Below are 57,671 nucleotides of genomic sequence, written 5' to 3'. Positions count from 1 at the left end.
TATCGCCCGGAATAAATAGTTTTAACCCAAGCGTATTGGTTTAGAATTCTCAATTGCCAATTCCCCATTTTTAATTACCGAGATTTAATATCTTTCTGTAGGCCGATGCACCGATCGCACTTTGAATTAAAAAAATTGGCAGCGCGATCAATCTGCCTAAATAGGCATGGCCTTCATCGTGCTAATTTGTTAAGATTTATAAAGGTTAGAGACATCGGCACAGGTGCAAGCTCATCAGAATTCTCACGGCAGAACCAACAAGAAGAGCAAATTCTACAACAAAATTCTTATAAATTTCTTGCCCTGACGGTCAAAGGCAAGTGGATTATGAACATCGAACTATTAAAAGAAAAATTAGAACAGCTAAAAAAACGTCCCAATTGTAGCAAAGGAACGATCGACCAAATTGAAAACTGGTTAACCGGTTCCCACATTTTGCAGAGATTGAGAATTAATCCTTACTATGTAGCAGGCGATACAGTCAAGAATGTTAAAAAAATTACTTCCGAATTTCTGCACGGAGTGAAAGCCGGCGCCTTCGACTTGCACTGGGATATTCACTGCCCCCACTGCAACATGATTACAGAAGAATTTAAGGAGTTGGCAGACACATCAGAAATGTCTTTTTGCCCGATGTGCGAGCGCGAGTTTAAAATTGATTTGCTCGATCGTGTCGAAGTTACTTTTTCCCTAAACAAAGAAATCGAAGACCCGCAACTGCGGCCCGTCTGTGCTCCCCCTCCCGTACTCCAGAGCAAACTGCAACTGGTAACGCCTTTATACTGCACCGAATCAGAGACTGTTAGCTTAGAAGAAGGTCGATACCGCTACTGCTGTCCCCTGACTTTAGCTAAAGGGATTTTAAAGGTTGAAGGCCCAGAAACAGAAGCCATACAAGAAATTAAACTCAAGCAGTTGGCCGGCCCAGATTTTGACAAAAAAGAGCTGGCCGTGCGTCCGGGGAAAGTTAAGTTAGAATTAACTAATACCGAACACAATTTGTCCGGGCTGATTTTGCATTCAGATGAATTGCCCGATGAATTGACAGTAGAACAACTGCCCCTGCGGCTGTCAGGAATGCAACTGCTTCATCACCCGGATTATAAGCGTTTGTTCGGCAATCAAGTAATATCGGAAAGAGAGCGAGTCAAGATTCGGGCAATTACTATTATGTTTACTGATATTACCGGTTCTACCAGAATGTACGAAACACTGGGAGATACTAAAGCTTACAATATTGTTCGCGATCATTTTGAAATTTTCTTTGAGTCGATCGAGAAATTTGGCGGTAAAGTTATTAAAACCATCGGCGATGCGGTCATGGCTTCCTTTATCAGCAACGAACAAGCAATTATGGCTGTCGCTGATGCTGTAGGTTGTTTGAGAGAGTATAACTCAACTCGCCAACAACAAGAGTGGATTCAAGTCAGAATTGGCATTCACCGAGGTACGGCTTTGCTGGTAAATCTTAATAATTCGATCGACTATTTTGGCTCTACAGTCAACAAAGCCGCCCGCATTCAAAATCTTTCTAAAAGTGACGAAGTTTCCTTTTCCGAAGATGTTTACAGCGACGAAGCATTTTTAACAGCATTAAAAGCTGCTGGAGTTTCCGAAATTCAAAAACGAGTAGAAGATTTAAAAGGAATACAAGGCGCACAAGTCGCTTATACTGCTAGAATTAATACAGAATCAGTAATCCCGCTGTCTCCTACACTTGTCGCTGAAAAAAGCTAGGTACAAACGCTGATATACTACTTGGTTATTGCCAGCCTATTGTTGCGATCGCCCCAACAGATAACGGGTAGGGACACTCCAACAGATAACGGGTAGGGACACTCCAAGAGCCTTTCGTCGTGTCAACAACCAGGTAGAACCAATAGTCCGACAGTCCGACAGTCCGGCAAGGGTTGAAACCCCTGCCTCAAAGCTAAAGTCCTCTTAAGAGGACTGAAGAACTCATTAGTCCTCTTAAGAGGACTTTAGCTATTAGACAGGGAATTCATTCCCTGGCGGACTGGAGGGTGGGCGTGAGGATTTGCTGGACTGACAGCTTAAGTTGACACGACGAAAGGCTGTTGGAGTTTCCCTACTTAAAAGCCACATCTCATCCTTAAGCTACCAGCCTTCTGGTGATAACCTAAGCTCTGATAAAAATAGTCTAAATTAACCAGCCACACGCTTACCAATATGTTGGCTCCTAAATAACTGAAGTCAAGGACTTCACATCATGACTTCTCCTCAATTACCTCCAGAAAATACACCCGAATCGATCGCACCAGTCGCCCTCGATTCCGAACAATTAGCCGAAACCGATGCCCCGTTTCCCATTGTTGGGATTGCCGCCTCAGCAGGAGGTTTGGCAGCATTCATGGGGTTACTGAGCAATTTACCAGCCGATACGGGTATGGCGTTTGTGCTGATTCAGCATTTACATCCCGATCACAAAAGTCTGCTGAGCGAGATTCTCGCGAGAACGACGCAAATGCCTGTTAATGAGGTAAAAGACGGCGTAGCTGTAGAACCCAATCAAGTCTACGTTATTCCGCCCAACACCAAGATGGTGCTATGTAAAGGCACGCTGCAACTATCACCGCGCGAGAAGATTTATGGCAAATATCTGCCGGGAGATGCGTTTTTTAGCTCATTGGCGATCGATCGCGGGCACAAAGCAATCGCCGTAGTTTTATCCGGGGGAGACGGAGACGGTTCACTCGGGCTCAAGGCAATCAAAGCAGCCGGAGGCATTACTTTTGCTCAATGTGAAGACACAGCAAAAGTCGAGAGTATGCCGAATACCGCTGTTGCGACAGGCAATGTTGATTTCATTATGTCCCCGGAAAAAATTGCCGAGGAACTGGCAAACTATAGTCGCAGTCCGTTTCTGACTAGCCCGCTTCCCCTGACAAAAGTTGAGGAATCGCCCGAACAGGGAGATGCCCTGGCAACTATTTTTGCAGTGCTGAAATCGAGCACAAGCATTGATTTTAGCCAGTACAAACCCACCTCGATCGCTCGACGCATCCAGCGACGGATGCTGTTGTACAAGCTCGAAAGCTGGAATGATTACGCCCAAAATCTTCGACACAATTCGGCTGAAGTCACAGCCCTGTATGAAGAAATCCTGATCCACGTTACCAGTTTCTTCCGCGATCCCGAAGCCTTTGAAAAGTTAAAAGACGTGGTTTTCCCCACGATTACCAAAAATAAATCGGTAGAAGCTCCGATTCGGATCTGGGTGGCGGGATGTTCGACAGGTGAAGAAGTTTATTCGATCGCGATTTGCTTGTTAGAGTTTTTGGGCGATCGAGCTATCCAGCCACCGATTCAGATTTTTGCCACGGACATTGGCGAACAGGCGATCGATAAAGCGAGGTCTGGCGTCTACTCAGAAAACCAGATGGTAGAGGTTTCACCAGAGCGCCGTACTCGCTTCTTTATTCCCGAAGCAAGAGGTAGCTATAAAATCAGCAAGGCAGTCCGTGAACTTTGTGTATTTGCCCGACAAGACTTAGGCAGCGACCCGCCTTTTTCCAATATCGATTTAGTTAGCTGTCGCAATGTGCTGATCTACTTTGGAGAGTCATTGCAAACAAAAGTGATGCCGATTTTCCATTACAGTCTCAACCCAACGGGCTTTCTCTTGTTAGGCACTGCTGAGAGTACCGGAGATTTTTCCTACTTGTTTACTTCATTGGATAAAAAGTATAAAATTTATGCCAAAAAGTTGACTGCGACTCGTCCCAATCTTTCGTTTACGCCGAGTTCCTATCCCATCGCTAAAGCACGTGAACGGCAGCAAGAGAAGGACAAGTTTAGGAATAGCTTTGATTTACAACAACAAACTGACCAACTGATTTTAAATCGATATGCCCCACCCAGTGTGGTAGTCAACGAGCAGATGAAAATCCTGCAAGTGCGGGGAGACACCGATCCTTACTTGAGAGTGGTAGCCGGAACGCCCAACTTAAACTTGCTGGCAATGGCAAGGGCAGGCTTGGTGGTTGAGCTTCGCACCGCGATTTATGAGGCAGAAACGCAGAACGTAACGATTAGGAAAGAAAGGGTATTGCTTGAATCAGCCGGACGATCGAGTATCGTCAATTTTGAGGTGATTCCCTTCCGGCCACAGGCCGTCGAAGGACGCTACTTTTTGGTGCTATTTGAAGAAGTTTCACCCAGTGTGCTTAACCTCAGCACCCTTACTTCGGAAAGCTTAGATCAAGCTGATCTATATTGTGAAATTGAGCTGCTGAAGCAGCAACTTGCAGCCGCTAACCAAGAAAAAGCTGTGGCTCAAGCCCAACTGCAAGCTGTGGTCCAGGATCAGGAAGGTCTCCACCAAGACCTCAAAGTTGCGAACGAAGAAATCCTATCGAGCAACGAGGAGTTGCAAAGCACCAATGAGGAGTTAGAAACTGCCAAAGAAGAGATTCAAGCCACTAACGAGGCACTCACTACCACTAACGACGAACTTCGCAGCCGGAATATTGAACAAAGCCTGGTCAATAACGATCTGATAAATTTGCTTTCCAATATCAATATCCCTATCTTAATGCTGACAAACGATTTACAGATTCGACGCTTTACGCCAGCGACACAGCAAATTTTTAGTGTGATTCCCACAGATGTTGGACGACATTTCAGCGACATCCGCTCAACTCTGAACCTTCCTGACTTGGAACAGATGATTTTGGAGGTGATTGATACTCTCCAGACGAAAGAACAAGAAGTTCAAACTTTATCGGGATATTGGTACAACCTCCGCATTCGTCCTTACCGGACAACGGAAAACCAGATTGACGGTGTGGTGATGGTTTTGCTCGATATTGATGCTCTTAAACGCAGTGCCAAAACCTTGCAGGATGCCCGAAATTATGCTGAAACCATTGTGGAAACTGTGCAAACGCCTTTAGTCGTCCTAGATGCTGATTTCCGAGTGAATAAAGCAAATCGCTCGTTCTATGAAATGTTTCAGGTTTCACCGTCAGAAGCAGCAACATCTTCGCTGTTTGAGCTAGGCAACGGGCAGTGGAATATCCCCCAAGTGCGATGGATTCTGGAAGATATTCTGGTTAGTGATGTTCAGCTTCAAAATTATGAGTGGACTCACCTGTTTGATAATATCGGGCCCAAAACCATGTTGCTGAATGCTTGTAAACTTGAACCAGAAGATCGAGCTTTAATGATTCTGTTGTCGATCGAGGATATCACGGAGCGCAAGCAGTTTGAGACTGTACGATCGCAGTTATTATTGCAAGAACAGTTTGCCCGCCACGAGGCAGAAACAGCCAACCGTAGTAAAGATGAATTTCTGGCGGATCTCTCCCACGAATTACGCAATCCCCTGACTCCGATCCTGGGCTGGGCAAAAATTCTGCGTTCCGGGAAACTGAAGGAAGCAGACGTTAGTAAGGCTTTAGAGGTGATCGAGCGCAGCGCGATGGCGCAATCTCAGTTAATCGAAGATATCCAGGATATTTCCCGGATTACGACTGGCAAGCTTCAACTGTGCATTTGTCCGATCGATCTGCGGTTAGTGGTGCAAGCTGCGCTGGAGGGGGTTGAATTATCAGCCGAAGCAAAAAACATTCAAATTGTTTCGGAGTTGATTTCTACGACTGTTTTAGGGGATATCAATCGCTTGCAGCAAGTTGTGTGGAATCTTCTGTCGAATGCGATTAAGTTTACTCCGGCGGGGGGACGAGTGGAAATCATGCTATCGACGATCGAGGATCATGCTCAACTTCAAGTCAGCGATACGGGAAAAGGCATTGAGGCACAATTTTTGCCGTATATTTTCGATCGTTTCCATCAAGCCGATTCCAGCAGCTTTAAAGGGAATCAAGGGCTGGGATTGGGTTTATCGATCGTGCGTCACCTGGTTGAATTGCACGGGGGAACGGTGCAAGCCGAAAGTCCGGGTGAGGAACAAGGAACTACAATGACTGTGAGATTGCCGTTGCGATCGCTGCCTCAAGAGTTGACATCGGCGATCGATTTAAAGTCAAGTGCTTTGGTAGGGCCTTTAAACGCCTCTAGCGATCGCGTCCCCTCTCTAAAAGGCTTGCACATCTTAGCCGTAGACGATGATATCGATACGCACGAGTTCTTACAATTTGTGCTTGAAGGCTATGGGGCGGAGGTTTTGGCAGTTGCATCTGCCAGAAGTGCGATCGCTGCTTTGACTGAAAATCCCGGCAGATATGACGTGCTAATCTCCGATCTCGGAATGCCAGAGGAAGATGGGTTTTTCTTAATTCGAGAAGTGCGAGCTCTTGCTGCCGAAGCCGGAGGAGAAATCCCAGCCGCGGCGCTGACTGCCTATGCGGGCGATAAAGAACGCGAAAGGGCGATCGAAGCTGGTTTTCAAAGGCATATGGTTAAGCCGATCGAGCCGGTTGTACTAGGATTAATGGTGGCTAATTTAGTAGGACGATTTTAAATATTTTGTATGATATCATGTCCGGTCGATCGATCGTAATATCCGGCCGGGGCGGGTTTATTGAATTTGGGATTTGTGTTGAAGATCAGGGTGAACCCGCCCCTACAGAAATCATGTCAATTGATCGTGATTCTTTGAGGGGCGGGCGATGCCCTGAGTGTAGTCGAAGGGTTCACCAACAATACCTGCCAATAATTGACAATCTCAAAAACCCGCCTCGGCCACTGATATGATCTCCGGTCATCAAGCGCGATTTTCGTAGGGGCGGGTTCACCAACAATACCTGCCAATAATTGACAATCTCAAAAACCCGCCCCGGCCGCCATATTATGGTTCAATACTCTTCTGTAGGTGGGCTCCAAGCGTAGCGCACCCTCCGTTTCACGGGCCCAACCTACGCACGATCGGTTTTTTTCACACTAACCCAAGCGTATTGTATTATGGTTAATCGATCGCACATGATATTGTAGGGACACAACATTGTTGTGTCCTGATATAAATATTACGGAGTTCAGATTCTTGGTAACTATTAAATGTCGGGGCATTACCTTCTCTAATATCCAAGCCGTAATCTTTGACAAAGACGGCACTCTAGAGGATTCTCAGGAGTTTTTGAGATTGTTGGGGATGAAGCGATCGCGCCTCGCAGACGCTCAAATTCCGGGCGTTGGAGAGCCTTTACAAATGGCTTTCGGCATCGAACCTGGCAGCATCGACCCCACAGGCTTGCTAGCAGTCGGTAGTCGCAGGGAAAATGAGATTGTTGCAGCGGGATACATCGCCGAAACCGGCAGGGGATGGCTGGAATCTTTAACTATTGCGCGCCGCGCTTTTGACGAAGCTGACGAAATGTTTAAAAATAGTGCTGTTTCTCCTTTATTTGTCGGCAGTTTGGAAGTGCTGAAATATCTTTCGGAAGCGGGTTTAAAGCTGGGAATTCTTTCGGCTGCTACGACAGAGGTTGTGCAGAAGTTTGTGAAACACCACGCATTAGCAGAGTGGATTCAGTTAGAAATGGGAGTTGATTCAACGGTTCATAAACCAGATCCGAAGTTATTTTTGCAAGCTTGTGAGAAACTCGGAGTAAATCCCGCAGCAACTTTGATGGTGGGAGATTCAGCGGGCGATATTCAGATGGGTAAAAATGCGGGCGCGGCTGGCTGTATCGGGATTTGTTGGGGAAAGGCCCAGGTTAGTCATTTGGAAAATGCTGATGTGGCGATCGCATCTTTGGAGGAAATTACAATTTTAGCAGATTGAGGTAGGGAAACGGCATTGCCGTTTCCTCCAAATTAGGACACGGCATTGCCCATTGGTGACAACTTAACGTACAACCGATAGTCCGGCAGGGAATGAATTCCCTGCCTCAAAGCGAAAGTCCTCTTAAGAGGACTCAGAAGAAAAATTTAAGATTCATTAGTCCTCTTAAGAGGACTTTCGCTATTAGACAGGGAATTCATTCCCTGGCGGACTGACGGGCGGACGGAAGGATTGGGCGGACTGACAGTTTAAGTTGACACCAATGGCCATTGCCGTTTCCCTACAGACAGCGCAAACCCAGAATTACGACATCTCTTTCAAGGCCGTCAAGTTCGGCAACTTGTGGCAGATATCCCCAGCGCTGAAAGCCAAATTTCTCAAACAATCTTACACTCGGCTGATTGTGAGCAAAAATTATTCCTATGAGAGTTTTTAGCTTCAATTCTGGACTCCGCACAATTGCCGATTGCAATAATTTTTGTCCGATTCCGCAGCGTTGGCGATCGGGTGCGACGTAGATGCTAACTTCTGCTGTATGCTGATAGGCGGCGCGTCCGTAGAAAATCTGCAAACTCAGCCAGCCAACAATATTTTGTTCTGATTCCATTACCCAAATCGGCCAGGAATGGGAGGAGTGTTCTCTGTACCACGGGAGGCGGCTTTCGACTGAGACTGGTTTTAAATCTGCTGTGGCAATTCTGCCCGGTATTGCTGCGTTATATATTTCGACAATTGCTGGCAAATCGCTTTCTTCTGCGTCGCGGATTTTCATCGTTTGGTTGACTGTTGACTGTTGACTGTTGACTGTTAACTGTTGACTGTTGACTGTTGTTATTAGTTATTGGTTATTTGTGAGTTAGTACCAATGCCCAATGCCCAATGCCCAATGCCCAATGCCCAATGCCCAATGCCCAATGCCTAATGACTCTTGTACAGTTCCATAATATCGCTGAGGGCCATTCTTGAATTTGCTCCCAAAGTCAGCGGCGATGTGTGTCCTCGCTGCAAGTGTTCTGCCGCCGCACAGCCAATCATTGCTGCGTTGTCTGTACAATATTTTAATGGCGGAAACAATACCCGCAAGTTGTGTTTTGCTGCTGCTGCTTGTAAGTGTTTTCGGAGTCCGCTGTTTGCTGCAACTCCCCCGCCGACTACAATAGTGGTAAGCCCGAAATTTACCGCGCAGTCGATCGCTCTTTTTGTTAAACCCTTAGCTACAGTTTCCTGAAAGCTGGCCGCAATATCATTAATTGTAGAGGCAGACAAGATGCCTTCCTCGCCCACATTGTTATTTTGTTTCTTGAGTTTCTGTACTAATTGCAAAACAGCAGTTTTCAACCCGCTAAAACTGCTGTCGTAGGGGTGATAGCCACCACCAGGCAAGGAAATTCTGCCTTCTGGTAGAGGGTATGCTTGGGGATTGCCAAGGGCGGCCAATTTGTCAATCAGCGGCCCGCCGGGATATCCTAGCTGCAACAGTCTCGCGACTTTATCAAAAGCTTCGCCGGCGGCGTCGTCGCGTGTTTGCCCTACTGTTTCATAAACGCCACAATCTTTGACGTAAATAAAGCTAGTGTGTCCCCCGGAAACTAACAAACACAAAAACGGTGGCTGCAAGTCGGGTTCGGTAAGGTAAGAAGCGTAGATGTGTCCTTCGAGGTGGTGGACGCCTAAAAAAGGTTTTTGATGGACTATTGCCAAGCTTTTCGCCGCTGTCAGCCCGACTAACAATGCACCTACTAAACCGGGGGCACAAGTCGCTGCAATGCCGTCAATTTCTGACCAACTCACGTTTGCTTCACCGAGACACTGGGCAATTACCTGATTGAGCATTTCTAGGTGACTCCGCGAAGCCACTTCCGGCACTACCCCGCCATACTGCTCGTGGATTTTAATTTGTGATGCTACAACATTGCTGCAAACTTGACGATTCTTAACAATTGCTGCTGCTGTTTCGTCACAACTTGTTTCGATTGCGAAAATGGTTGCCATTAACTGCTAATTTTATTTGATAGGTTAGTTATTGCTAGCTTAACTAATTCGGCGCAAGTCCCCCGCTCAACCTGTACTCAGGTTATTGTTAAGGGATTTTTGCCCGATCGACAGCTAAGGCCATCATCGGATGCAATGAAGGAATATCCTCGCGGTATTGCTAGCTCAGCATTGACCTATGAAAACGGGAATCCCTCATTCTATTGGGCTTTGCCGCATTAATGGTGGATACTTTACACTGTCAACAAACACGGTAATCTGGATTCCAGATCGGCAAGTTGAAATGCTTGTACAAAAACTTATTGTTTTGTAACAAAAGGAAACAATTCCATGCGACGATTGTTTGCTGCAATTTTAGTGTTGAGTGTCTGGATCAGTTTTGCTCCAGTTGCTTCGGCTTACAATTTAGTGCCGTGCAAAGACTCTCCCGAATTCAAGGAACTGGCTAAAAATGCACGTTCTACCAATGGCGACCCCGCATCTGCGAAAGCAAGATTCGATCGCTATTCTCAAGCTATGTGCGGCCCGGAAGGATACCCGCACTTAATCGTAGACGGCAACTTGAGCAAAGCAGGGGACTTTTTGATTCCTAGCATACTGTTCTTGTATATGGCTGGTTGGATTGGTTGGGTAGGCCGTTCTTATCTGCAAGTTACCAAAAAATCAGCAACCCCAGAGGAAAAAGAGATTATTATCGACGTTCCTTTGGCAATCAAATGTATGCTGAGCGGCGTTTTATGGCCTCTGGCAGCTCTCACATCAATCACCAGCGGTGAAATGTTTGCCAAGGACGACGAAATTACTGTTTCCCCCCGCTAAAATTGGGAAATGGAGAAGAGCTAATAGCTAACAGTTAAGTAATTAACTAGAAATTAGCAATTAGCGCGCTTATCGATCGGCAATTACCCACTGTCTCGAATTTTCAGGAGCAGAATTCATGCAATACTTTGTCAAGTTTCTTTCGACCGCACCAGTATTGGCTATCCTTTGGCTATCTATTCAAGGCGCGGCTTTAATTGAATTTAACCGCTTTTTCCCCGACCTGCTTTTCCATCCGATGCCTTAAGATTTGAGGGAAATTAGGTTGCAAAACCTAGGAGGAAAAAGTTGAGAGTTTTGAGTTTTGAGTGATGAGTTACAGGTTAATTTAAAGCTCAAATATCAAAACTCTCAAACCAGATTAGTTGGTGCAAAGCCAGCCCCTAAATGGGAAAAATCCACGGATATCAACTATTTAGTTATCAAATTAGTTACTAATGACTATTGACTAATGACTAATGACTAATGACTAATGACTAATGACTAATGACTACTGACTACTGACTAATGACTACTGACTACTGACTACTGACTAATATTTTGAATCGATGAAGTCTTATCTCGCCGCAGCAATTCAAATGACTAGCTTGCCTGACCTGCAAAAAAATTTGGTTCAGGCAGAGGAATTAATCGACCTGGCAGTGCGTCAAGGTGCGGAGTTAGTTTCCTTACCAGAAAATTTCTCGTTTATGGGCGAAGAGGAGGAAAAGATTGCTTCAGCAGAGGCGATCGGGCTCCTGAGCGAAAAATTCATCAAAACTATGGCCCAGCGGTTCCAGGTAACGATTCTGGGCGGCGGATTTCCAGTGCCGACGGAGGGGGGGAAGGTATACAATACTTGTTTGCTTGTAGACCCAAACGGCACGGAAGTGGCAAGGTACAGAAAAGTACATTTGTTCGATGTGAATGTGCCAGACGGCATTACTTACAGGGAATCGAACACTGTGAAAGCTGGTGAAGATTTGCCACCTGTTTATGTGTCGCCGGATTTGGGGACGCTGGGACTTTCGGTGTGCTATGACGTGCGGTTCCCGGAAGTGTACAGGCATTTGTCATACAAAGGGGCTGATATTTTGTTCGTGCCGGCGGCGTTTACCGCTTACACTGGCAAGGATCACTGGAAGGTTTTGTTGCAAGCTAGGGCGATCGAGAATACTTGTTATACGATCGCCCCGGCACAGACTGGACACCACTACGGCCGCCGTCAAACACACGGTCACGCGATGATTATAGACCCTTGGGGTGCCATTTTGGCGGATGCTGGAGAGGAACCGGGTGTGGCGATTGCAGAAATTAATCCCGATCGACTAGAACAAGTCCGCCGCCAAATGCCGTCGCTGCAACACCGGGTTTTTCTTTGAAGGAATTTTGAGACCAATTGGTCTCAAAAATTCGGAAATTAATCCCGATCGACTAGAACAAGTCCGTCGCCAGATGCCCTCACTGCAACACCGGCTTTTTCTCTGAAGGAATTTTGAGATTAATTGGTCTCAAAAATTCGGAAATTAATCCCGATCGACTAGAACAAGTCCGCCACCAGATGCCCTCACTGCAACACCGGCTTTTTCTCTGAAGGAATTTTGAGACCAATTGGTCTCAAAAATTCAGTCCCCGTCAGGGACAACACCTGAAGAATTTTGAGCCAAACATATTGTTTAATGAAGGTTCAATGACCGTGCACTTCTGCTAAAAGGCGAATTGGCGAAAGTAGAATTGCACGAAATGCGTCTTTTTTGAAGAAATGAAACACACTCTTTCGGTTTTAGTTGAAGATGAAGCGGGTGTCCTCACTCGAATTGCTGGTTTGTTTGCCCGTCGGGGTTTTAATATTGAAAGTCTGGCCGTTGGCCCGGCGGAACAAGGGGGAGTGTCTCGGATTACGATGGTTGTACCCGGAGATGACCAGATTATCGAGCAGTTGACAAAGCAACTGTACAAGTTGATTAACGTGCTTAAAGTTCAGGATATAACGGAAATTCCCTGTGTGGAACGGGAGTTGATGTTGCTGAAAGTTAATGCTGTTAGCGGAACGCGATCGGAGATAATTGAGTTAGCTCAAATTTTTAGAGCGCGAGTGGTGGATATTGGTGATGATACGCTGACATTGGAAGTTGTCGGAGATCCCGGTAAAATGGTGGCGATCGTCCAGGTTCTGAATAGATTTGGGATTAAGGAAATTGCTCGTACTGGGAAAATTGCCCTGACGCGGGAGTCGGGGGTAAATACTGAGTTTCTCAAGTCTTTGGAAGCGAAAGTTTAAGTCAGGAGTCAGGAGTCATTAGTCATTAGTCATTAGTCATTAGTCATCAGGGCTGTTTCATTCTCACCAAAAACATGAATTTTGTAGGGGTAGTGCCCCCGTGCCTACCCCCGACCTAGACGATTCGATCGGCTGATCAGACCAAGAGGGCCGGCACGGGGAGTAGGGGTAGCACGGCCCCTAGGTCGAATGAAACAGCCCTGTTAGTCATTAGTCAGAAAGAATGTTTTAACTTTTAACTTTCGACTTCTTATTGCCAATTATCAATTACCAATGACTGATGACTAATGACTAATGACTAATGACTCCTGACTCATTACCATTTGGGTTGACTTTCTATCAAAAGTGTGGCTGCAATGCTGTCTATCGGCTTTGAGAAAAAGTATCCTTGTCCGTATTCGCATTGCAGCGCTCGGAGTAAATTAAGCTGTTCGATGGTTTCGATGCCTTCAGCAATTACATCCATGCCTAAATGACTGGCTAAAATTAAAATAGTCTGTACAATCGCTTCGTTGCCTTCATCTTCAGTCATGCGACTGACAAAAGCTCGATCGATTTTTAAAGCATCAGTTGGAAAAGTGTGCAGGCGGCTCAAAGAAGAATAGCCAGTGCCGAAATCGTCAATATATAATTGAATTTCTAAATTTTTTAATTCCGCGAGGATAGCGACTGCTGATTCGGCATTCTCCATGATGACGCCTTCAGTAATTTCTACCTTTAAAGTGCGGGGGTCAAGCTGAGTTTCTTGTAAAATTTCACGAATGCGATCGATTAAATCCGGTTGTTTAAATTGTTGGTTAGAAAGGTTGACGCTGACAGTCAACGGCGGATTTGCTGGGAATTTTTGGTGCCACTCGTGGATCTGACGGCAAGCCGATCGCATCATCCACCAGCCCATAGGTATAATCAATCTAGTTTCTTCAGCTACTAAAATAAACTCGCCAGGAGATACGACACCCCGCTGCGGGTGATACCACCGGATCAGCGCTTCAAAACCGCTGATTCTACCAGTAACTAGAGAGACGATAGGCTGATAGTAAAGCTGAAATTCCTGGGAGTCTAAAGCGCGTCGCAGGTCGTTTTCCAGTTGCAAAAGGGCGACGGCGCGAGTGTGCATACTTAAGTCAAAAACTTCGTGGCGAGCTTTGCCCAATCCCTTAGCATGATACATGGCAGCATCTGCATCTCGGAGCAGTTCTTCAGGCCGATCGTACAATATGGACAACGGGGCATTGGGAACAGGAGAGTCAGAAGATAAGCAAGACAAAGAACTTTCCCGATCGATATTTCCGAGATTTTCGGGGCTCGACAGTTTGCTGGTTTCCCTTTGATACGGAGGAAAACCAGAACAAACAATCCCAATGCTAGCACTGGTAAAAACTTGATATTCGTTAAGGTAAAAAGGCTCTGCCAGTTCCGCTTGCACTCGTTCGGCAATCTGGATCGCATCCTCGGTGCTTTTGATATTTTCCAGCAAAATAGCGAATTCGTCGCCGCCGAGACGGGCAACGGTATCTCCAGCGCGCAAACAGATTCCCAGGCGCTGCGCGATCGCGATCAGCAACCGATCGCCCACTAAATGCCCCAAACTGTCGTTAACAACCTTAAAGCGATCGAGATCGATAAACAGCACCGCAAACAAAATCTCGGGGCGGCGTTTTGAAAGATCGATCGCGTGCCCCAAGCGATCCATAAATAAAGATCGGTTGGGCAAACCGGTTAGCATATCGTGCAAAGCATCGTGTACTAACTTATCTTCTGCTATTTTGCGGAGGGTAATATCTTCGACAGTGCCTTCGTAGTAAAGTAAATTTCCGTCAGGATCGCGAACTGCGCGGCCGTTCTCGGAAACCCAGATAGTAGTGCCGTCAGCGCGGTAAACTTGGGACTCGAACTCAGACACAAAACCCTGTTTTTCGATCGCGCGCAAAAACTCGACGCGGCGGATGGGATCGAGGTAAAGTTGGCGGTCTATGTCTTGGATATTCGCGATCAATTCGGCGGCCGACTCGTAGCCGTAAATTCTCGCCAAAGCAGGGTTAGCGCTGAGGTAGCGTCCGTCGGTCGTTGTCTGGAAAATGCCTTCGATCGCATTTTCAAAGATACTGCGGTATTTCTCTTCCGCCTGTTGCAGCGCGAATTCTGCCTGCTTGCGATCGGTGATATCGGTCAACGTGCCGAGATAGCCTAGAACTTCCCCGCCTTGGGTCATTTCTGGCACTGCTTGCCAAAATACCCAGGTTGTGAAGTCACCGTTGCAAAAGCGGTACTCTAACTTACAGGGCAACTTGTCTGTTACAGCGCGATACCACTGGCTCAAAACACGATCGCGGTCTTCGGGATGCAAACTTTGGGCCCAACCTTCGCCTAGTGCCTTGGGCGCAGTCAGTCCCGCCATCTCCAAAAATCGCTCATTGACGTACAAGCAATCTCCAGCAGCGTCGGCGCGGAAAATCCCGACCGGCAGTATTTTTGCCAAGGTGTAATAGCGGTATTCGCTTTCTAGCAGCGCGCTGGCAGCTACTTTAGTCTCGGTGATGTCAAACATTGCGCCTTGAAGGATAACAGACTTGCTTGCTTCATCGCGAACTGCGGTCGCTTGATCCCGGAACCAGACGACTCGGCCGTTGCGGGCGATCGCGCGGTATTCTGAAACCAGCGACCCCTCGCAGAAGATATCTTCTCCATCGCTGAATTTCTGTGTGGCGTTTTCCACTAACACGCGGTCACGGTCTTCTGGGTGAACGAGTTTCAGCCACAGGTCGGGATCGGCTCTCCATTCAGCTACAGAATAACCTAGAAAAGTCTCGATTTGCGGGCTGATGTAAAGTTTTGCCGCCTTGCGGTTGAGGGGAGAAATGTAGGTGACAGCCGGCATTTGTTCTACCAGGGCGCAGTATTTCGCTTCTACAGTGGACAGTGCTGCTTCTAGGCGCTGCCGCTCTAATTCGGCGGCTGCCCGTCCCGCAAAGATGCTGAGAATTAATCGGAATTTGGCAAGATGTGCTTCCACCAAAGGTCGATCGTGGAAAATACAAATAATGCCTAAAGGTTCGCCGTAAGAGTTTTTCAGCAAAACTCCCAGAAAACTGCGCGCACCTGTAACTACCGGTCTGCGGTCTTCTGGAAAGGTTTCCCAGAGGTTGTCTGGACAGGAATACATTCCCCCCTCCAGCACCCGCGCTTCGGGAGTATTGGCGGTGTCGCACTCAAAGTTTGGCTGCTGTCCGTCGCTCCAAAAACTGATAACTTGCAATCTATCAGCACCAGCATCGGTGCGTGCCTTCGACTTAATCGATTTGGCAGCGACGGCGGTGCGAACTCCGAGTGCTGAGGCTAAGTGGCAAACTAAGGCATCAAAGAATTCTGCTCCCCCCGGCGAATCAGTACCTGCTAGGATTTCGCCCAGTAAATCTTCCTCTAATTGCGCGGAAGCAGTAACTTTGGGAGGATTCTCGGCATTCGGGCGATCGGGATTTTGCCCCATCGAACCCGCAATGCTCAGACTTAGCGTTTTGCTATTTCCAGGCCCCAGAATAGGCGAATAATTCACACTTAGGCGCTGTTGCTTAGCCAAGAATACAGCGCGACCCATACCTAAAACTTTACCCAAGAAGCTGTCAGTTGCCGGCAACCGATTTGAGTTGGGAAAAATCACAAAGTTTTTCCGAATTTTCAATCCGGCAGATAAATCATCGTTTAATTGTGGCAACTGCCGTTGCTCTTCGGCCGGCGGCAGACGAGGGGGCATTGGCTGCCACTTAAGATAAATCGCGGACACCACGGCTAAAGTCGTCAATAATCCCAGAAGATATGCAAGAATCTCAAAGTAAAAAAATAAATCTCGATCGAACATCGATTAGCACCGCTCGACAATTATTGTAGTTATCTGAAGCCAATCTATTTAAAAATAACTAAGTATCGTCACGGATGGGTAACGAATACAAGGTCAGATCGCCCTGAAAGCGACAAGAGAGTTAACAGTTCACAAAAAACCTGGCAATACTTGACATTACCGAACTTTTTGTATTTTTTTTCGTACAGGCTGAAACCGTACAGGTGAAATTGTAAACACATATATACGATTGTGGCACTCCTCTAAGGGGGTGAGTTTACGTTTACTTTTCTAATCATAATTAACGCTGCATTCACATCAGCATTAATCCGACTTTCATTCCAAGACCGAAACCACCCGCGTTTATCGATCTTACCCTGATAAGAGTCTTGCTTACCGACAGGCTCTAAATCCCCTAATCTGCACTTATTTGTATAATATGCTTGTGTAACTATTATGTTGATACCGACTAGCTCAGTTTTGTAAATAATAAACTTTACGATTTCGGTATGAGGAATTACACCCAAAATTTGATGCTTTTTTTGTAATTTTATATTGTGTTTATTTCTCACATTTGTGTCAATAATGAACTGAATTATTTTCCGAGCCACCAACCGCTTGATAATCAAAATGCTGGTTTTATCTTGGTAGTTTTCTAATCGTTTATTTCGTTTAAAGGTGATTTGCTGAATTTGGCGCCTGGTAGATTTTCCCTGCTCAATCTTTGACAGTAAAAATGCTTGGCGCTGATTGAAACATTGATTGATTGATGTGAGATTTTTTTGAGAATCATAAATAGTTGGAATAAATGTTGGCTTATTGGATGCCACAGCTACGAGGCGATCTATCCCTAAATCTATACTTGCTCTAAGGTGGCAATTTAAATTCACCAACGTTACAAGCTTTTGATGGGCAGCCTCAACAAAGTAGAGCGCTGTTGCAGGAACTATTCTTACCTTTATGACATCTTGGGACTTTGTAGAAATTATTATGTCACTTGGAGAGAAATGAAGTAGTCCCTTATTGGAGTCGCTCCCCCTTTTTTTTATGGATTGGTTATCAGAACTGAACAAGTTACCTGTACAGATTCTATGTTTGTATTGGGGGATGCTGGGGAGAAATGAAAATTTAGGTATATCTCGGTCATACGCTATTCTTGACTTTTGGCAATACTCCCAATCGTGAACAACTTGTTTGAAAACTTGCTTGCTACTAATATTAGCAGGGAATGATTGAGAGAAGTCTCTAGGTTTGAAGATGGCAAATAACTGTCTGATAATTTTAGTGCCACCAACTTTAGAACCCGAAGTGAAAAAGTGTGTCCTCATAAATATTTACCACGATCGTAGAGATTTTTGAACAGAAATGATAAGCCATCAAACTGTTTATAAAACTGATGCTGCCGATCTATGTAATGCCTTTCAACAACCCTCATAAATTTTGGGATAAACGAAAAGTTTTTTGTTGCTTTGCTAAGCAATGTACAATAAAGTCTAGGGATTATCTGATCTAGTGTAACACTCATGATGAAAGCGATCGTTTTTCAAACCCCCGGAAGCCCGTCCGTATTGAAAGTGCAAGATATCCCCGCCCCTACTATACAAAGAGAAACTGAAGTTTTGGTGCGGTTGCGAGCGGCGGGTATCAATCCGATAGATACTAAGTTGCGATCGCGCGGCACTTTTTACCCCGATAAAGCTCCTCACGTTTTGGGGTGCGACGGTGCTGGAGTCGTAGAGGCTATCGGTGCTGGTGTGCAAAGTTTCCAAGTGGGAGACGAGGTTTTTTTCTGCAATGGCGGTTTGGGCGGATCGATCGGGACTTATGCCGAGTTTGCCGTTGTAGACGAACGCTTTCTCGCCCTCAAGCCTGCTGCTTTAAGTTTTGCCGAGGCGGCGGCGGCACCGTTAGTTTTAATTACAGCTTGGGAATCGCTGTACGATCGAGGGCGCTTGCAAGCCGGTCAAAAGGTGCTGATTCAAGCTGGTGCCGGCGGTGTCGGCCACGTCGCGGTACAGTTGGCAAAGTTGCAGGGGGCAGAGGTTTGTACGACTGTTAGTTATGAGGAAAAAGCCAATTTTGTCAAGCACCTAGGTGCAGATTCAGTTATTTTATACAAAAACACCAATGTTGTCGATGAGGTTTTGACTTGGACTCAAGGACAAGGAGTTGATTTGGCTTTCGATACAGTCGGGGGAGAAACTTTTTACCAAACTATTCCGGCGGTGAAAATTTATGGAGATTTAGTAACAATTTTGGAACCCGATCCAGCTTTGGGCAATTTGAAAACAGCGAGAATGCGGAATCTGCGAATTAGTCTGGAATTAATGTTGACACCGATGCTAGAAGGTTTGGTGGAGGAACAGGAACAGCAGGCTCATATTTTGCAGAAGTGTGCTCGTTTGTGCGATCGCAACTTGCTAAAAATTCACGTCAGCAAAACTTTCCCTCTCGAAGAAGCGCAAGCCGCTCACGAACTGTTAGAAACAGGCTCAGTAACTGGTAAAATAGTGCTTGAAATTGGGGGCTAAAAATACGGATTGTTAAATTTGCGGGTTGAAGAATCGCGGGCGATCGCCTCAAGCGACGGGGCCATCCGTTCCATTGTCAATCGGAACACTTTTGGGCTTGGGGGCAGTTGGGGAAAGCGATCCACTCAAGCGATCGACTCTACCTCAAGCTGTGATTCGCGAAGTTGCCCGGGCTCGAACATGGACTATCGGCGGCAGAATGGCTCCAAGACTGAACCCAAGCTAGATAGTCTTCGTGCAGTTAGTTTGAGCGGATGAGGCGTGGCTGTAGACGGAGCGAGGCGATTCACTCACTCGTGAGAACCTGCGATATACCTCCATCGTGGGACTAATTCGGTAAGTCAGCGACATCTGGAATGGAATCTAATAGCACGGATGCACCCGAAATGTGAAATTTCTTACCTGTATACAAGATCGGGCTAAAAGTTGAGCAATCAAGCTCTTTGTCATTAAGCAGCAATCACATTACCATCCCGATCAATCACATTACCATTCCGATCAATCATATTACCAGCCTGATCAATCCATATACCGCCGCTCAATCGCTCAATATGATTTTTGGTATTTGAAGAAATAGCATTATATATGATAGAATCCTCTATAGAATCCTCTATAATCTCATAAAAAATATTACATTTTATGGGAAATAATTGTACATGAATAGAGTTAGGAACAATAAGTTCTCTAACGCTCGGCCAAGGCGCATTTTCAATCTCTACTACATACTTAAATCCATAAACCTTGTCATAATCTGGATGGTCTGATTTGTTGGTATTATAAAAATTGACAAAATCACGTAAAGCATTTTTAAGTGGTTCTTCTACGTTATAGTTGTGAGACCTATTTGCTGCGCTGGTTAGGGGGACAAGATTGTCTGTTACTCCTTGACCACCAATCTCCTGATTCCACATATGTCCTTTGATAAAATTGTACTCTGGATATTTCATCCGTAAGAATATTGTAATTGGTTCAAGTTGATCCTGTCCTGGGACACTACCTCGTTGATTAAAAGCTCCGGGCAAAAGTATCACTGACACTTTATCACTCATAAGACCGCTACTGTTGTTACCACTACTATCGGTAAAATCATATTGTCTTGTTGAGAAAGTCGCGCCAAAGTAGGGAGGAAATGTGTATAACGGTGGTCGTTTCCGCCTGTTACTGCAACGGTTTTCTTGTGCCTTTTGGATATTCTTTTGAATTTTACTTAACATGATAAATTCTCCTGCCTAGCGATCTAAATTTATTTGTGCGAACATACTCAGTTTTCTTGTTTTTTTTGGGGAGAATGGAGTTTGATGCACTATTCAGTCTAGCAACTTTAGCAAACAGGACTAAATCACCGAATCGAAACCCCCGAAACCTTTATTCCCCAGTTACCCACTGAACGGGTACATTCAATCAGATAGGTTACCTATGAAAGGGGATTGATACCGAAGTATTCTTGCAACTTCGGGAACAAATCTTTTGACAGATCTCCTTGGTAGTAGATTTGCCCATTTCGCTTGGACACAAACAGCATTTCATTATGACCCCAGCCACCTCCAGCCACTCCATAGACAAATAAGCGATCGCCAACTTGATAAGTCCAGTCTCCGAGTAAATCATTGAAGTCTTCGTTTGAATCAGCGATCGCTAGCAACCCCCTACTAAGACGGAGTATCCAACCGCCAGAACCAAGGAAAAAGGATGCCAAAAACTGTTCCGCTTCCTTTAACCCTTGCAGTGCCTCCATCGCCATGTTGCAGCCTTCTTGGCTTTGTATTTCATATACTGTAAATACTTGTGCAGATACACTATCTCTGATAATTTCCTGTCTTTTGCTAATAATCCTATGGCCTTCGGGTGAATCCTTTAGTGCTCCATCCAATAAACCATTTGCAAAATTAACAATTGATTTTGAGGGTAAACGAATGGGCGTTTTTGGTGGTTGTGTAGGCGCATCAGGCTCGTCAGGCTTAGTAGGGGTTGGGATACCTAAGACCGATTCTACAGGCCCTAAATCCTTTGTAGGCCATTTATCAAGAGCACCTTTCAGCACATCTATGGCTCGCTGTATTTGTTGTGAAACCTCATCGGCTTCACGCTCACATTCTTTTTGTTCCTCCTCATCACCATCATCATTGTCAGGATCTAGATCTTGACCTTCTGAAGGATTTTGCCGTACAAACCACTCCAGCAAAATATGTGTCTGGAACAAAGTAATCATTGAGAAGAGCGGTACAAATACCCAACCAGCCACTCCCCCGATCATCAACCCAACCAGCCCGACCAATCCGGCGACTTTATCCTTGAGATCTGTTAAGACGCTTAGAGGGTTTGGACTATCTACATATCTTTTTGCGGTTTCCTCTATCTCAATCCACAATCCAATTATTTTATCTTTATCGTCCTTTGGGATTTCTTCGCCCTCTGTTTTTCCAGCTTCCTCGAAAAATTTTGTGATTGCTTCTACCAAACTTGGATCGACAAGCAAGCCTAATCTAGATGTTTCCTTTTCTCGTCCTTGTGCTATCTCAGCCGCGAACTCGTTTGTGTAGCTTCCGATACGTTCAATGAGCGGGGTGAGTATATCGCTTGGCACAGGTGTCTTCCCACTTGGAGGCAATGCCGGTCTGCTTTCTGGGTTACCTGAGTTTCTGTAAAGGGCTTTAATGATGCTCTTACCCTCTTCCCAAACATCATTGGAAAGTTCCCAAATAATCACTCCCTGCGCTCCCACATCCTTTAAGAAATTCAGTTTGCTAACAGCAGTGTCTGGAGTTTCAAAGTAGATATTGTGAGTATACGGGTAATTTCCTGAAGCAGAGATAAAAGGAGGTCTAGGTGTACTTCCCGACACTTTAATATTGCCATTGGCAGCCCTATGAGCATCTGGAAATTGAGCCAGGATATCTTTGTACCGAATAGATTTATACCCTGGAGGTACTTCACCACTCAGGTCATCAGGATCTTTCCCGTAGGCAAAGTCATAGCCATAGATTGGAACTCCTCCCGCTATCTTATCTCTGGGTATATTTTGTCCCTTACCTTGCCAGTTCACAAATAATGGGTTCGTCCAGTACCAGAGAGTATCTTCCACAGAAAGAATCGGATTATTGACGGGGCCTTGATCTTGATTTTGGGGATCGGGCCACTTCCCCTGTTGCTCTCGCAGATAAGACTCTTGATTGCGTATTTTAAGAAGCGCTGACTGAGGTCCGACTGGAGACGCATTCCACGAACCCGTCAGATCATAGGTCATAATCGCAAGCCAATCAGTATAGTCTGCTAATTTCGGATCGTAGTTATTGCCATACCATGAGGTGCCAAAAATAGCTGCGGAAACCAGTTTATCAGGCATCGCTTGCTTTAATTTTTGAGCAAATGAAGTTAATGCAAATCCTGCTGGGTGGGGGCCATCCGCTTTTGCTCTTCCTCCCATATCTCCTTGACCGGGCTTACCCCACCAGCACTCTAAATCCAGGTCTACGCCATCGAGATTGTTTGACTTGACAAAATTGACTACATTTTGTACGGCGAGATCCAGAAGTGGATTATCGGGATTATTTCCTATAGAAGTCATCAAATTGAGAAATCCATAATCAACTGCACCTCCCAGTGCAATTAAGATTCTGGTGCCGTTTCGATGTCCAGTGTTGACCACATCTGAGAGGACTGCCTTAACCTCCTCCAAGGACTTTGGTTCAAACTCACCGAGATTTACCTCACTAAACATGAGAAACGAGACGATGCCGTGGGTGATGTATCGATACATCTCATCATTGGCATAGTTAAATCCCTCTTTCTTTCTCCAAGTAGGAATATAGGCAATGATTTTAGCTTGTGCGGTCGGCGTGTGAGGTGTTAGATCGTACAACTCATCGTAAAACCGCCAACCATTATGATCTGCATCCCCTACCCCTGGTTCTGAAGCCTCGAAGTTGGCATAAAAGATATTGCCTTGGTATTTGACCATTGCTCCTGTCTGGTATCCTTCGCTTTTAGCTACCCAGTCAGGAACGTTTGAATAATCTGTAGAAATTCCCATTTTTCAAGTTCTTTCGCTAAATATAAATCCAGGGGTTGGTATTAATTACAGAAGGTTAGTTTGAGTTACTAACCTTCTGTATCCTCAATAACTGCAATTAAAATCAGCTATTCCTACGGCGATTCAGGTTTATGGAATTTGAGGTGTTTGCCCAACTTGTAATTGATTGGGCTATCGAGCGTTACTAGGGTGTGCCAAACACCTGAGTCCAGTAATGCTTGTAGTTGACGCTACCCTGATCGTTTTCCAAAAAGTAGTAACCGACCCCAAGCTCTCGATAGGTAGAATTCAGAATGTTGTCACGATGTCCTGAGCTATTCATCCAGCCTTTAATGGCATCTTCTGGTGTAGAGTGGCCAGCAATAATGTTTTCCGCCACTCGTGAGTAATGATAACCTTCCGCTCTGACCCGCTCCCCCATTTGGCGGTGATCAAAAAAGTCCTGCATTGCCATGCTCCGGCTGTGTTTCTGTGCAGCAGCAGTCAGTTGGGAATTAAGTGTGAGCGGAGATAAACCCACTTTACCGCGCTCATTGTTTGTAAGGTCTAGGATTCTTTTCAGAACATCATTATCTGAACCAGTTGAATTACCTACTCCCACTTTTTTAAATGACGAGATAGTATCATTAAGTTCATTGTTGAAGCTGGGATATTCGCCTGGTCCAAGTCGGAGGCTTCGTCCCTGGAATTTTGAATGTTCAAAAAAGTCCCAAGTGCCGGAGTAAACTTTAATCGAGGATATTTTGTCGTTCCAAAAATCTCCAATCCAGGAAGAGTCCTGCTCAAGAGAACCGGATTTAGTTCCAGAGAAATTGGAATCTGTAAAGATTTCGACTGACATAATTAACGCTCCAAAAATTGAAAAATAGTTATCTCTGGCTTCTTCGGGTCAATATAAATCCCTTGGCAAGTGTTAGTTGCAGAAGGTCAGTTTGATTGGCTAACCTTCTGCACTCTTAATAACTGCTATTAGCAGTGGTTAGTTTGACAAGCTTTCCAAATCTGTTAAGCAGGAATTTGAAGTTTCTGACCAATTTGCAAACTTGTAGGGGAAACGCCAGGATTTGCACCTGCAATTTTGTTCGCGTTCGCATCGCTACCATCACCATAGTAGGCAAGTGCAAGATTGGAAAATGTATCTCCAGACTCTACAGTATGTTGACAGGGGGGTTGACCTTGTTTACTGGACATATTTTTTTCCTTGAAAGATTATTGACGTAGTTGTGTTAGATAAGTAGTTAGACAGAATTAACTACACAAATACATAAATGCAATCATCCTAAATTAGCGACGGGTGCATCTACTAATTTAGTCTTTCGCCTCACAGCACCTCTTTCAGGACACTTTGGCAGAATTTAGGAGAATTTGTGGCGAGGGCGGGCGATTGACAAAAAAAACCCGGCCAAAATTGGTCGGGAGTTAGATCCCGTCTCTGGATTCAATTTAAATGCGTAGCAGCTTATATACAGCGTATTCCAGGTTTATGAAATACACCTAGAATACGCTGTATATCAAATCCGTTGGCATCGGAACGATTCATCTGTCTCTTCCGTTTCTCTGTATCCTCTGCGCCCTCTGCGGTTTAATTCGGTTCTATAAACAAGAGCGAAAACCGCATAGAGAAAATGCCATTGTCGATCGACAAATTAGGGCGTCAACTGCTCAAGTTGACACGACGAAAGGCACGGCGCCGTGTCGTAATTGGGGGTAACTAACGGCGATTAACTTGTAACCAAATTTCCAGCGTCACCAGCAGCCACAACTTCAGCCCGTAGCGGGGAAAAACTTCGCCCCGATAGTTTAGCCACTCGCGGATTAGTGTTTGATCGAGGTAAGGCGCGATCGCCGCATGACGATTCAGCAACAACGATCGCGCTTGCCGCTGCCAATCCCTCAAAAACCACTGCTGCATCGACATCACCATCCCACTTTTCGGACGGTTGACAATCACATCGGGTAGCAAATCCGCCACAGCAGCCTTGAGAACCGCTTTTTCCTGCGCGCCCGAAAGCTTGTACTCTGGCGGAATTTGCAAACTCAGTGCCACCATCCGCGCATCGAATAGGGGCGATCGAGCTTCCAATCCCGCCGCAGCCGTGAGATTATTCACTTTGGTCAAAATGTAATCGGCTCCCTTAAACTCAATATTGAGCCGCATCAACCGATTCAAAAACGTCGTTTCTGTCTGTTGCAATTCCTCAGCAAAGACGGAAGGCGCATTCTTCACCTTTTCCCAAACCTCCGGCTTCAGCAAACGTGGCAAATCCACATAGCATTTCTGAAACGAAGTCAAGTAAGCTGCGATCGGATCTGGTTTACCCTGAATCGAACCATACAAACTATTCAGCAGCATCGGCTTATTTTTCGGCCCGCCAAAGCACGGATCGCCGCCTTCGCCATTCAGTACCACATCTGCGAATTGCTTTGCCGATCGCCCCAACAGCAAATTGGGAACCGTCAAGCCTTCCCCCACCGGATCATCCATCGCCGCCAGCGTTTCCGGTAGCAACTCCCAAATTTGCTTTGGCGAAACCTCTAAAATATGGTGCTCAGTACCGCAATGTGCCGCAACGAGGTTGGCAAATTCAATCTCGCTGGGATATTGAGCGCCAAAGTGCATCGAAAAAGTGTGCACCGGGCGATCGTGCAGTCTTGTGGCGATCGCCGCGACGCAACTTGAATCAATACCACCCGAAAGATATGCTGCGACTGGTTCGCCCGCTGGTAGCGCTTCCTGCACCAGTTGTTCCAAAAGCGATCGCACTTGTTGACTATGCCATTCCAAAGGGCGATCGGCGTTAGTAATTTGCTCCTGTGGCTGCCAGTATCTCTGGGCCTCAATATCCGGTAAGTACAGGTAGCTACCGGGCCGCAACTCTCGCACGGCTTCCCACAGCGTTTGTGCTCCGGGTACAAATGCACAGCACAAGTAGTCGCGCAAAGCAACTAAATCAAGTTCTCGATCGTGATACGGATTGAGCGATCGCAGTCGAGGCGCAATCCAGCGAGTCGTTCCTGTACGGGTGTAATAGAGGGTTTTTGCTCCCACGCGATCGCGCCCCAGACACAAGGTTTGCTCGTCTCGATCCCACACAGCAAGGGCAAATTGTCCTGAGAGCAAGCTCAGTGTTTTAGTACCGTACTGTTCCCATAGCCGCGCGACGATCGCCAAATCGGTCAATCCCTCGGTATCAATCTGTTGTTTGAGCATTGGGGTGCGATCGAAGCAGCAGTCACCTACCAGCACAAATCGCTGATTGGGGCTGAAGGTGGGTTGAGCTCCGATTATGGCAAAACCGGAAGTTGCCCAAGTTGCAGGGTGCGATCGGACTTCTGGGCCCCAAGCAATGACCCAATTCGGGTAGATAGACTTCTGAGTCTGCATTTTAAATAAAACATCTCCCATAATTATTGTGGAACAGGCATCTTTCCTGTTCAAAACAGGCTTTTCTACAGGTGACTATTAGCTTAAAAAATATTAGAAAGTAACTTATAAATCAATCTAAAAATAGCTGTGCCAGCGATCGCACCCAAAGCACCCAACCATCCCACAAACAACACGCCAGTGATCGGAGAATTCGGATAAATCGCACCTGCAGCCGTCTGTAAAACCGGGAAAAACCACAGCAAAGCCACAGTACCAGCGCCAATAATCAACATCTCAGTTTGTTCGATCGCCCTGCGATACTGGCCGTAAATCAAACCCGCCACAATCATCCCCAACAATCCGATACTCAAGCCCGGAGAGGGCAGCAAACTCGTCAGGGCGATCGCCAGCACCCCCGCCTCAAAACCCGTAAACGCCGCCCCCGACAAAACCTCCCAAATCGAAAAAGTCGCTCTCTGCGAAGGTTGCAGCCCTCCGGGAGGTGTTGCAGGAACCCGTACAGGAGGCTGCTGAGTCGGTGGTAGCTGCTGAGTCGGTAGGGGAGTCGGAGTCCGTAGGGTCGGCGGCTGCACGACGATGTTAGGCTGTTGAGGCCGAGACATCAGAGCCGCTTCCACCTCACTGGCAGATTGAAACCGCTGGCTGGGAGCTGATAATAACATTCGATCGAGAACATGAGCCAAACCCGAACTTACCTGCACCCGCGACTGCCAATTCCACTCATTTCTGTAACTATCAAAAAGCTCCGTCGGTTGCAAACCACTCAGCAAAGTAATACAAGTCACAGCCAAAGCATACAAATCCGTTGCCGGATAAACTTCTTGCCCGCTCATCTGTTCTGGCGGAGCATAACCCAAAGAATAAATACCAGTCGAAGCTTTTACACTTCCAACACTTTGTGTTACTTGTTTAACCGCCCCAAAATCTAATAAATAAAGCCGACCGTTTTTACCCCGCATAATATTAGCAGGTTTAATATCCCGGTGAATCGAACCGCGAGAGTGTACAAAATCGAGAACCTTCAAAATTTCCCGCAGCACCTCCACCGTTTCCGCCTCCGAAAATCGGCCTTTAACAGCTAGTTCATCCTCCAAATTTTTACCGTCAATAAATTCTTGAACCAGATAGAAAAACTGATCGTTTTTTCCCGGCTGCAAACTCGTAACAGTCAGCTCAAAAAACGCCAGCAAACTCGGAATTTGCGAATGTTCGTTTCCCAGTTCTTCCAGCACCGCCGCTTCCCGTTCAAACAGAGTTTGAGCGATTTTTAGCTGGGGCGGAGTCAGACTTACCGACGGCTGCAAAAGTTTAGCAACGCACTGCCGCATCGCCGGAGTATCCCGGTCTCTGGCCAAAAACGCCGCCCCAAAACCGCCTTGACCCAACAACCTCACGGGCAAATAGCGGCCCCTCAAAATCATGGGCATCCCGCAAGCGGTGCAAAACTTTTGCTGCACCGTTTTCAGCCGCGAACTGTCATCGAGGTCGGGAAAAGAGTTTTGAGGGCGCGGGCAGCCCGGGCGGGTGCAGTAAACTTCCATTTTTGTTTGCTAAGAAGAGGGAAGAAGGAAGAGGAAAGAAGGAAAAGGGAAGAACGAAGAAAAAGTGATGGTTAAACCAGATTTCGATTTCTCAACTAACCGCGAACTGCTAACTGCCAGCGACCTAAGAGATTAACTTCCCGCCGAGTTGGGAGTTCCTATTTCTATGAATCCCAAATCGAGCGCCGGGGGTTCTTTCTTCTCCAGGATGGTCGAATAAGTAGCAAACTGAGGCAAAATTTCATTGCTGAAAGCCTCTGCTGCTTTAGAACGGTAGCGGTTCGGGTTGTAAATCAGCGACAAAATCCGAGTTACCAAAACTTCGTCCATTTGAGATTTGTGCAAGACGCCCATGAGCAACTCTTTTTCGATCGCCGAAACCGAGACAAATGCAGCTCCCAGCCCCGACTGAACGGCATTTTTAATGGCTTCGATCGAATTTAGTTCCATCTCTATTTTCAAGCGGCGCGTGTCAATGCCGCAGCGAGTCAGTACCTGATCGATTACTTTGCGGATCGTAGACTGCGAATCGAGGGATATAAACTGCAATTTGTAAAGGTCTTCTTTTTGGATAGTTTCTTGTTGTACCATCGGGTGAGATGGAGGAAGAATCAGAGCCAGTTCGTCCTCAGCGTAAGGAACAATTTCTAAAGCTTCTACAAGTTCGGTAGGAATTTCTCCGCCAACAATTGCCAAATCGATTTGCCCGTTGGCCACACTCCACGCCGTGCGGCGGGTCGAGTGAACGTGAAGCTGTACTGCTACATCCGGGTACTTTTGGCGAAACATCCCAATCATCCGGGGCAGCAAATAGGTTCCCGTTGTTTGAGAAGCGCCGACGATCAAAGTACCACCTTGGAGATTTTGCAAGTCTTCCAGAGCTCGACAAGTTTCCTGGCAAAGCGATAAAATTTTCTCGCCGTAACTCAGCAGCAGGTGTCCGGCTTCGGTTAGTTGCGCCCGCCGCCCCCCCCGGTCAAACAGTGGCACGTCCAATTGTCTCTCTAAGTTTTGCACCTGCAAGCTAACTGCTGGCTGGGATACATAGAGGCTGTCCGCGGCGCGTTTGAAGCTTCCTTCAGAGGCGATCGCCTTGAGAATGCGTAACTGGTCTAAAGTGAAAGGAAGGTCAGACATATATCTAAATTGTCAGTTGTCAGTTGTCAGTTGTCAGTTGACGGTTGACGGTTGACTGTAGGCAGCGAACAGCAAACAGCGAACAGTCAACAGCGAACAGTCAACAGCGAACAGCGAACAGTCAACAGCGAACAGTGAACAGTTAACTGACTGATAACCGCTGAATGCTCCCATAGATACTTTGTGACACAATTTGGCCGAGAATCAATAACTTTTCTTAATATTTGCAATGACGATCGACTTGGCGCTCGACTCCCACTTAGTTATTCTGGGCTTGTTACTGGTTTTTGCGATCGCCCACAGCGGTTTAGCAGCCCTCCGGCCCAAAGGTGAAAAGCTGATCGGGCCGAGACTTTACCGCGTTTTGTTTGCCCTTGTCAGTTTGCCGCTAGCCGTCATTCTGATTGTCTACTTTTTCAACCACCGCTACGACGGCGTACAGCTTTGGCAAGTACAGGGCGTCCCCGGAGTTAAACCCGCAGTTTGGATACTTTCGGCAATTTCCTTTCTGTTTCTGTACCCAGCAACTTTCAACCTCCTAGAAATTGCCGCCGTCCAAAAGCCCCAAGTTCACCTCTACGAAACTGGCATCATTCGCATCACCCGTCACCCGCAAATGGTGGGACAAGTGATTTGGTGCGTGGCCCACACCCTGTGGATTGGCACTAGCTTTACCCTCGTCACTTCCATCGGTTTGGTACTTCACCACCTGTTCGGAGTGTGGCACGGCGACAGGCGGCTTCAGGCTCGTTTTGGAGAATCCTTTGAAACCATCAAATCTCGAACCTCAATCATGCCTTTTTTGGCAATCCTACAAAAGCGTCAAACCCTTGATTTGCTTGAGTTTCTTCGCCCTTCCTATCTAGGTGTAGTCATTTTTACGGGCCTGCTGTGGCAAATTCATCCTTTTTTGATGCGTGTCACTAGGAACATATACTGGTAGCATGATCCCTAGGATAGAAAAAAATTATTAAATTTTGAGGGCTCATGGTGTTGTCGGTTAGCGAACGCACTTTTGCACAAGAGGTGTTTCAAGCCTCTACCCCCGTTTTAGTTCACTTTTCCGCCCCCTGGTGCGGTTTGTGCCGCGCGATCGACCCCACGCTTAAGAGTTTTGAGGCACAGTGGGCAGGAAAAGTCAAGCTCGTAGGGGTGAATGCCGATCAATGTTTCAAGTTGGCCCACACTTATCGGCTGACAAGTCTGCCCACGCTGATTTTGTTTGAGGGCGATAAAGTTCGATTTAGATTTGAAGACTACCAAGGACGCGAGGAACTGCGGCGGACTCTGGATTCCTGGATGCTGGCGGCTCACGTAGTTTCCCCATCTCAACGGCTGCAACTTCAGGAAGTAGCCAACAGGTAACGGTTCCAAGGCATTCGGCTCTTGTTGAGAAGGTCTTCGGCTTTTATGTCGGAAGCAGAAGGCTTTCCCCATTTTTCCATCAACTATCCCACAGCAAAATAAATGTCCCCGTCTTGAAGGTACAGAACTGTGAGATTTGTCGTAGAGTTTTAGTTTGCACCTGAATAATTTTCGGCGTTTATTGCGATCGTCTCGCTTGCGATGAAAAAAGTAGTGCGATCGTCTTGCTCGCGATGGCACTCGGCTATAGCAATACTTAGAGAATTGGATCGAGTATTTTGGCCTAGTCGCGCAGGCGTGTGCCACAATTTGTAAAGAATTGTGGCACTATCTAGTAGAAACTTTAAACTACCTATCAGTCATGGAACTGCTTTATCAATACGCTTGGCTGATCCCAGTCCTGCCACTGGCAGGCGCAATGCTAGTAGGTCTAGGCTTAATCACCTTTAACCAGGCAACCAACAAACTCCGACAAGCGAATGCGATATTAATCGTCTCCACACTCGGAGGGTCAATGGTACTCTCCTTCGCATTGCTGTGGAGTCAACTACAGGGCCACGCACCCTACACCCGCAGTATTCAGTGGGCTTCTGCTGGCGACTTCTCGCTGAATATGGGCTATATCATTGACCCCCTGACGGCGGTGATGCTGGCGATCGTCACTACGGTCGCCTTTTTGGTGATGATTTACACCGACGGCTACATGGCTCACGATGATGGGTACGTGCGCTTTTACGCCTACCTGAGCATCTTCAGCGCGTCGATGTTGGGTCTCGTAGTCAGCCCGAACATCGTTCAGATTTACATTTTTTGGGAACTGGTAGGTATGTGTTCGTACCTGCTAGTCGGATTTTGGTACGATCGCAAACCCGCTGCTGACGCTTGCCAAAAAGCTTTTGTCACCAACCGCGTCGGCGACTTCGGCCTACTGCTGGGCATCCTCGGCATTTACTGGGCCACCGGCAGCTTTGAATTTGAGGTGATGGGCGAACGCCTGCACTCCTTAGTCGAATCCGGCGCCCTCAGCGCGACTCTGGCGACAATCTTCGGCGTCCTGATATTTTTGGGCCCAGCAGCCAAATCCGCTCAATTCCCCCTCCACGTCTGGCTACCAGACGCAATGGAAGGCCCGACACCGATTTCGGCCTTAATCCACGCCGCGACAATGGTAGCCGCCGGCGTATTCCTGATCGCTCGGATGTACCCGGTGTTTGAAGGGCTGCCGGCAGTCATGAATTTGATCGCCTGTACCGGCTGTTTTACGGCATTTATGGGTGCTTCGATCGCGATTACCCAAAATGACATCAAAAAAGGCCTCGCCTACTCCACCATCTCCCAACTCGGTTACATGGTGATGGCAATGGGCGTCGGCGCTTACAGTGCCGGACTTTTCCACTTGATGACTCACGCTTATTTCAAAGCAATGCTGTTCCTGTGTTCAGGTTCAGTGATTCACGGTATGGAAGCAGTTGTAGGCCACAACCCTGCACTCGCTCAAGATATGCGAGTTATGGGCGGCTTGCGGAAATATATGCCGATTACCGCTTCTTGCTTTTTAATCGGAAATTTGGCAATCTGCGGAATTCCGCCGTTTGCTGGTTTTTGGTCAAAAGACGAAATCCTCGCCAGCGCCTTCGCAGCAAATCCCGCTCTGTGGGCTGTTAGCTGGCTGACGGCCGGGATGACCGCGTTTTATATGTTCCGAATGTATTTCAGCACCTTTGAGGGCGAATTCCGGGGCAATGACAGCGCCATCAAGCAGCAACTCCTGCAACCCGGTCTTGTTTTTGGCCCGGGAGCGATGAACGTTAAGGAATTGGCATCGACTGGCGACAGTCACGATGAGCACGACCATTTGCCTCACGAATCTCCTTTGACAATGGCTCTGCCGTTAGTGTTGCTGGCAGTACCTTCTGTGTTTATCGGTTTTCTCGGTACGCCGTTTGCCAATTATTTCGAGCAGTTTGTTCGCGCTCCAGGGGAATCTCTCGAAGAAGTTTTGGAACACGCTGCTGAGTTCAATTTGACGGAATTTTTGATTATGGGCGGAAGCTCTGTAGGTATTGCTTTGTTGGGCATTACTTTGGCTTCTCTGATGTATTTGAGCCGTAAAATTGACGCAAGTGCGATCGCCCAAAAAATCAAACCGCTTTACGAGTTCTCCCTCAACAAGTGGTATCTCGACGATATCAACGATTTTCTCTTTGTCAAAGGCAGCCGCCGTTTAGCGCGGCAAGTCATGGAAGTTGATTTGCGAGTCGTCGATGGTGTCGTCAACCTGACCGGTTTGGTCACGCTGATTACCGGCGAAGGTTTGAAATACTTTGAGAGCGGTCGCGCTCAGTTTTATGCCCTGATTGTGTTTGTCGCAGTTCTGGGTTTTGCGATCGTTTCTGGAGTTAGTTAAATCGGTAGGGACACGGCATTGTCCAAATGGTGTCAACAAACAGGTAAAACCGATAGTCCGACAGTCCGACAGGGAATGAATTCCCTGTCTCAAAGCTAAAGTCCTCGCTATGAGGACTGAAGAACTCCTTAAACCTCTTATTGTGGAACAGGCCGGAAAGCCTGTTCAATACTGGCTTTTTGGGAGATATCTATTAGTCCTCTTGAGAGGACTTTCGCTATTAGCCAGGGGTTGAAACCCCTGGCGGACTCGCGGACTTGCAAATGATCGGCTTAAGTTGACACGCCTTGGGCAATGCCATTTCCCACCAGAAGATATTTTAAGAACGGGTATTATCTCAATAACTCACCATTGACAATTAGCCAATAGAAATAAATCTTTCATTAAAATTCACTGTTGCGATCGCATAATTTGTCCAAATAATAGCAAAAAAAAATGTTCCGTCTAAAGAAAGTATAAAATTTAGGCCAAAATTGGCAAAATGTGTTTAAACCTAATAACTGATGGATCATTTTAAAACGCAATGGATACAGCTAACTTTCCCTGGTTAACAACAACAATTCTGTTTCCCATTGCTGCGTCCTTGCTGATTCCTTTAATTCCCGATAAGGATGGCAAGACGGTGCGGTGGTATGCCCTAATTGTGGGTTTGATCGATTTTGCCCTACTTGTTTACGCTTTTTACACTCAGTACGACTTCAGCAATCCAGATTTGCAACTGGTAGAAAGTTATACTTGGGTGCAGCAACTCGATTTGAATTGGTCGGTGGGTGCTGACGGTTTGTCGATGCCGCTGATTTTGCTGACTGGTTTTATTACTACGCTGGCTACTTTAGCAGCTTGGCCGGTCACATTTAAACCGAAGCTTTTTTACTTTTTGATGCTGACAATGTACGGCGGCCAAATCGCAGTTTTTGCCGTGCAGGATATGTTGCTGTTTTTCCTGGTTTGGGAACTGGAATTAGTCCCGATTTACCTGATTTTGTCCATCTGGGGCGGCAAGAAGCGCCTCTACGCAGCAACGAAGTTTATCCTGTACACCGCAGGCGGTTCGCTGTTTATTTTGCTTGGCGGGCTGACGATGGCGTTTTACGGCGATACGGTGACTTTCGATATGCGGGCGATCGCAGCTAAAGATTACGCCCCCAATGTAGAATTGATACTGTATACAGGTTTCTTAATAGCTTACGGCGTCAAACTGCCAATTTTTCCGCTGCACACTTGGCTCCCTGACGCTCACGGCGAAGCAACCGCACCCGCCCACATGTTGCTAGCAGGAATTCTGCTAAAAATGGGCGGCTACGCTTTGCTGCGGATGAATGCGGGAATGCTCCCCGATGCTCACGCTACCTTCGCGCCCATCTTGGTAATTTTGGGTGTGGTTAACATTGTTTACGCGGCATTAACTTCTTTTGCTCAACGCAATTTGAAGCGTAAAATTGCTTATTCTTCGATTTCGCATATGGGGTTTGTGTTAATCGGGATAGCTTCGTTTACCGATTTGGGTGTTAGCGGTGCAATGCTGCAAATGGTTTCCCACGGTTTAATCGGGGCGAGTTTGTTCTTTATGGTGGGTTGCACTTACGATCGCACTCACACGCTCATGCTCGACGAAATGGGCGGTGTAGGACAGAAAATGCGTAAGGTTTTTGCGATGTGGACTGCTTGTTCTATGGCTTCTTTGGCTTTGCCGGGAATGAGCGGTTTTGTAGCAGAATTAATGGTGTTTGTAGGTTTTGCAACGAGCGATGCTTACAATCCAGTATTTAAGGTTTGCGTGGTATTTCTAGCTGCTGTCGGGGTGATTTTGACTCCGATTTATCTCCTGTCAATGCTGCGTGAAATCTTCTACGGGCCTGAAAATAAGGAATTGTCCGATCACGAGGAATTGGTGGATGCGGAACCGCGAGAAGTGTTTATTATTGCGGCTCTGTTAGTGCCGATTATTGGTATCGGTTTGTATCCGAAGATGCTGACTCAGGTTTACGATGCAACTACTGTTCAGTTGACTGCAAAATTGCGCGATTCTGTGCCGTCGCTTGTGGCTAAGGCTGCTGCGGATAAAACTGTGTCTCTGCGTGCTCCGGCGATCGAGCCGAGCAAGTTGTGATTTGAACGAGATTTAGGAATAAAACCCCCAAACCCGATTTTAAAATCGGGTTTGGGGGTTTTATATTTTTTTGGGGCTGGAGCTTGTCTATTAGGCGTTGCTTAATACAGGTATGAATTCAAGATTTCCCAATTGCTATAAGCCCAGTATGGTGAGTTTTGTAACTTCAAGCGAAAAGTTGATTCATACCGTGAATCAGCAACGCCTTAGAGGTTGGCGTCAATTTGCGATGATGTTATATTTGAGATGTTCCGTCTTAACAATTTGATACTCAAAGAGAATGACAGAATATAATATTTTAAAGCATTATGTCCAGCCACTTTATCTCAACGTTTTACACGGTAACTTTTTACGACGGATTGACAAAGAATATGTAGATGCGTTTGTGGACTCGACAAGAGTTGCTTTATATGAAGTAACTGACAAAGAACTTATCCAGATGTATAACCGTTGTTGGAGGCATACAATTAGTGCAAGTTGGCTTTGTGGAATTGGGCGCTTTCCACAACATCTCAAGAAAATTGAAAGTTTGCTGATTCCAAGTCAAACTTGTTATGCAGGACAATTTCATTGTTTTGCATTAGCTCGTTTTGATGATGCTGAGTCGGTAAGAGTTTTGCGATCGTATCTCGACACATACTTACCCGTTGGTGAGCGACAATACGACCAAGAATGGGCTATTGGAGCCTTACGCTGGTTAGATCGCAGGCATGGAAAAGATTATGCACAGGTTTATCTAAAAAACTCCGATAATTGGAAACTTAGATATCTAGACCACGAGTATGGGACACTAAGGCCAGAGGAAGGAATTCTCCACTTTCAAAAGGTTATGGACTTTGTAGACAAGTATTTCCCAGAATTTGCGACGTAGATAGCTCGGCTTCCTAGATATCGATTTGCCTAGAATAAGTGATAATAAATAATATGCCATTTTCATTCTAAGAGAGTGCTAGCCATGACTGAGTTACTGGAGCGTGCGATCGCTAAGTTGAAAACCTTGTCTGCAAGTGAGCAAGATGCGATCGCCTCAATGATTTTGGAAGAACTTCAAGACGATCTAAGATGGGATCGAGCCTTTGCGAGTTCTCCCGATGTTCTTGCTAAACTTGCCGCCTCCGCAATGGCTGAGTATCACGCAGGTAAAACCCAAAAACTCGATCCAGAAACATTGTGAAGTCTCGTACTACAGCCGAATTCCGTAAATCTTTTGCTAATCTGCCAAAACAAGTTCAAGAGCAAGCACGCGAGGCATATCGCCAGTTCAAGGAAAACCCAAATTATCCCAGTCTGCGTTTCAAAAAAGTGCATCCAGAGTTACCAATCTACTCTGCTCGAATCAGCAACAACTATCGAGCCGTTGGTCAGTTGGATGGAGATACTGTGATTTGGTTTTGGGTTGGTTCACACGCAGAGTACGACAGGTTGCTATCTCAGCAGTTATAATGGTTATTTCATCTACTTTAGTTTAACTTTATCAGAACGTTCACTGCGGTTGTTGAAAAAGACCATGAAACTGCTTTTGAGCTTTATACTGAGGAATTTTTATGTTGAACGTGACAGTTGACGAAATTCAGCGCGATCCTTCAAAGTATCTGCGTCAAGTGGAAGCAGGTGCAACTTTTGTTATCCTGCAAGCAGATAAGCCGATCGCCGAACTCAGACCTATTTCTAGCAGCAAGCAATTACGACCATTCGGTTTGTGTGCAGGCGAGTTTACCGTTCCAGATGATTTCAATAATCCTTTGCCGGAAGATATCCGAGCGTGCATTTGAAGGTAAATCAAGATTCTGCTAGATACGCACATCTTTTTATGGTTCATCAGTGGCGACGCCCAGTTATCAACAGATGTTCGAGATGCAATTCGCGATCCAGATAATGAGGTCTATTTGAGTGCAGTTTCAGTCGGGGAAGCAATTGTCAAGTACCAGTTGGGTAAGTTACCTCTGCCGGAGCATCCCGAAACATATTTATCCAAGCAGCGCGATCTTCATCAAATTGTCAGTCTTTCTCTTGATGAAAGTAGCGTAGCTCAACTGGCTAAACTGCCACCATTACATCGCGATCCATTTGACAGAAGGCTTATCTGTTAAGCTTTAGAGAATGGTCTGACTATTGCGACAGTAGATGGGGCAATTCGTGCTTACTCGGTCAGCGTTATGTAGCAGTGTAAGTGAGCTATCATATCCATAACAAGAGTAAGAATTATAAAAAAGAGGGAATGTATGCAAACAATCCTTTTGAGTCGTGAAGAAGTCGCTCGTCGTGCGAAACATTTGTATGAGAGCACCATCCGCAAAAAAATTGAATTAGAAGAGAATATTGGCAAGATGGTCATCATTGATATTGAAACAGGTGACTACGAAATTGATAAAACTGGGCTAAAAGCCGCACGTAGTCTGATGGCAAAGCATCCGTATGCTCGACTTTTTGGCATTCGTATTGGTTACAATGTGGCTGCTTCGTTGGGTGGTGTAATGGAGCGTGTCAACAAGTGATTTCTGGTATTGTGACCGATCGGCACGCGATCGCCCTTGTTGACGTTTCTCCTCCCAAGCGGCTCTACTTTCCCGATCGAGTTTGTCATAGATACGGGCTTCACTGACTACCTATGTTTGCCACCGGAGGCAGTTACCTTACTGGGGTTGCCGTTCCTGTACGATATGCCTGTAAACTTAGCAGATAAGTAGGTGTGCAGAATTAATTACACAATATTTCTACTGAAACCCTTGCCTAGCAAGGAGTCTTTATGTAATTAATTTTGTGTGGTTACTTAACAGTGAAGTCCTAGTAGCAGTTCACGAAGCAATCATCCTTTGGGACGGGGAAGAACGAGAAGTTCGTGTATTTGCTACAGGGCGAAGACCTCTGATTGGAACTGCTTTGCTCGACGAGCAAGAACTTGTGATTCAGTTCACTGAGGGGGGATTAGTGACGATTGATGAGTTGTAGTTTCCAACGCTCGATCGCCCTACTCAATACTTCAAAACTACTGCGGTCGATCGCCCTTCAATTAAGTACGTTAGCGAAGCCCTCGAAGAGGATCGCTCTCGGTGTTTCTAGCGTTAAGTTTATTGGTGAGTGTTCTACATCAAGTTGGATGGAGACATTTTTACAGTTGGCAAATTATATTTTGTCGCTGAAAGCTGTGCAACCATTTCTGCACGAGACGACACCTCAAGCTTACGGAACATTCGCTTCAAAGCTTGCTTCACTGAATTCTCAGTAATCCAAAGTTCCCTCCCGATTGCTGCGTTGGTTCGCCCCAAAGCAACCAATTCCGCAATTTGCAATTCACGAGGCGTTAGGCGTGAGGTCTTGAAAGGTTGGTGTTGCGATTCCCTACGGGATAGCTTCGCCGCGCGTACTGTTGCAGCCCAAACAGACAAATGCAAACAGATCGCACTCAAATCCGCTAGATTTTCTGTATCGAAAGCGGGCATTGAGCGATCGCGCGTACAACCCACTACACCCATTAATTGACCACGACTGACGATCGGCCCCGCCATCACGTGCCAATGATCGGGGCGGGGACAAATTATTGTCCAAACCTTGGGTGATGATGTCACTAATGCTTCATGGACAGGAGCATGACGTTCCGCTAAATAACGCACAACAGGATTGTGTTCGATCGATAGCCCAACTTTCAGTATTTTCTGAAGATTACTATCTACCAACGACCGTTGATCGAAGAAAAAGATTCCCGATCGTTTAGCTGCAAAATACTCACCGATTTTGGGCACGACTTGCGATCGCAAATCTTGTTCGTCCTTTACCTGGTCGAGCGCTTCAAATAAAAGCTGCAAGGGACTTTTCATGGTCATGGTGTCAACCGATTTTAGATTTTAGATTTTAGATTTTAGAATTGACCCCACGGATGAATCCGGGGGCTTGTAACCAAATTGCTTGATTGTGAAAAAGAGTACCCGATCGAGGTCTAGAAGCATTGCAATACTCGAATTATATTACCCTTGTAATCTCAAAAGCAACTTGACATGACAACCAGTTTGGAAATCGAGCCCGATCGCACTCCCACACGTGGGATACTCATCAGCTTTTATGTGACTTCAATCATCTTTAATGTCTGCTTGATTGCTCAGTTATTAACGGTTGGAGTTGCCTACTTCAATAATCCTGCATGGTGGAATATTCATGTTTGGCTAGTGCGAGGGTACAGTGGGCTGTCATTAGTATTACTGGGATGGTCGTTTCTCGCCCCATTCTCACGCAGAATACGACATCTCGCCGCCAGTTTGCCAATCCTGCTTGGACTACAATTTTCCAGCATTCATCTCAAAAGTCCTCTTCACCTAGAGATACTGCATCCTCTCATTGGATTTACGTTACTCTATGTTTCTTCCAGCCTTGTACATCGCATATCGTCTACTTTATCGTCCAGCAACTATCAAAATAATCAAATTTGAGAGGTATAAATGACGCAAGATGCAATCTTCACTCCCTTCTTTGCCACAGTGTTTCTAACACTCATAGTCTGGGTGTATATGTACATCCGCCGTATCAGTTTTATCACAAGTAGAAAGCTCGGTCAAAAGGATTTTGCTGTACCGGGCGCACTGGCACAAATTTCGCCACCAAGCGTATCCAATCCATCGGATAACCTAAAAAACCTGTTCGAGATTCCGGTAATTTTCTATGCGCTTGTCCTATATCTGTTCATCACAAAGCAGGTGGATACAGTGTATGTGAACGCCGCGTGGGTATTCGTTGTGTTTCGCACATTGCATAGTGCTGTCCATTGCACATTCAATCTCATCATACTTCGGTTCTACCTTTACCTATTTGCCACACTCGCGGTGTGGTTCATCGCGATCCGCGCCGCACTTATTCACTTTGGCACAATCAATTAACCTCGTTCAAATGAGCTAGAAGTTATCAACAGTTGCCGAACAATGAGCGTGCAGCGGAAAGCCCACCCTGTTTCTGCGTGTGTGTTCCGGGTCTTGCGGCGCGGTCTGCAACTGAACCGAGTCGTTAGGTCGCGATCGCAATACCCAATACTTTAAAATTACCAGTAGAGCGATCGCCCTTCCATTCGGTGCGATCGCGCTTTTAGTCTTTACCCTTAATTCTTCTAGTTTCTATACTTACTAGAATAAAATCGAATAAGCTGTTGTGCATCTAATTTGACAGTCAATTTTTCTACAATTATTGTGGGACGGGCAGGAGAGCCTGTCTCTGTATTCAATTTAGATGCGTAGCAGCTTACTAACCGGACTGCAACTCATCCTAAAAACCATCAAAGACCTTTGCATCACTTGCCAAACAATCCTCTGATGGTTCATCATGATCTTGATGATTGTTTCATTCTTATAAATCAGTTAATATGCGATCGCTTGTCTTGAGTCTAGGTCTCATGTGTTTAGCCACCCCCGCTGTTGCCACAACCTGCGAGGAAAGCTTTCAAAAAAAGGGGGACTTTTTGAATGGTGCCGCCTTTTCTGCACGTGTTCAGGTTGAGGGGTTATCGATAGAGAGAGCATTTTCCCAATTACGACCAATTTTGGCGCGCGAGGGCATCAAGACTCTCAGCACGGATATGAACTTAGGTGTAATGAAAGCCGAAAATCCCGCCACAGCATTTCAGCGTGCTTTGCCAATTGATGTATTTGCCTCAATGGACGGCAATCTATTAAATGTTGAGATGATCTTTACCCTTCCGAGTGGGGTGGGTGCAAGTAAGGACACGGTGAAGGGATACTTGTGTGGCGCACTAAATCAATTGTTGCCCCAAACTCCAAAGTAATATGTAATTATTCATTTGATGTGATGAATTGTAGTTTCCCACACTCGATCGCCATACCGAATATTTCAAAATTACCTGGGCGCGATCGCCAAATGAATCTCGCCGATCGCTCCAATTCGTCTTAACAATATTTAACTTTTAAAAGTATCAAGAATCGGCAGATGTAGAAGAAAATGGTTTAGTTTAAATTGATTCTGGCAATTATCTTCAGGTGTGATCGCGCGAAAAAGGAGTTTATGGACATTCAAAACCCATCGTTCAGACGGAAAAAGTGGCTCAAATTTCTGGGTGGTTCGGCTGTTGGGTTGGCGGGACTGCTGGCAGCCTGGATTGTGGGTGGCAACTATATGGCTTCTGTGCATGAAAAAGAAATCGAGCAGGATTTAGCAGCATTTGCCCAACGGTTTCCCAAAACAGAGCCGAATGATGCGGCGTTGAAGCTGAGGCCGTCCTTCGCTAAAGTGGGGTTCAATGTAGGCTGGGGAAGTTTCTTTCAAGAATTAAATCAGTACCTAGACGCTGAGATTGCCAAACCAAACGATACCATAAATCCACCTTCAGAGAAATTACAGCGCTATCTCGCCTCCCAACAAACGGCTTTAGCAGAACTTCGCCAGCAAGTTTTAAATAATGAAGTGCCGCACTGGGGAACAGATATTACCTGGATTCTGGAAGGAGATATGACGGTTAGCCTACCCCCTTATTTATGGCAGGTTAATTCCCAACGAGTTTTAGCCCTAGACATTCTAGAAAAATACCGTAAAGGTCAGACGGAAGCAGCAGCAGAAATGCTGGAAGTCTCCTGGAAAATCAACCAGCCTTTAACAGAAAACCCCCTCCTACTCCCTCAACTGGTGGGTTTGATTGTGGCTAAATATCCAGCAGGGGTGATGCGGAAAGCCGATCGCCTTCCGACCCAGTGGCAGCAGCGCTTGCTGGAACGCGATTACCGCGAATCGATATTGACATCCTTGCAGGGAGAATATTTGTCTAAGTTCAAATTTTCGCAAGACTTCGCTTGGAAATACTCGTGGTCTTCAATACTAGAAGCATCAGACCCTCTTAGTGGTCTGGGAATACTTTCACTATTTCAGACGGAAACGAACTATCCCCCAACTTTAGAAGACAAAATTTTAGACTGGACTTTATCTCATGTCCTGGTGTGGTTCAAGCCAGTAATCAAACCTTATGTTCGCTTGTGTGCGATCGATACTTATCACGCCTATAAACGATCGCTTGCAGCATCTCGCCAGCACAATTTTTGCGCTTCTGATTCAGCCCAGGCAAAGGACTTCGCGTGGTGGAATTATATAGGTAGGACATCTACAATTTTTCCTAGTCAAACCAGTAAAGCAGCTAAATCTATGCTGGATTTGGAATTGACTCAGAAAATTCTGCAAGTCAAAGCACTAGCAGCCAAAACCGGAAAATGGCCGGCATCGGTTCCCGATATGAAGTCGTCTATTTGTCCGGGGGCAAAATGGCTGTATCGCGTTGCTCCAGATGGTACGATGTCGATATCGTTTAGCGAAAAACCCAAATGGTTAATTGAGAGATTAAAGAACCACAGAGGGCTACCATTTACCTATAGCGACAAGACACCGCCGCAGCTCAAAAACCGAGTCTCTACCCGACCAAAGCGATGATGGTACATCCCCAACGACAGTTTGCGACCTTCCTCACCGTTGCCGTTCTCAGCAGCACGTTCGCGCTGGCAACCGTTGGCGAAGCCTCGGTAAAAAGCGCCTCAGATCCCGATATTTCCACCTACATCAAAAAGTTAAAAACCGATTGTTAGAGATGCTGAAAGATTCTGTTCAGGGTTGGTTTGAAGTCGCCAGTCAAAAAAATGAACTTGCGCCGGAGAAACAGTTAATTGAGTTATCTCTATGAAATATGTTGCTGGCAAAGCACTCTGCAACATCTTTAAGCAACATGATTTTAAGCTAAAAATAACCGCTTGATCTAGCTATAATGGTCTTTGGCTATCCCTCCCTAATAATTATTAAATTTTCCTGGTTGTATTTATTAATAAAAATGAAAAAATAAAATCATTTCTAGTGCTATGAAAGGGTTGATTCAATATCTTTACGAAATCAAATTAGATAAAGCTATTCTCTGGTGCTATCTCATTTGGTATGTTATAGTAGTTTGTTTTCATTTTGATCCTTCGGTTAAGATATGGCTCAATTCAATTGGTATAAGTGCTGTAATCGGTACGGGTCTGATGCTAAGTGTTTCTTCTAGTAAAGGCAAAAGAGATCATTGGCAGGCATTCAGGTTATATTTCATGCCATTTTGTGTTTCAAGTTTCTCTGCCTTGATTAAAGATCAGGGATTTATCATATTTATCTCACCAAATATCACCGAAACAATAGTGTCAGTATCATGCTGTGGTCTGTTTTTATTAGTTATTTTATTAGTCAAAATATTCAAAAATAAAGTTATTTAGCGGAACTACAAAATTGGTGAAAGCAGCAGAAATATGACATTTTAGGTTGAAATTCCCCCGATCGCCTTTAAAGACGATCGAGCTTGTAGAACTCTTACACCCCGATGAAGCGAGGGAATTGCTTATTGAAATCGCTTTCTTAGTTTCTAGTCGGATAGTTCTTTGAGTGCGATCGCTTGTTGGTTGGGCGATCGCCGAGTTGTACTATACTGGCCTCTGTAAAGAAATTACCAAGATCCCCAGACGAATATCGGCGGTAAGCGGGTTGCTAAAATCGGTCGATCGCGCTGGAATTTTTTGCCCTCAAATTGCTTTATTTGGATTAATTAGCGTTTTAAATTCTGCGTTCTACTTTCTCCCTTGGGGCTACACAAGCGGCCGGTAATGCCCTCCCTACCGTCAATTGTCAATAACCAATTATTAATTGTTAGTATTCCATAAGAGCGCCAAAAAGATATATCATAACCTTAACCGGATCATTTCTTCCCAGATATGTTCTACTGTTCTAATCCGACGTGTTCTCATCCTTTCAATCCCGACAACTCTAAATTTTGTCAAAGTTGCGGCCAGTCCGACCTCACGCCTCTCTTCAGAAACCGCTACCGCGTGATTCGACTGTTGGGCGAAGGGGGATTTGGCAGAACTTACGAAGCGGTAGATACGGATCGCATGGACGATCCCTGCGTAATTAAGCAGTTTGTACCCCAATTTCAAGGAACCTCAGCACTTGAAAAAGCCTCACAATTGTTTAAAGAAGAAGCGAAACGACTTTACGAACTCGGTGAACATCCCCAAATTCCTCGATTAATTGCTTATTTTGAACAAGACAAGCGACTTTATTTAGTACAAGAGTTGATTGAGGGGCAAACTTTACTAGCAGAATTAACTCAGCAGGGTGCTTTTAGCGAAGAAAAAATTTGGCAGTTGCTGGCAGATGTACTGCCGATTTTAAAATTTGTGCACGATCGCCAGGTCATTCACCGAGACATCAAACTTGAGAATATCATGCGGCGCCGCACCTCTGTTAACTCCTTCCTGCCAAAGGCGGGAAATTTTCGGAATTCAGCTTTCCGAAGGGGAGGGCGGGGAGAGTTAGTTTTGATAGATTTCGGCATTTCCAAACAAGTGACGGGCTCCCTGATGAGCAAAGTAGGCACGACGGTAGGAACGCCCGGATATTCGCCGGTAGAACAAATGCGCGGTCAAGTTTTCCCCGGCAGCGATTTGTACAGTTTGGGAATAACTTGCCTGAGACTGCTAACTCAATGTTTGCCAAAAATTGACGGTTCCGATGACCTTTATGACCCGATAAATGGCGGCTGGATTTGGAGAGAACGGTTGCCTGTCGGCACAAAAATCAGCAGCGAGTTGGCAAATGTTTTAGACAAACTAATTCAAGATTATCTCAAAAATAGATATCAATCTGCTGATGAAGTAATCAAAGCTTTAAATCTCTATTCTTTACCTCCCCAACCCCATTGTGCCAATGGAGGACAACTTGCTCTAAATTCTTTTCGGACAAAGGGAGGACAACTTGCAATCAATAGCCCGCTCAATCAAAGCGGGCAAATCAACAGCAATATCTCTGTCAATCCGAGGAAAAAATCCAACACCACTCCGCCATTGAACAAGGCATCGCAGAGAATTGCTGCTGTCAAAAGCACTTTTGAATTTCAGGTGGTGACAGTAGACAAGCGCGGGAAGCAAATTAATGTTAACAGCGGCAAAGCGCGTTTTTTTGAAGAACCTCTTGGTAGCAGTGCACTGCTGGAAATGGTATCTGTGCGTGGCGGTACTTTCCTCATGGGTTCTCCAAAAGATCGGGGTGACAGCGACGAAAAACCGCAGCACCCAGTAACTTTAGGCTCTTTCTATATTAGCAAATTTCCAGTCACTCAGACCCAGTGGACAGCAGTGGCGGCGCTGCCGGAAATTAAAATATTTCTCAATCCCGATGCTGCCCGTTTTAAAGGTGCAAATCGACCTGTAGAAAATGTATCTTGGTACGAGGCTGTGGAGTTTTGCGATCGACTTTCTCGCAAAACTGGTAAGAATTATCGCTTGCCTAGCGAAGCCCAATGGGAATATGCTTGCCGGGGGCAAACTACGGGGCCGTTTCACTTTGGGGAAACGATTACCAGCGAGTTAGCCAATTACAACGGAAATTCTAATTACGCTGACGCGCCCAAGGGAGTTTATCGCTTTCAAACGACAGATGTTGGCAGTTTTCAACCTAATGCTTTCGGGTTGTACGATTTCCACGGAAATGTTTGGGAATGGTGCGCGGATTCTTGGCACAATAATTATAACGGTGCGCCTGCTGATGGTAGCGTTTGGGAGTCTGACGGGGACTCTTCGCTGAGGTTGTTGCGGGGGGGTTCTTGGAACGATCATCCTCCGAATTGTCGCAGCGCGTGTCGCCTCAGATATCAGGCGGATTGTAAGGCTAGTATTGTGGGTTTTCGAGTGGTTGTTTCTGTTGTTTAGACTCCAATTGTAGGCATTCATTCTCCTATCTTGAAATGCCTCTGCGGTTTCCCTATCAATCAAAGATTTATGCAATAAGCCTATTGATATTGTCTCGGCATAGAGAAACCCGGTTTCTTGAAGAAACCGGGTTTGGGAATGGCCGATCGCCCAAATTCTTGCCTTAACTAGCCTTCTTCTGAGGAGCCATTATGCGTTCCACACTCATAGCAGCCACGCTTAATGTCACCACAGCCATGCCGAGAATTGCCACAGGCTGCAAATTCTCATTGATAATTATAAACGCAAAAAGTGCCGTCATCGCCGGTCCCAAAGTGCCAATTACTGACGCTAAGGCTGCCCCCGCAAAGCGGATGGCAAAATTATTCAAAAGATAGCTAAACAGGGTCAGCACCCCTAAAATAACGCCTCCGATAATCAAACCAGGCCAAACATTTTGGTCTATTTTAGGAGAAAAATTGTCCGAAAGCGGCACCCACAAACTTAGAGAGGAAAATACAAAAATTGCGGCGAAATTAACTAAACTAAAAGGAATTGGGTGCAGTTTGCCCGCGGCCATTTGCGTCAGCAATACGTAACCTGCAAAGGTAATCCCAGAAGCCAGTGCCGCAGCGACTCCCACCCCGACATTGCCGCCGCCCGGAGGTGGGGCTGCAAAACTCGGCCACCCAGCTAAAATCAGACCTGCGGTAATCCCGACTATCGCAAAAAAGCCGACTCTGCTAGGGCGAGAACCAAACAAGAGCCAAGAACCTAGTACGGTGACGATCGGATAAATAAAGAAAATCGTAATCGCAATCCCGGCTGGAATATTGCCGATCGCCAAATAAATCAAAACCTGAGACAAAAACAGAAAAAATGCGCTTCCTAAAACCTTGCTCCACAAAGCTCGATCGCCCGACTGGAACAACCGTCTAATATCTTTCCAGACAGAAGGATACAGAAATGTGGCCAATATCGGCATCAAAGCCATCACCACAATCAGTCGCATCAACAAAATCAACAAAGAATTGCCAAAACCGGGAGTCACCACCCCCGGAAATTCAAACAAGCCAAAAACCACCCGAGGATTTCTGCCTTTAATCAGAATTCTCAAACAAACATTAAACAGCGACAATACCACCGCCGAAGACAAAGCCAGCACCAAACCTGTCTGTACAGAAGGTGCTTTAGCGGTGGCTGGAGAGGGCACTGAAGAGGGTGCCGGTACGGCTTCCCGCGGCCTTTCCACAGGTGTTGGCTGCAGAAGTTGCGGGCGGACAGAATTAACAGAATTAGTTGATTCCTCGACATAGGAATCTTGAGCATCGAAAGGATTCTCAAGATATTCTTCTTCTTCTTCGAGTTCTTCCCTGATGCGGTTTACGAGATTTTGTAACAGCTCTTCCCCTTGCCGCTCTAGGGTTTGCATATTGTTGAGCCGCACGGAAAGCTCGCTTTCATAGCTGCTCAAATCTTGTTCCAGCATCTGGAAACTGCGATCGATCCTTTCATCCAGCGCCGCCAGCAACTGCGAGGCGCGTTCGTCGTAGTTGCTCGGCGGCAGGGGTATCGGGAACTCGCCGCTGGGAATAGGGCTGCTGAGAGAATTTCCAGAGTTAGCGCTGAGTTCGTTGAACCGCTGCACCAACAAATCCTGCAAATTGTGAGCCAAAACTTGAGCCAACTGCTTCAGCCACAATTGCTGCTGCTGAATGTATCGCCCAGACAGAGATTCCATTTGCTGAGACTGCAATTTGCGATATTGCTCTCTGAGGTCTTCAATATCCTCAATCAGGTGATTTTTTTCAGTTTGCAGCCGAGTAATGTCTTGATTTAACTGGCCTTTGACATTTTGATGCAAAGCGTCCAGTTCTTGCATTACTGAGTGGAGGACTTCTTCTGCTGATTGTACTTCCTCTGGCTCGTCCTTTGACGAGTATACGTTCCGCTGCGCCATTAGCCTATAACCTCTAATTTAAACTGCACGTTCACTGTTCTTAAGTATTTTGCCAAATCAGGCCACAAGTTCTAGTGAGTTGATCTAAGAAATTGCGGACACTGTTGAATCAATAGTAGTCGCTAAGCTACAAATGTGAGAAAATTGCGTGAAGCAAAGCTATCCCGCTCTTAATCCCCCCAAGAACACTTTGTGCAATTAGAAATCATACTATAGCAATCCTAAATCAGTTGTAAAAATATGTAGGGGTAGTGCTAAGAGTGCCTACCCCAGCCAAGGCGGGGCAACCACGGGGGGTTTGCCCCTACAAGAATTACACAAATCATTGAGGATTGCTATACAGCTTGACCTCTCCACGAATTGCTCCCGGTAATTCTCCCATCTAACTCACCCGATTGCACCCGAATCACAAACTTAATGACCGAAAGCATCCAGGATACAAGCCCCCGGATTCATCCGTCCAGAAATAAAAAACTTGTATCCGATGAAACTTGCCCCCCGAATTTATCCGTGGGGTCAAGGCTTCAATCTAAAATCTAAAATCTAAAATCTAAAATCGATTGACCCCTTCTGCGACTAAATGTGATTGGGGGGTGGCACTCCTAGCCCCTCAATGGATAACTTGATCCTGCAGGCAGAAACCCCGTTTCTATTCCCCGCGTCTCTCCCGCACTCGCGCACCCAGATTTATTATATTAAAGGTTCCGATCTTTTGCTCGCGAAAGTTTTAAGAGGCGATCGCACCGTCAAAAAGCAAGCCCGCGCCATCAAAAAATTAACACATCCCATCCCCGAAGAGCAACAGATATGGCATCCGAAATTTATGACAATTCCTTGACAAAGGATATAGAAAAACTGAATATTTCCTCAGAATCCGAAGTGTTTGTCTTTCCGGCATCATTTGCCCAGCAGCGCTTGTGGTTTCTCGACCAATTTGCACCGGAAAACCCTTTCTATAATGTAGTAACCGCACTGCGCTTAACTGGTTCCCTCAACTTAATAGCCTTAGAGCAAACCTTCAACGAAATAGTGCAGCGACACGAAACTTTACGAACGACTTTTGCAGCGGTATCCGGCCAACCAGTGCAGATAATCTCTCCTGCTTTTAAGACTAATTTAAAACTCTTAGAACTGCAACATTTGCCACCAGAACTACGGGAAACTGAAGCAAAGAAACTATCCGCAGCAGAATCTCTTCGCCCTTTCAATTTATCCACAGGGCCGCTGATGCGAGTAACCATCCTGCGGCTGACTGAAACCGAGCATATTTTATTGATAAATATGCACCACATAGCCTCCGATGATTGGTCGATCGGTGTGCTAATTCGAGAATTTGAGGCTATCTATACAGCTTTGATAAATCAACAGCCATCTCCCCTACCAGAATTATCACTTCAATATGCCGACTTTGCCGAGTGGCAGCGCGAATGGTTGCAAGGTGAAGTATTAGAAACTCAGCTAGCTTATTGGGGGCAGCAATTGCACGGGATTTCTGTGTTAAATTTGCCGACAGATCGCCCTGCACCAGCTAGGCAAAATTATCGGGGAAAAACTCAATATTTAGAACTGCCTAAAAAGCTGAAAAACGCACTTTTAGCCCTCTCGCAGCGAGAAGGAGCGACTTTATTTATGACAGTGCTCGCAGCATTTCAAACTTTGCTTTACCGCTACTCGCAACAAGAAGATATTGTTGTCGGTTCGCCGATCGCCAATCGCAACCGCAGCGAAATAGAAGCATTAATCGGTTTTTTTGTCAACACTTTAGTGCTGCGAACAGACTGTTCGGGAAACCCGACATTTCGAGATTTTTTGGGCCGGGTGCGGGAAGTAACCCTGGGAGCTTACGCTCACCAAGATTTGCCTTTTGAGAAGCTAGTCGAGGAATTGCACCCAGAGCGATCGTTGAATCGCCACCCCCTGTTTCAGGTGGTATTTGGTCTGCAAAATGCGCCGCTGGACGAGCTAGAATTGCCAGAATTAAAGTTGAGTTCTTTCCCTTTGGAGACTCAAACAACGCGCTTTGATTTAGAGCTGTATTTGTGGGAAGCTTCTGATAATTTTAGGAGCAGATACGGCGAACATTGGGAAGATTCGGAAGGACTCCGAGGGTTAGCTGTGTACAATACAGATTTATTTGATGAAGTTACGATCGCCCGAATGCTGAGGCATTTTAAAACTTTGCTGGAAAGCATTGTGGCTAATCCCGAACAAAGAATTTCTAACTTACCTTTATTGAGCGAGGATGAAGTGAATCAATTATTCAGAGAATGGAACGATACTCGCACAGATTATCCTCAAAATAAGTGCATTCATCAGTTATTTGAAGAACGAGTTGAGCAGCATCTGGAGGATGTCGCCCTAACTTTTGACAGCCAGCACCTCACTTACAGAGAACTCAACAGTCGCAGCAACCAACTGGCGCGCTACCTACAAAAACTGGGCGTGGGGGCGGAGGTTTTAGTGGGGCTTTGTGCAGAGCGATCGATCGACCTAATTGTCGGGATGTTGGCTATACTGAAAGCGGGAGGGGCTTACCTACCGTTAGATCCGAGCTATCCGCGCGATCGGCTAAACTTGATGCTGGAAGATGCTCAAGTTAAAGTCTTGCTAATTCAAGATAAATTGATTGAGAATTTCCGAGACTTCTCAAACTCGGTGATTTACTTCGATCGCGACTGGGAAGACATAGCCAAAGAAAGCGCCGAAAATCCCGCCAACACCGTAACAGCAGACAACCTAGCTTACGTTATTTACACATCTGGCTCAACCGGAAAACCCAAGGGAGTTGCTGTCACCCACAAAGCAGTAAATCGGCTGGTACTCAACACCAACTATATAAAAATAGAACCTACCGATAAAATTGCCCAAGCATCAAACGCTTCATTCGATGCAGCCACATTCGAGATTTGGGGAGCCTTGCTTAACGGCGCTCAACTCGTGGGAATTAGCACAAATATTACCCTTTCGCCTCACGATTTAGCCTTAGAACTGCGCCAACAAGGCATCACCGTTTTGTTTTTAACAACTGCCTTATTTCAACAAATTGCTAGAGTTTTACCGCAAGCTTTTGATTCGCTGCGCTGCTTGCTGTTTGGCGGAGAAGCGGTCGATATGAGATGGGTTAAAAAACTTCTCAAGCAAAAGCCAACCACTAAATTAATTCACGTTTACGGGCCTACCGAAAATACCACATTTTCGGCTTATTATTGCGTGCAAGACGTACCCGAAACCGCAACATCTATCCCCATCGGCCGCCCGATCGCCAACACGCAAATTTATCTCCTCGATGCGGATTTGCAGCCGGTGGCGATCGGTGTTATAGGTCAATTGTACGTCGGCGGTGACGGACTAGCGAAAGGCTACCTCAACCAGCCCGATTTAACTGCTGCTGCTTTCATTCCTAACCCTTTTAGCAATAAATCTGGTTCTAGCCTTTATAAAACAGGTGATTTAGGTCGCTACTTAGCTGACGGCAACATTGAGTTTTTAGGCCGCGTTGATGACCAAGTAAAAATTCGCGGCTACCGCATCGAGTTGGGAGAAATTGAAGCGGCTTTGTGCCAGCATCCACAAGTGCGCGAAGCAGTAGTAATTGTGAGGGAAGACATCCCCGACGATAAACATTTGGTAGCTTATGTTGTTCCTGACGGCATCGATGAAAAATCCGAAAGTCACAATCTAAAATCAAGTGACTTGCGCCAATTTTTGAAAGAAAAGTTACCAGGATATATGGTTCCTGCAACTTATGCAGTGTTGGAGAATATGCCACTGACGCCTAATGGCAAAGTAGACCGCCGCGCTTTGCCTGATATAGATACAGACAGCGAGGATCTAACAGAAAATTATGTAGCGCCTCGGACTGATCTCGAAAACGCGATCGGGAAAATTTGGGCTAAAGTTTTGGGCAAACAGCAGGTTAGTATCTACGATAATTTCTTTGAACTAGGCGGGCATTCCCTGCTAGCAACTCAGTTGATTTCTCGCATCCGAGACGCTTTGCAAGTCGAGTTATCGGTCAGCAATTTGTTTGAGGCTCCGACTGTGGCGAGTCTGGCAAAATACATTGAAACAATGCGTTGGGCCGCGAAAGGTTTGGATACTCCTAGAACGGACGAAAATGAGCGCGAAGATGTGGAATTTTAAGGCCTTATATCGTTTCCGGTTGCATCGGAATGATTTAACCGCAGAGGGCGCAGAGAACGCAGAGGGAGAGAATACAGAGATGAATAATTCCGATGCTACCGGATTTGATATTACATAATTGCGGGATGATTTTGATTGTTTTGTGGGATGGGCGTCCCGCCCGTCCGGTGTATTTTCACAGCAGGCGGGACACCCGACAAGAACCATCCTCAAATTGTGCAACGCCGAATTTTAAGGTATCCCCAGCCAGAACCTACAGGATTTTAACTCACATTTTTAGTTAGGAAATTTCAGTGCAGAATGCCCTGACAGCTTCGGCAAACTTTTGGTTATGCTCGATTAATGCCATGTGTCCTCCTTTCTGTATCGTAACTAGCTCTGCTTGAGGCAATTCTGCTTTCATTCGCAGGCTAGCTGGGGGGGTAGTCGCTATATCTGAATCGCCGCAGATCACCAACACTGGAATGTCAATTGATGGCAAAGTTTTTGTTTCGTCAAATTTGAGCATTCCCAGTGTGCCGCGAGCGAGAACGCCGGGAGAACCCAAGGCTGATAAGAAAGCTGAGAAATCTAATTGACCGCGCGTTTCAGTGCCTTTAAATCCCGATACTTCTACACTGATGTACAGTGAACCATTGAGATAGCTCAGCCAAGTCATTCCCCACATAATCGGTTCAAGAGCTATGGTGAGGTAGAGCATAGGTTGAAGCAGCGGCTTCTGCAAAGCGCGTAATAAACCGCTAAAAATAGCGGTTTTGACGGGATTAGTATAAGTCGTATCTACCAGAATTAAACCAGCTACTCGACTACCGAGAAGTTCTGGAAAAAGCCGACTGAATGTTAGAGAAATCATGCCGCCCATGCTGTGTCCGAGTAGGATAACAGGTTTAGTTCCTGCTATGGCAATGACGGCTTCAAGATCGCGGGCAAATTTTTCTAGGGAATAGTCGCTGTTTTTTGGTCGAGTGGATTTTCCCAAACCTGGAAGATCCCAAACAATCACTCGGAAGCGATCGCTTAGTTGCCGTTTCGCGTAATACCAAACCATACTGTTGGGCCCCCAACCATGGGAGAGAATAATCGGCTGTCCGTCCTCTGGGCCGTAGAATTCTACTTGTAAAATAGTGCCATCAGGCCTCTCTACCCGCTGCACCGTACCCGTCCGCGTCGGCTTGGGTTCGTCAGCACCGGGGCGGCGGAACAGCGGCAAACTGATAAAGCGGCCGCCAACAGACCAAAGAAGCATCAAGACTCCGCTGACTAAGTAGGAATTCCCTACAAGTTCGCCGATGTACCATTCGTAAATAATGTATATACCTCCCCCAAGTACGCCGAGGGACAGCAGTCCTACCAGCCATAGAAACAGGAAATTGAAGGGCATGAACGGCATAAGCTGAAACCTTGGGTAGAATTTGGGTTGCGGATTCAAACAGAATCATACTCAGGTTAGGCCACAGTCGGCAAGCGGTAAGTTAAGCTCTTAATTTGTGCGCTGGTAGAATTTATTTTATTGATTTGCCCAAGTAATGACAGGATGACTCAAAATGCCCGATCCAAAAATATCGAGTTCATCGCCAAATGCAAGAGATTCTGTCACGGTGGAGTTAGTTGAGTTTTTATCTTACCTTCGCAGTCTAGATATTAATATTTTTGTTGAGGGATCTCGCCTGCGCTGCAACGCTCCTGAAGGAATTATTACCCCCGAACTACGGGCAGAAATTTCTCATAAAAAAGCCGAAATAATTTCTTTTTTAAAAGCAGCTAATCGTACTTCTAGTTTCACTCCTACACCGATTGTTCCTATGGGGCGGGACGGAAATCTACCGCTTTCCTTTGCACAGCAGCGCTTGTGGTTTCTCGACCAATTAGTCCCGAACAATCCCTTCTATAATGTTCCCGCAGCATTGCGTTTGACAGGTTCGCTAAATTTTTCGGCGCTGCAACAAACCTTCAATGAAATTGTGCGCCGCCACGAAGCTTTACGCACGACTTTAGCCGTAGTTGCGGGCCAACCTGTTCAGAGAATAGCTGCTGCTTTCCACCTCCCGATTAATGTAGTGGACTTGCGAAATTTGCCAAAGGAATCTCGACAAACTGAAGCAAACAGGCTCACGGCTGAGGAAGCTCAACGCTCTTTCAATTTGTCCAAGGACTTGTTGCTGCGAGTCACTTTATTGCAGTTAGATGATGCCGAATATTTACTAATGCTGAATATGCACCACATTGTCTCCGATGGTTGGTCTATCGGAGTGCTAATTCAGGAATTAGGCGCACTTTACACGGCCTTTGCTAGCGAAAGACCTTCGCCTTTACCGGCTTTGTCGATCCAGTACGCGGATTTTGCAAAATGGCAGCGCGAATGGCTGCAAGGGGAAGTTTTAGAAACGCAACTTGCTTACTGGCGGCAGCAGTTAAACGGCATTTCTATGTTAAATTTGCCTGCGGATAGACCCAGGCCAGCAATTCAAAGTTACCGAGGCAAAAGGCAATTTTTGCAACTGCCCAAACAACTGAGCGAGGCTTTAGAAACGTTGAGCCAGCGCGAAGGAGTGACGCTGTTTATGACTATGCTGGCAGCTTTTAAAACGTTGCTTTACCATTACGCGCAGCAAGAAGATATTGTTGTAGGTTCGCCGATTGCCAATCGCAACCGCAGTGAAATTGAAGCATTAATCGGTTTTTTTGTCAACAGTTTGGTTCTGCGTACAGATTTATCGGGAAATCCAACTTTTCGGGAACTTTTAAACCGAGTCAAAGAGGTAGCATTAGGAGCTTACGCTCACCAAGATTTGCCGTTTGAGAAGTTAGTAGAAGAACTGCACCCCGATCGCGCTTTGAACCAAAATCCCTTATTTCAGGTGGCGTTTGCGCTGCAAAACGCGCCGGGGAATCGGTTAGAATTGCCAGAATTAACACTCAGCCCGCAGCAGTTAGATGTGGGTACAGCGCGGTTTGATTTGGAGTTTCATTTGTGGGAGCGATCGCCCAACAGTTCGGGAAGCAAGCAATCGCCCAGCAATAAGCTGTGGGTTGATAGCTCAGAGGGCATCAGCGGCATGGTTATTTACAGCGCCGATTTATTTGATGAAGCTACGATTACCCGCCTGATCGGGCATTTTCAAGCCTTGTTAGAAAGGATTGTGACAAATCCCGAACAGCGAATTGCCAACTTGCAATATTTGAGCGCCCAAGAGCGCTATCATTTGTTAGTTGAATGCAACAATACTCAGGCGGATTATCCGCAAGATTTGTGCATCCATCAGCTATTTGAAATGCAGGCCGATCGGGCACCGGATGCGGTGGCGCTGGTATTTGGAGATGAGCGAGTCACCTATCGAGAGCTAAATCTCCGCAGCAACCAACTAGCACGTTATCTGCAAAAAATTGGGGTTGGGGCGGAAGTTTTAGTCGGGCTTGGCTGCGGGCGATCGCTCGATCTGATCGTGGGGATGTTGGGTATCCTGAAAGCGGGAGGAGCTTACCTAATTTTAGATCCGAGCTATCCTGCTGAGCGATCGAGCTTTATGCTAAAAGATGCTCAAGTGTCAGTATTGCTTACCCGCCAGGGAATAAATTCCCTGTCTAATAGCGAAAGTCGTCTAAAGACGACTGAAGGAGGACAAGTTTCCAGTCGGCTTCAGCCGACTTCAGCTATGAGCCAGGGAATTTATTCCCTGGTGGATGATGGCGAAGTGCAAAATTTAGAAACACAGTCAGATGATAAAATTAACCATCCAAGGGTTGTTTTTCTAGACACAGACTGGGAGATGATTTCCCAAGAAATCGCCGACAATCCCACCAGCGCAGCCACAGCCGAAAATCGGGCTTACGCGATTTACACCTCCGGTTCCACGGGAAAGCCGAAAGGAGTGGAAATTGAGCACGGGAGCTTGTTAAATCTCGTTTTTTGGCATCAAAGAGAGTTTGGGGTGTCAGCGGGCGATCGAGCAACCCAAATTGCAGCGATCGGCTTTGATGCTTGCGGGTGGGAAATTTGGCCTTATCTCGCCGCCGGAGCTAGCATCTACTTTCCAGAAGATGACATCAGGCGAGATCCTGAAAAACTGCAAAACTGGTTAGTATCAAAAGCAATTACAATGAGCTTTTTGCCAACACCTTTAGCCGAGAAACTTTTGCTATTAGATTGGCCTCAAACAACAGCGCTGCGAATCTTGCTCGCAGGCGGCGAAAAACTGCAACAACATCCTTTAAAATCCCATCCATTTAAGCTAGTAAATAATTACGGCCCAACCGAAAACACCGTCGTCACAACTTCCGGTTATATTCCTGTAACAGAGCAGAGAGACATCGCCCCGACAATTGGCCACCCCATTGCTAACACTCAAATCTACATATTAGACAAATATTTGCAGCCCGTACCAATGGGGGTTGTTGGCGAATTGTACATCGGCGGAAACGGACTCGCTCGCGGCTACCTCAACCGCCCAGATTTAACCGCACAAAGCTTTATTGTCAATCCTTTTAAACCAAATTCAGACACCATTCTCAATGACTTGTTTAGGAACAGGCAAGATGCCTGTTCCACAAGGGATGAATTTTCTTGTGGAACAGGCATCTTGCCTGTTCTCGATAATGGTGCAACATCTCAGTTTAAACCAAATTCAGCAGAGCGAATTTACAAAACCGGCGACTTAGTGCGCTACAGAGGCGATCGCAACCTGGAATTTTTGGGACGTATTGACGAACAAGTAAAAATTCGCGGTTTCCGCATCGAATTAGGAGAAATCGAGACACTATTAGCTCAACATCCCGCCGTGCAGCAAACTGTAGCAATAGCTTCGGAAGATGGACAGGGAGATAAACGTTTAGTAGCTTATATTGCCCTGAATGCAGAATATAGCGTTGCCCGCGAAAAAAACCAAATAATGCAATTGCAGGACGAACAGGTTTTGCAGTGGCAAATGCTCTACAATGAAACTTACAATCAACCTGCTGTTGACTCAGATCCAACATTTAATATTGTCGGCTGGAATAGCAGCTATACTAATCAACCAATCCCAGCAGAACAGATGCGCGACTGGGCGAACAATCAAGCCGCCCAAATTTTAGCTTTGCAGCCTAGCCGAGTGTTAGAAATTGGCTGCGGCACAGGTTTGTTGCTGTTCCAAATTGCCCCTCGCTGCACCCAATATTGCGGAACAGACTTTTCACCTATTTCGCTAAACTATATTCGGCAGCACTTGGCAAATCAAGAGTTAGCTAATGTAACGCTGCTTCAGAAAATGGCGACTGATTTTGAAGGAGTAGAGACAGCAGCTTTTGACGCAGTAATTCTCAACTCTGTCGTGCAATATTTCCCGAATATCGACTATCTCGTGCAGGTGCTAGAAGGTGCGGTGAAAGCAACTACTCCCGGCGGCTTTATATTCATCGGAGATGTTCGCAGCTTGCCGTTGCTGGAAGCTTTCCACGCTTCGGTACAACTGTATCAAGCCGAACCTTCTCTCGCGGGCGAACAGTTGCAGCAGAGAGTACAAATGCAAATTTTTCAAGAAACAGAGTTAGTTATTGAACCAGATTTTTTTAGCGCATTAAAACACCGCTTTCCACAGATTTGCGGCGTAGAGATTCAATTAATTCGCGGTAGTTATCACAATGAGTTAACTGATTTTCGGTACAATGCTATTCTGCATATTGCGTCGGAAACAGATCCCCCCCAATCCCCAGGGCGGTTTCATTCTCACGAAAATCAGGCTTTTGTAGGGGCGGTGCCCCCGTGCCCGCCCCCACCCACAGACGATTTCACAG

General features: G+C 46.1%; 41 protein-coding genes. 27 read left to right on the top strand and 14 right to left on the bottom strand.

The genetic code is table 11. The features are described 5' to 3' along the window. Positions 1-327 precede the first annotated feature (327 nt). From QT990_RS08185 to QT990_RS08175, 3 genes are all read left to right on the top strand, one after another. Complete coding sequence (locus QT990_RS08185; RefSeq protein WP_333138804.1) at positions 328-1,737, top strand: adenylate/guanylate cyclase domain-containing protein; 1,410 nt, start codon at positions 328-330, stop codon at positions 1,735-1,737. Positions 1,738-2,230: 493 nt separating this feature from the next. Beyond that, positions 2,231-6,445: a chemotaxis protein CheB gene (locus QT990_RS08180; protein ID WP_333138806.1), complete on the top strand. Its 4,215-nt coding sequence runs from the start codon at positions 2,231-2,233 to the stop codon at positions 6,443-6,445. A gap of 519 nt (positions 6,446-6,964) precedes the next feature. Beyond that, positions 6,965-7,705 carry an HAD family hydrolase gene (locus QT990_RS08175; RefSeq protein WP_333138808.1) on the top strand — a complete coding sequence of 247 codons (741 nt, stop codon included), beginning with the start codon at positions 6,965-6,967 and terminating at the stop codon, positions 7,703-7,705. Positions 7,706-7,985: 280 nt separating this feature from the next. Here QT990_RS08175 and QT990_RS08170 read toward each other — a convergent pair whose 3' ends face one another. Next, the gene (locus QT990_RS08170) at positions 7,986-8,477 is read right to left on the bottom strand and encodes an N-acetyltransferase family protein (RefSeq protein WP_333138810.1); all 492 of its coding nucleotides are present in this window, start codon (positions 8,475-8,477) and stop codon (positions 7,986-7,988) included. A 146-nt stretch (positions 8,478-8,623) separates the two neighbouring features. Next, on the bottom strand, positions 8,624-9,697 hold the full coding sequence (tsaD, locus tag QT990_RS08165; protein WP_333138814.1) for a tRNA (adenosine(37)-N6)-threonylcarbamoyltransferase complex transferase subunit TsaD: 1,074 nt from the start codon (positions 9,695-9,697) through the stop codon (positions 8,624-8,626). A gap of 330 nt (positions 9,698-10,027) precedes the next feature. Between tsaD and QT990_RS08160 the strand changes: the two genes are divergently transcribed. The 4 genes from QT990_RS08160 (at position 10,028) to ilvN (ending at position 12,776) form a co-directional block, all read left to right on the top strand. After that, positions 10,028-10,516, top strand: a complete 489-nt coding sequence (locus QT990_RS08160) for a Photosystem I reaction center subunit III (protein WP_333138816.1) — start codon at positions 10,028-10,030, stop codon at positions 10,514-10,516. A 118-nt stretch (positions 10,517-10,634) separates the two neighbouring features. Then, positions 10,635-10,763, top strand: coding sequence for a photosystem I reaction center subunit IX (psaJ, locus tag QT990_RS08155; protein ID WP_106151078.1), 129 nt, complete (start codon positions 10,635-10,637; stop codon positions 10,761-10,763). Positions 10,764-11,064: 301 nt separating this feature from the next. After that, a complete protein-coding gene (locus QT990_RS08150; protein ID WP_333138818.1) occupies positions 11,065-11,877 on the top strand; it encodes a carbon-nitrogen hydrolase family protein in 813 nt (270 codons plus the stop codon). Positions 11,878-12,257: 380 nt separating this feature from the next. After that, on the top strand, positions 12,258-12,776 hold the full coding sequence (gene ilvN / locus QT990_RS08140) for an acetolactate synthase small subunit (protein WP_333138820.1): 519 nt from the start codon (positions 12,258-12,260) through the stop codon (positions 12,774-12,776). Between the two features lie 316 nt (positions 12,777-13,092). Here the strand turns inward: ilvN and QT990_RS08135 are convergent, their stop codons facing one another. Together QT990_RS08135 and QT990_RS08130 are read right to left on the bottom strand one after the other, a co-directional pair. After that, on the bottom strand, positions 13,093-16,632 hold the full coding sequence (locus QT990_RS08135; RefSeq protein WP_333465112.1) for an EAL domain-containing protein: 3,540 nt from the start codon (positions 16,630-16,632) through the stop codon (positions 13,093-13,095). A 242-nt stretch (positions 16,633-16,874) separates the two neighbouring features. Then, on the bottom strand, positions 16,875-17,939 hold the full coding sequence (locus tag QT990_RS08130; protein WP_333138824.1) for a transposase: 1,065 nt from the start codon (positions 17,937-17,939) through the stop codon (positions 16,875-16,877). A 198-nt stretch (positions 17,940-18,137) separates the two neighbouring features. Between QT990_RS08130 and QT990_RS08125 the strand changes: the two genes are divergently transcribed. Next, complete coding sequence (locus QT990_RS08125; protein ID WP_333138884.1) at positions 18,138-19,142, top strand: zinc-dependent alcohol dehydrogenase family protein; 1,005 nt, start codon at positions 18,138-18,140, stop codon at positions 19,140-19,142. A gap of 449 nt (positions 19,143-19,591) precedes the next feature. Here the strand turns inward: QT990_RS08125 and QT990_RS08120 are convergent, their stop codons facing one another. The 7 genes from QT990_RS08120 to QT990_RS08090 all read right to left on the bottom strand — a co-directional run bounded on the left by QT990_RS08120 (position 19,592) and on the right by QT990_RS08090 (position 29,238). Then, the gene (locus QT990_RS08120; protein WP_333138826.1) at positions 19,592-20,356 is read right to left on the bottom strand and encodes a hypothetical protein; all 765 of its coding nucleotides are present in this window, start codon (positions 20,354-20,356) and stop codon (positions 19,592-19,594) included. Between the two features lie 200 nt (positions 20,357-20,556). After that, entirely contained in the window at positions 20,557-23,172 is a 2,616-nt protein-coding gene (locus QT990_RS08115; protein WP_333138828.1) for a glycoside hydrolase family 18 protein, read from the bottom strand. Between the two features lie 184 nt (positions 23,173-23,356). After that, on the bottom strand, positions 23,357-24,013 hold the full coding sequence (locus QT990_RS08110; protein ID WP_333138830.1) for a CAP domain-containing protein: 657 nt from the start codon (positions 24,011-24,013) through the stop codon (positions 23,357-23,359). Between the two features lie 164 nt (positions 24,014-24,177). Beyond that, positions 24,178-24,363: a LysM domain-containing protein gene (locus tag QT990_RS08105; RefSeq protein WP_333138832.1), complete on the bottom strand. Its 186-nt coding sequence runs from the start codon at positions 24,361-24,363 to the stop codon at positions 24,178-24,180. Between the two features lie 520 nt (positions 24,364-24,883). Then, on the bottom strand, positions 24,884-26,611 hold the full coding sequence (locus tag QT990_RS08100; protein ID WP_333138834.1) for an asparagine synthase-related protein: 1,728 nt from the start codon (positions 26,609-26,611) through the stop codon (positions 24,884-24,886). 29 nt (positions 26,612-26,640) lie between these two features. Continuing rightward, positions 26,641-28,101 (bottom strand): serine/threonine-protein kinase, encoded by a 1,461-nt coding sequence (locus tag QT990_RS08095; protein ID WP_333138836.1) that lies wholly within the window; start codon positions 28,099-28,101, stop codon positions 26,641-26,643. 132 nt (positions 28,102-28,233) lie between these two features. Next, complete coding sequence (locus QT990_RS08090) at positions 28,234-29,238, bottom strand: LysR family transcriptional regulator (RefSeq protein ID WP_333054398.1); 1,005 nt, start codon at positions 29,236-29,238, stop codon at positions 28,234-28,236. A 229-nt stretch (positions 29,239-29,467) separates the two neighbouring features. On the opposite strand from QT990_RS08090, the gene QT990_RS08085 reads away from it, so the two are divergent. The 11 genes from QT990_RS08085 to QT990_RS08035 all read left to right on the top strand — a co-directional run bounded on the left by QT990_RS08085 (position 29,468) and on the right by QT990_RS08035 (position 38,069). Beyond that, positions 29,468-30,181 carry an NnrU family protein gene (locus tag QT990_RS08085; protein ID WP_333138838.1) on the top strand — a complete coding sequence of 238 codons (714 nt, stop codon included), beginning with the start codon at positions 29,468-29,470 and terminating at the stop codon, positions 30,179-30,181. A 44-nt stretch (positions 30,182-30,225) separates the two neighbouring features. Next, complete coding sequence (locus tag QT990_RS08080; RefSeq protein ID WP_333138840.1) at positions 30,226-30,603, top strand: thioredoxin family protein; 378 nt, start codon at positions 30,226-30,228, stop codon at positions 30,601-30,603. Positions 30,604-30,964: 361 nt separating this feature from the next. Beyond that, positions 30,965-33,010, top strand: coding sequence for an NAD(P)H-quinone oxidoreductase subunit 5 (locus QT990_RS08075; protein ID WP_333138842.1), 2,046 nt, complete (start codon positions 30,965-30,967; stop codon positions 33,008-33,010). A gap of 523 nt (positions 33,011-33,533) precedes the next feature. After that, a complete protein-coding gene (locus QT990_RS08070; RefSeq protein WP_445252023.1) occupies positions 33,534-35,120 on the top strand; it encodes an NAD(P)H-quinone oxidoreductase subunit 4 in 1,587 nt (528 codons plus the stop codon). A 280-nt stretch (positions 35,121-35,400) separates the two neighbouring features. After that, positions 35,401-35,991, top strand: a complete 591-nt coding sequence (locus QT990_RS08065; RefSeq protein WP_333138844.1) for a DUF6000 family protein — start codon at positions 35,401-35,403, stop codon at positions 35,989-35,991. An 84-nt stretch (positions 35,992-36,075) separates the two neighbouring features. Next, entirely contained in the window at positions 36,076-36,294 is a 219-nt protein-coding gene (locus QT990_RS08060) for a hypothetical protein (protein ID WP_333138846.1), read from the top strand. Next, on the top strand, positions 36,291-36,563 hold the full coding sequence (locus QT990_RS08055; RefSeq protein ID WP_333138848.1) for a ParE family toxin-like protein: 273 nt from the start codon (positions 36,291-36,293) through the stop codon (positions 36,561-36,563). The genes QT990_RS08060 and QT990_RS08055 overlap by 4 nt, the downstream gene beginning before the upstream one ends. Positions 36,564-36,664: 101 nt before the next feature. Then, a complete protein-coding gene (locus QT990_RS08050) occupies positions 36,665-36,892 on the top strand; it encodes a type II toxin-antitoxin system Phd/YefM family antitoxin (protein WP_333138850.1) in 228 nt (75 codons plus the stop codon). Between the two features lie 6 nt (positions 36,893-36,898). Beyond that, on the top strand, positions 36,899-37,210 hold the full coding sequence (locus QT990_RS08045; protein ID WP_333465129.1) for a type II toxin-antitoxin system VapC family toxin: 312 nt from the start codon (positions 36,899-36,901) through the stop codon (positions 37,208-37,210). 132 nt (positions 37,211-37,342) lie between these two features. Beyond that, positions 37,343-37,615, top strand: coding sequence for a hypothetical protein (locus tag QT990_RS08040; protein WP_333138852.1), 273 nt, complete (start codon positions 37,343-37,345; stop codon positions 37,613-37,615). Positions 37,616-37,880: 265 nt separating this feature from the next. Further along, complete coding sequence (locus QT990_RS08035; RefSeq protein WP_333138854.1) at positions 37,881-38,069, top strand: hypothetical protein; 189 nt, start codon at positions 37,881-37,883, stop codon at positions 38,067-38,069. 134 nt (positions 38,070-38,203) lie between these two features. Here QT990_RS08035 and QT990_RS08030 read toward each other — a convergent pair whose 3' ends face one another. Further along, on the bottom strand, positions 38,204-38,935 hold the full coding sequence (locus QT990_RS08030) for a LuxR C-terminal-related transcriptional regulator (protein ID WP_333300387.1): 732 nt from the start codon (positions 38,933-38,935) through the stop codon (positions 38,204-38,206). 177 nt (positions 38,936-39,112) lie between these two features. Here QT990_RS08030 and QT990_RS08025 point away from each other — a divergent pair, with 177 nt between their 5' ends. From QT990_RS08025 to QT990_RS08005, 5 genes are all read left to right on the top strand, one after another. Beyond that, a complete protein-coding gene (locus QT990_RS08025) occupies positions 39,113-39,541 on the top strand; it encodes a DUF6220 domain-containing protein (RefSeq protein ID WP_333138857.1) in 429 nt (142 codons plus the stop codon). 9 nt (positions 39,542-39,550) lie between these two features. Continuing rightward, on the top strand, positions 39,551-39,985 hold the full coding sequence (locus QT990_RS08020; RefSeq protein WP_333138860.1) for an MAPEG family protein: 435 nt from the start codon (positions 39,551-39,553) through the stop codon (positions 39,983-39,985). Between the two features lie 506 nt (positions 39,986-40,491). After that, a complete protein-coding gene (locus QT990_RS08015; protein ID WP_333138862.1) occupies positions 40,492-40,881 on the top strand; it encodes a hypothetical protein in 390 nt (129 codons plus the stop codon). Positions 40,882-41,117: 236 nt separating this feature from the next. After that, positions 41,118-42,527 carry a hypothetical protein gene (locus QT990_RS08010; protein ID WP_333138864.1) on the top strand — a complete coding sequence of 470 codons (1,410 nt, stop codon included), beginning with the start codon at positions 41,118-41,120 and terminating at the stop codon, positions 42,525-42,527. A 1,298-nt stretch (positions 42,528-43,825) separates the two neighbouring features. Further along, positions 43,826-45,820 (top strand): bifunctional serine/threonine-protein kinase/formylglycine-generating enzyme family protein, encoded by a 1,995-nt coding sequence (locus QT990_RS08005; RefSeq protein WP_333138868.1) that lies wholly within the window; start codon positions 43,826-43,828, stop codon positions 45,818-45,820. 163 nt (positions 45,821-45,983) lie between these two features. On the opposite strand, the gene QT990_RS08000 is transcribed toward QT990_RS08005, so the two are convergent. Continuing rightward, on the bottom strand, positions 45,984-47,759 hold the full coding sequence (locus QT990_RS08000) for an EamA family transporter (RefSeq protein WP_333138870.1): 1,776 nt from the start codon (positions 47,757-47,759) through the stop codon (positions 45,984-45,986). A gap of 613 nt (positions 47,760-48,372) precedes the next feature. Here QT990_RS08000 and QT990_RS07995 point away from each other — a divergent pair. Then, positions 48,373-48,597, top strand: a complete 225-nt coding sequence (locus QT990_RS07995) for a hypothetical protein (RefSeq protein WP_333138873.1) — start codon at positions 48,373-48,375, stop codon at positions 48,595-48,597. Continuing rightward, complete coding sequence (locus QT990_RS07990; protein WP_333465111.1) at positions 48,567-51,902, top strand: amino acid adenylation domain-containing protein; 3,336 nt, start codon at positions 48,567-48,569, stop codon at positions 51,900-51,902. Before QT990_RS07995 ends, QT990_RS07990 begins: the two co-directional genes overlap by 31 nt. A 280-nt stretch (positions 51,903-52,182) precedes the next feature. Here QT990_RS07990 and QT990_RS07985 read toward each other — a convergent pair whose 3' ends face one another. Then, on the bottom strand, positions 52,183-53,283 hold the full coding sequence (locus tag QT990_RS07985; protein ID WP_333465110.1) for an alpha/beta hydrolase: 1,101 nt from the start codon (positions 53,281-53,283) through the stop codon (positions 52,183-52,185). A gap of 163 nt (positions 53,284-53,446) precedes the next feature. Here QT990_RS07985 and QT990_RS07980 point away from each other — a divergent pair. Next, the coding region (locus QT990_RS07980; RefSeq protein WP_333465109.1) for an amino acid adenylation domain-containing protein at positions 53,447-57,671 on the top strand (4,225 nt) is incomplete at its 3' end.

Origin of the sequence: Microcoleus sp. T3_B1 (assembly GCF_036700445.1) — a bacterium.
GTDB lineage: Bacteria > Cyanobacteriota > Cyanobacteriia > Cyanobacteriales > Microcoleaceae > Microcoleus.
The sequence above is the reverse complement of the archived record's forward strand: the minus strand, read 5'-3'. Positions and strand labels throughout refer to the sequence as shown.

Coding starts and splice junctions, on each gene's coding strand:
- QT990_RS08185 (WP_333138804.1), top strand. CDS start 328: ATGAACATCGAACTATTAAAAGAAAAATTAGAACAGCTAAAAAAACGT.
- QT990_RS08180 (WP_333138806.1), top strand. CDS start 2,231: ATGACTTCTCCTCAATTACCTCCAGAAAATACACCCGAATCGATCGCA.
- QT990_RS08170 (WP_333138810.1), bottom strand. CDS start 8,477: ATGAAAATCCGCGACGCAGAAGAAAGCGATTTGCCAGCAATTGTCGAA.
- tsaD (WP_333138814.1), bottom strand. CDS start 9,697: ATGGCAACCATTTTCGCAATCGAAACAAGTTGTGACGAAACAGCAGCA.
- QT990_RS08160 (WP_333138816.1), top strand. CDS start 10,028: ATGCGACGATTGTTTGCTGCAATTTTAGTGTTGAGTGTCTGGATCAGT.
- psaJ (WP_106151078.1), top strand. CDS start 10,635: ATGCAATACTTTGTCAAGTTTCTTTCGACCGCACCAGTATTGGCTATC.
- QT990_RS08150 (WP_333138818.1), top strand. CDS start 11,065: ATGAAGTCTTATCTCGCCGCAGCAATTCAAATGACTAGCTTGCCTGAC.
- ilvN (WP_333138820.1), top strand. CDS start 12,258: ATGAAACACACTCTTTCGGTTTTAGTTGAAGATGAAGCGGGTGTCCTC.
- QT990_RS08135 (WP_333465112.1), bottom strand. CDS start 16,632: ATGTTCGATCGAGATTTATTTTTTTACTTTGAGATTCTTGCATATCTT.
- QT990_RS08130 (WP_333138824.1), bottom strand. CDS start 17,939: ATGAGGACACACTTTTTCACTTCGGGTTCTAAAGTTGGTGGCACTAAA.
- QT990_RS08125 (WP_333138884.1), top strand. CDS start 18,138: ATGAAAGCGATCGTTTTTCAAACCCCCGGAAGCCCGTCCGTATTGAAA.
- QT990_RS08120 (WP_333138826.1), bottom strand. CDS start 20,356: ATGTTAAGTAAAATTCAAAAGAATATCCAAAAGGCACAAGAAAACCGT.
- QT990_RS08115 (WP_333138828.1), bottom strand. CDS start 23,172: ATGGGAATTTCTACAGATTATTCAAACGTTCCTGACTGGGTAGCTAAA.
- QT990_RS08110 (WP_333138830.1), bottom strand. CDS start 24,013: ATGTCAGTCGAAATCTTTACAGATTCCAATTTCTCTGGAACTAAATCC.
- QT990_RS08105 (WP_333138832.1), bottom strand. CDS start 24,363: ATGTCCAGTAAACAAGGTCAACCCCCCTGTCAACATACTGTAGAGTCT.
- QT990_RS08095 (WP_333138836.1), bottom strand. CDS start 28,101: ATGGAAGTTTACTGCACCCGCCCGGGCTGCCCGCGCCCTCAAAACTCT.
- QT990_RS08090 (WP_333054398.1), bottom strand. CDS start 29,238: ATGTCTGACCTTCCTTTCACTTTAGACCAGTTACGCATTCTCAAGGCG.
- QT990_RS08085 (WP_333138838.1), top strand. CDS start 29,468: ATGACGATCGACTTGGCGCTCGACTCCCACTTAGTTATTCTGGGCTTG.
- QT990_RS08080 (WP_333138840.1), top strand. CDS start 30,226: ATGGTGTTGTCGGTTAGCGAACGCACTTTTGCACAAGAGGTGTTTCAA.
- QT990_RS08075 (WP_333138842.1), top strand. CDS start 30,965: ATGGAACTGCTTTATCAATACGCTTGGCTGATCCCAGTCCTGCCACTG.
- QT990_RS08070 (WP_445252023.1), top strand. CDS start 33,534: ATGGATACAGCTAACTTTCCCTGGTTAACAACAACAATTCTGTTTCCC.
- QT990_RS08065 (WP_333138844.1), top strand. CDS start 35,401: ATGACAGAATATAATATTTTAAAGCATTATGTCCAGCCACTTTATCTC.
- QT990_RS08060 (WP_333138846.1), top strand. CDS start 36,076: ATGACTGAGTTACTGGAGCGTGCGATCGCTAAGTTGAAAACCTTGTCT.
- QT990_RS08050 (WP_333138850.1), top strand. CDS start 36,665: ATGTTGAACGTGACAGTTGACGAAATTCAGCGCGATCCTTCAAAGTAT.
- QT990_RS08040 (WP_333138852.1), top strand. CDS start 37,343: ATGCAAACAATCCTTTTGAGTCGTGAAGAAGTCGCTCGTCGTGCGAAA.
- QT990_RS08030 (WP_333300387.1), bottom strand. CDS start 38,935: ATGAAAAGTCCCTTGCAGCTTTTATTTGAAGCGCTCGACCAGGTAAAG.
- QT990_RS08025 (WP_333138857.1), top strand. CDS start 39,113: ATGACAACCAGTTTGGAAATCGAGCCCGATCGCACTCCCACACGTGGG.
- QT990_RS08020 (WP_333138860.1), top strand. CDS start 39,551: ATGACGCAAGATGCAATCTTCACTCCCTTCTTTGCCACAGTGTTTCTA.
- QT990_RS08015 (WP_333138862.1), top strand. CDS start 40,492: ATGTGTTTAGCCACCCCCGCTGTTGCCACAACCTGCGAGGAAAGCTTT.
- QT990_RS08010 (WP_333138864.1), top strand. CDS start 41,118: ATGGACATTCAAAACCCATCGTTCAGACGGAAAAAGTGGCTCAAATTT.
- QT990_RS08005 (WP_333138868.1), top strand. CDS start 43,826: ATGTTCTACTGTTCTAATCCGACGTGTTCTCATCCTTTCAATCCCGAC.
- QT990_RS08000 (WP_333138870.1), bottom strand. CDS start 47,759: ATGGCGCAGCGGAACGTATACTCGTCAAAGGACGAGCCAGAGGAAGTA.
- QT990_RS07995 (WP_333138873.1), top strand. CDS start 48,373: ATGGATAACTTGATCCTGCAGGCAGAAACCCCGTTTCTATTCCCCGCG.
- QT990_RS07990 (WP_333465111.1), top strand. CDS start 48,567: ATGGCATCCGAAATTTATGACAATTCCTTGACAAAGGATATAGAAAAA.
- QT990_RS07985 (WP_333465110.1), bottom strand. CDS start 53,283: ATGCCCTTCAATTTCCTGTTTCTATGGCTGGTAGGACTGCTGTCCCTC.